The 56,022-nt window shown below is 60.5% G+C and carries 56 protein-coding genes and 1 pseudogene (1 of these 57 only partly in view); 26 read left to right on the forward strand and 31 right to left on the reverse strand.

Annotation, left to right across the window (positions count from 1 at the left end):
• Positions 1-277 (reverse strand): annotated as a pseudogene (locus BM036_RS11135) (cation transporter); the annotation flags it as partial.
• A 172-nt stretch (positions 278-449) separates the two neighbouring features.
• Here BM036_RS11135 and BM036_RS11140 point away from each other — a divergent pair.
• A complete protein-coding gene (locus tag BM036_RS11140) occupies positions 450-917 on the forward strand; it encodes a hypothetical protein (protein WP_041343552.1) in 468 nt (155 codons plus the stop codon).
• A 230-nt stretch (positions 918-1,147) separates the two neighbouring features.
• Here BM036_RS11140 and BM036_RS11145 read toward each other — a convergent pair whose 3' ends face one another.
• Both BM036_RS11145 and BM036_RS11150 read right to left on the reverse strand, forming a co-directional pair.
• The gene (locus BM036_RS11145; protein ID WP_091851867.1) at positions 1,148-3,250 is read right to left on the reverse strand and encodes a tRNA(Met) cytidine acetyltransferase TmcA; all 2,103 of its coding nucleotides are present in this window, start codon (positions 3,248-3,250) and stop codon (positions 1,148-1,150) included.
• Entirely contained in the window at positions 3,250-3,633 is a 384-nt protein-coding gene (locus tag BM036_RS11150) for a DUF2237 family protein (RefSeq protein WP_091851871.1), read from the reverse strand. The genes BM036_RS11145 and BM036_RS11150 overlap by 1 nt, the downstream gene beginning before the upstream one ends.
• 118 nt (positions 3,634-3,751) lie before the next feature.
• On the opposite strand from BM036_RS11150, the gene BM036_RS11155 reads away from it, so the two are divergent.
• From BM036_RS11155 to BM036_RS11165, 3 genes are all read left to right on the forward strand, one after another.
• Positions 3,752-6,034, forward strand: coding sequence for an ATP-dependent helicase (locus BM036_RS11155; RefSeq protein ID WP_091851874.1), 2,283 nt, complete (start codon positions 3,752-3,754; stop codon positions 6,032-6,034).
• A 17-nt stretch (positions 6,035-6,051) separates the two neighbouring features.
• Entirely contained in the window at positions 6,052-6,573 is a 522-nt protein-coding gene (gene bamE / locus BM036_RS11160; RefSeq protein ID WP_091851877.1) for an outer membrane protein assembly factor BamE domain-containing protein, read from the forward strand.
• 193 nt (positions 6,574-6,766) lie between these two features.
• Complete coding sequence (locus tag BM036_RS11165; RefSeq protein WP_091851880.1) at positions 6,767-7,888, forward strand: OmpA family protein; 1,122 nt, start codon at positions 6,767-6,769, stop codon at positions 7,886-7,888.
• 54 nt (positions 7,889-7,942) lie between these two features.
• On the opposite strand, the gene BM036_RS11170 is transcribed toward BM036_RS11165, so the two are convergent.
• Complete coding sequence (locus tag BM036_RS11170) at positions 7,943-9,184, reverse strand: methyltransferase (RefSeq protein ID WP_091851883.1); 1,242 nt, start codon at positions 9,182-9,184, stop codon at positions 7,943-7,945.
• On the opposite strand from BM036_RS11170, the gene BM036_RS11175 reads away from it, so the two are divergent.
• The 3 genes from BM036_RS11175 to BM036_RS11185 all read left to right on the forward strand — a co-directional run bounded on the left by BM036_RS11175 (position 9,183) and on the right by BM036_RS11185 (position 13,248).
• Positions 9,183-9,881, forward strand: a complete 699-nt coding sequence (locus tag BM036_RS11175) for a tRNA/rRNA methyltransferase (protein WP_091851886.1) — start codon at positions 9,183-9,185, stop codon at positions 9,879-9,881. The two genes, BM036_RS11170 and BM036_RS11175, sit on opposite strands and share 2 nt — an antisense overlap.
• Positions 9,882-10,029: 148 nt before the next feature.
• Positions 10,030-11,184 carry a TAXI family TRAP transporter solute-binding subunit gene (locus BM036_RS11180; protein ID WP_091851890.1) on the forward strand — a complete coding sequence of 385 codons (1,155 nt, stop codon included), beginning with the start codon at positions 10,030-10,032 and terminating at the stop codon, positions 11,182-11,184.
• Positions 11,185-11,256: 72 nt separating this feature from the next.
• Positions 11,257-13,248, forward strand: a complete 1,992-nt coding sequence (locus BM036_RS11185) for a TRAP transporter permease (RefSeq protein WP_091851893.1) — start codon at positions 11,257-11,259, stop codon at positions 13,246-13,248.
• Positions 13,249-13,271: 23 nt separating this feature from the next.
• Here BM036_RS11185 and BM036_RS11190 read toward each other — a convergent pair whose 3' ends face one another.
• Genes BM036_RS11190 through BM036_RS11200 form a run of 3 tightly spaced genes read right to left on the reverse strand, consistent with a single transcriptional unit; the run spans position 13,272 to position 16,596 of the window.
• Positions 13,272-15,161, reverse strand: a complete 1,890-nt coding sequence (locus BM036_RS11190) for a putative bifunctional diguanylate cyclase/phosphodiesterase (protein WP_091851896.1) — start codon at positions 15,159-15,161, stop codon at positions 13,272-13,274.
• Positions 15,154-15,717, reverse strand: coding sequence for a heme NO-binding domain-containing protein (locus tag BM036_RS11195; RefSeq protein ID WP_091851899.1), 564 nt, complete (start codon positions 15,715-15,717; stop codon positions 15,154-15,156). Before BM036_RS11195 ends, BM036_RS11190 begins: the two co-directional genes overlap by 8 nt.
• A gap of 57 nt (positions 15,718-15,774) precedes the next feature.
• Positions 15,775-16,596 (reverse strand): polyphosphate kinase 2 family protein, encoded by an 822-nt coding sequence (locus tag BM036_RS11200; RefSeq protein WP_091851902.1) that lies wholly within the window; start codon positions 16,594-16,596, stop codon positions 15,775-15,777.
• 125 nt (positions 16,597-16,721) lie between these two features.
• On the opposite strand from BM036_RS11200, the gene BM036_RS11205 reads away from it, so the two are divergent.
• Positions 16,722-17,540, forward strand: coding sequence for a TatD family hydrolase (locus tag BM036_RS11205; protein ID WP_091851905.1), 819 nt, complete (start codon positions 16,722-16,724; stop codon positions 17,538-17,540).
• Positions 17,541-17,570: 30 nt separating this feature from the next.
• Here BM036_RS11205 and BM036_RS11210 read toward each other — a convergent pair whose 3' ends face one another.
• The 8 genes from BM036_RS11210 to acnA form a co-directional block, all read right to left on the reverse strand.
• A complete protein-coding gene (locus BM036_RS11210) occupies positions 17,571-18,710 on the reverse strand; it encodes an HDOD domain-containing protein (protein WP_091851908.1) in 1,140 nt (379 codons plus the stop codon).
• 114 nt (positions 18,711-18,824) lie between these two features.
• A complete protein-coding gene (locus BM036_RS11215) occupies positions 18,825-20,330 on the reverse strand; it encodes a methyl-accepting chemotaxis protein (RefSeq protein WP_091852200.1) in 1,506 nt (501 codons plus the stop codon).
• Positions 20,330-20,992 (reverse strand): SCO family protein, encoded by a 663-nt coding sequence (locus tag BM036_RS11220; RefSeq protein ID WP_245742588.1) that lies wholly within the window; start codon positions 20,990-20,992, stop codon positions 20,330-20,332. Before BM036_RS11220 ends, BM036_RS11215 begins: the two co-directional genes overlap by 1 nt.
• Positions 20,993-21,109: 117 nt before the next feature.
• The gene (locus tag BM036_RS11225; protein WP_091851911.1) at positions 21,110-22,321 is read right to left on the reverse strand and encodes an EAL and HDOD domain-containing protein; all 1,212 of its coding nucleotides are present in this window, start codon (positions 22,319-22,321) and stop codon (positions 21,110-21,112) included.
• Positions 22,322-22,456: 135 nt separating this feature from the next.
• A complete protein-coding gene (locus BM036_RS11230) occupies positions 22,457-23,365 on the reverse strand; it encodes a LysO family transporter (protein WP_091851913.1) in 909 nt (302 codons plus the stop codon).
• A 36-nt stretch (positions 23,366-23,401) separates the two neighbouring features.
• The gene (locus tag BM036_RS11235; protein ID WP_091851916.1) at positions 23,402-23,773 is read right to left on the reverse strand and encodes a PA4575 family protein; all 372 of its coding nucleotides are present in this window, start codon (positions 23,771-23,773) and stop codon (positions 23,402-23,404) included.
• 7 nt (positions 23,774-23,780) lie between these two features.
• Positions 23,781-24,101 carry a DUF2288 domain-containing protein gene (locus tag BM036_RS11240; RefSeq protein ID WP_091851919.1) on the reverse strand — a complete coding sequence of 107 codons (321 nt, stop codon included), beginning with the start codon at positions 24,099-24,101 and terminating at the stop codon, positions 23,781-23,783.
• Positions 24,102-24,210: 109 nt separating this feature from the next.
• On the reverse strand, positions 24,211-26,973 hold the full coding sequence (gene acnA, locus BM036_RS11245; RefSeq protein WP_091851923.1) for an aconitate hydratase AcnA: 2,763 nt from the start codon (positions 26,971-26,973) through the stop codon (positions 24,211-24,213).
• Positions 26,974-27,132: 159 nt separating this feature from the next.
• Between acnA and BM036_RS11250 the strand changes: the two genes are divergently transcribed.
• From BM036_RS11250 to BM036_RS11280, 7 genes are all read left to right on the forward strand, one after another.
• Positions 27,133-27,318 carry a hypothetical protein gene (locus BM036_RS11250; protein ID WP_091851926.1) on the forward strand — a complete coding sequence of 62 codons (186 nt, stop codon included), beginning with the start codon at positions 27,133-27,135 and terminating at the stop codon, positions 27,316-27,318.
• 136 nt (positions 27,319-27,454) lie between these two features.
• Positions 27,455-28,597: a thiolase family protein gene (locus BM036_RS11255; RefSeq protein WP_091851929.1), complete on the forward strand. Its 1,143-nt coding sequence runs from the start codon at positions 27,455-27,457 to the stop codon at positions 28,595-28,597.
• Between the two features lie 113 nt (positions 28,598-28,710).
• Positions 28,711-29,280: a TetR/AcrR family transcriptional regulator gene (locus BM036_RS11260; RefSeq protein WP_091851932.1), complete on the forward strand. Its 570-nt coding sequence runs from the start codon at positions 28,711-28,713 to the stop codon at positions 29,278-29,280.
• A 98-nt stretch (positions 29,281-29,378) separates the two neighbouring features.
• The gene (locus BM036_RS11265) at positions 29,379-29,642 is read left to right on the forward strand and encodes an acyl-CoA-binding protein (RefSeq protein WP_091851935.1); all 264 of its coding nucleotides are present in this window, start codon (positions 29,379-29,381) and stop codon (positions 29,640-29,642) included.
• 169 nt (positions 29,643-29,811) lie between these two features.
• A complete protein-coding gene (locus BM036_RS11270; protein ID WP_091851938.1) occupies positions 29,812-30,120 on the forward strand; it encodes a site-specific integrase in 309 nt (102 codons plus the stop codon).
• Positions 30,121-30,126: 6 nt separating this feature from the next.
• On the forward strand, positions 30,127-30,615 hold the full coding sequence (greB, locus tag BM036_RS11275) for a transcription elongation factor GreB (RefSeq protein WP_091851941.1): 489 nt from the start codon (positions 30,127-30,129) through the stop codon (positions 30,613-30,615).
• Positions 30,616-30,925: 310 nt separating this feature from the next.
• The gene (locus tag BM036_RS11280) at positions 30,926-31,228 is read left to right on the forward strand and encodes a hypothetical protein (RefSeq protein ID WP_091851944.1); all 303 of its coding nucleotides are present in this window, start codon (positions 30,926-30,928) and stop codon (positions 31,226-31,228) included.
• On the opposite strand, the gene BM036_RS11285 is transcribed toward BM036_RS11280, so the two are convergent.
• The 8 genes from BM036_RS11285 to ftsY form a co-directional block, all read right to left on the reverse strand.
• Entirely contained in the window at positions 31,216-32,679 is a 1,464-nt protein-coding gene (locus BM036_RS11285) for a HAMP domain-containing sensor histidine kinase (protein ID WP_091851947.1), read from the reverse strand. The genes BM036_RS11280 and BM036_RS11285 overlap by 13 nt on opposite strands.
• The gene (locus BM036_RS11290) at positions 32,666-33,346 is read right to left on the reverse strand and encodes a winged helix-turn-helix domain-containing protein (protein ID WP_091851950.1); all 681 of its coding nucleotides are present in this window, start codon (positions 33,344-33,346) and stop codon (positions 32,666-32,668) included. Before BM036_RS11290 ends, BM036_RS11285 begins: the two co-directional genes overlap by 14 nt.
• Before the next feature lie 196 nt (positions 33,347-33,542).
• Positions 33,543-34,334, reverse strand: a complete 792-nt coding sequence (gene hyi / locus BM036_RS11295; RefSeq protein ID WP_091851952.1) for a hydroxypyruvate isomerase — start codon at positions 34,332-34,334, stop codon at positions 33,543-33,545.
• Between the two features lie 3 nt (positions 34,335-34,337).
• Positions 34,338-35,249, reverse strand: a complete 912-nt coding sequence (locus BM036_RS11300) for an NAD(P)-dependent oxidoreductase (protein WP_091851955.1) — start codon at positions 35,247-35,249, stop codon at positions 34,338-34,340.
• A 77-nt stretch (positions 35,250-35,326) separates the two neighbouring features.
• On the reverse strand, positions 35,327-36,187 hold the full coding sequence (gene rpoH, locus BM036_RS11305; protein WP_091851957.1) for an RNA polymerase sigma factor RpoH: 861 nt from the start codon (positions 36,185-36,187) through the stop codon (positions 35,327-35,329).
• Positions 36,188-36,576: 389 nt separating this feature from the next.
• Positions 36,577-37,587 (reverse strand): permease-like cell division protein FtsX, encoded by a 1,011-nt coding sequence (gene ftsX, locus BM036_RS11310; RefSeq protein WP_091851960.1) that lies wholly within the window; start codon positions 37,585-37,587, stop codon positions 36,577-36,579.
• A complete protein-coding gene (gene ftsE / locus BM036_RS11315; protein ID WP_091851962.1) occupies positions 37,584-38,267 on the reverse strand; it encodes a cell division ATP-binding protein FtsE in 684 nt (227 codons plus the stop codon). Before ftsE ends, ftsX begins: the two co-directional genes overlap by 4 nt.
• A 52-nt stretch (positions 38,268-38,319) precedes the next feature.
• Entirely contained in the window at positions 38,320-39,552 is a 1,233-nt protein-coding gene (gene ftsY / locus BM036_RS11320; protein ID WP_091851965.1) for a signal recognition particle-docking protein FtsY, read from the reverse strand.
• A 183-nt stretch (positions 39,553-39,735) separates the two neighbouring features.
• Between ftsY and rsmD the strand changes: the two genes are divergently transcribed.
• Positions 39,736-40,374 carry a 16S rRNA (guanine(966)-N(2))-methyltransferase RsmD gene (rsmD, locus tag BM036_RS11325; RefSeq protein WP_091851968.1) on the forward strand — a complete coding sequence of 213 codons (639 nt, stop codon included), beginning with the start codon at positions 39,736-39,738 and terminating at the stop codon, positions 40,372-40,374.
• Here the strand turns inward: rsmD and BM036_RS11330 are convergent.
• A complete protein-coding gene (locus tag BM036_RS11330; RefSeq protein WP_091851971.1) occupies positions 40,353-41,528 on the reverse strand; it encodes a DesA family fatty acid desaturase in 1,176 nt (391 codons plus the stop codon). The genes rsmD and BM036_RS11330 overlap by 22 nt on opposite strands.
• A 154-nt stretch (positions 41,529-41,682) precedes the next feature.
• On the opposite strand from BM036_RS11330, the gene mutM reads away from it, so the two are divergent.
• From mutM to BM036_RS11360, 6 genes are all read left to right on the forward strand, one after another.
• Positions 41,683-42,495, forward strand: coding sequence for a bifunctional DNA-formamidopyrimidine glycosylase/DNA-(apurinic or apyrimidinic site) lyase (gene mutM / locus BM036_RS11335; protein WP_091851973.1), 813 nt, complete (start codon positions 41,683-41,685; stop codon positions 42,493-42,495).
• A gap of 168 nt (positions 42,496-42,663) precedes the next feature.
• Complete coding sequence (locus tag BM036_RS11340) at positions 42,664-42,987, forward strand: hypothetical protein (RefSeq protein ID WP_091852205.1); 324 nt, start codon at positions 42,664-42,666, stop codon at positions 42,985-42,987.
• Between the two features lie 70 nt (positions 42,988-43,057).
• Positions 43,058-43,747, forward strand: coding sequence for a GMP/IMP nucleotidase (gene yrfG, locus BM036_RS11345; RefSeq protein ID WP_091851976.1), 690 nt, complete (start codon positions 43,058-43,060; stop codon positions 43,745-43,747).
• A gap of 52 nt (positions 43,748-43,799) precedes the next feature.
• Positions 43,800-44,213 carry a ribosome-associated heat shock protein Hsp15 gene (hslR, locus tag BM036_RS11350; RefSeq protein WP_091851979.1) on the forward strand — a complete coding sequence of 138 codons (414 nt, stop codon included), beginning with the start codon at positions 43,800-43,802 and terminating at the stop codon, positions 44,211-44,213.
• Between the two features lie 36 nt (positions 44,214-44,249).
• Positions 44,250-45,107 (forward strand): Hsp33 family molecular chaperone HslO, encoded by an 858-nt coding sequence (gene hslO, locus BM036_RS11355; RefSeq protein WP_091851982.1) that lies wholly within the window; start codon positions 44,250-44,252, stop codon positions 45,105-45,107.
• Positions 45,108-45,245: 138 nt separating this feature from the next.
• On the forward strand, positions 45,246-46,823 hold the full coding sequence (locus tag BM036_RS11360; protein WP_091851985.1) for a phosphoenolpyruvate carboxykinase: 1,578 nt from the start codon (positions 45,246-45,248) through the stop codon (positions 46,821-46,823).
• Between the two features lie 99 nt (positions 46,824-46,922).
• Here the strand turns inward: BM036_RS11360 and BM036_RS11365 are convergent, their stop codons facing one another.
• Genes BM036_RS11365 through gshB form a run of 7 tightly spaced genes read right to left on the reverse strand, consistent with a single transcriptional unit; the run spans position 46,923 to position 52,611 of the window.
• Positions 46,923-48,191, reverse strand: a complete 1,269-nt coding sequence (locus BM036_RS11365; RefSeq protein ID WP_091851988.1) for a dihydroorotase — start codon at positions 48,189-48,191, stop codon at positions 46,923-46,925.
• Positions 48,188-49,228: an aspartate carbamoyltransferase catalytic subunit gene (locus BM036_RS11370; protein WP_091851991.1), complete on the reverse strand. Its 1,041-nt coding sequence runs from the start codon at positions 49,226-49,228 to the stop codon at positions 48,188-48,190. Before BM036_RS11370 ends, BM036_RS11365 begins: the two co-directional genes overlap by 4 nt.
• Entirely contained in the window at positions 49,225-49,734 is a 510-nt protein-coding gene (gene pyrR / locus BM036_RS11375; RefSeq protein WP_091851993.1) for a bifunctional pyr operon transcriptional regulator/uracil phosphoribosyltransferase PyrR, read from the reverse strand. Before pyrR ends, BM036_RS11370 begins: the two co-directional genes overlap by 4 nt.
• Before the next feature lie 7 nt (positions 49,735-49,741).
• On the reverse strand, positions 49,742-50,203 hold the full coding sequence (gene ruvX / locus BM036_RS11380) for a Holliday junction resolvase RuvX (RefSeq protein WP_091851997.1): 462 nt from the start codon (positions 50,201-50,203) through the stop codon (positions 49,742-49,744).
• On the reverse strand, positions 50,196-50,762 hold the full coding sequence (locus BM036_RS11385) for a YqgE/AlgH family protein (RefSeq protein ID WP_091852000.1): 567 nt from the start codon (positions 50,760-50,762) through the stop codon (positions 50,196-50,198). The genes ruvX and BM036_RS11385 overlap by 8 nt, the downstream gene beginning before the upstream one ends.
• The gene (locus BM036_RS11390) at positions 50,759-51,622 is read right to left on the reverse strand and encodes an energy transducer TonB (protein WP_091852003.1); all 864 of its coding nucleotides are present in this window, start codon (positions 51,620-51,622) and stop codon (positions 50,759-50,761) included. The genes BM036_RS11385 and BM036_RS11390 overlap by 4 nt, the downstream gene beginning before the upstream one ends.
• A 41-nt stretch (positions 51,623-51,663) precedes the next feature.
• On the reverse strand, positions 51,664-52,611 hold the full coding sequence (gene gshB / locus BM036_RS11395; protein WP_091852006.1) for a glutathione synthase: 948 nt from the start codon (positions 52,609-52,611) through the stop codon (positions 51,664-51,666).
• Between the two features lie 308 nt (positions 52,612-52,919).
• Between gshB and pilG the strand changes: the two genes are divergently transcribed.
• The 4 genes from pilG to BM036_RS11415 form a co-directional block, all read left to right on the forward strand.
• Positions 52,920-53,312: a twitching motility response regulator PilG gene (gene pilG / locus BM036_RS11400; protein WP_091852009.1), complete on the forward strand. Its 393-nt coding sequence runs from the start codon at positions 52,920-52,922 to the stop codon at positions 53,310-53,312.
• A gap of 32 nt (positions 53,313-53,344) precedes the next feature.
• Positions 53,345-53,707, forward strand: coding sequence for a twitching motility response regulator PilH (gene pilH / locus BM036_RS11405; RefSeq protein WP_091852208.1), 363 nt, complete (start codon positions 53,345-53,347; stop codon positions 53,705-53,707).
• 22 nt (positions 53,708-53,729) lie between these two features.
• Positions 53,730-54,275 carry a chemotaxis protein CheW gene (locus BM036_RS11410; RefSeq protein ID WP_091852012.1) on the forward strand — a complete coding sequence of 182 codons (546 nt, stop codon included), beginning with the start codon at positions 53,730-53,732 and terminating at the stop codon, positions 54,273-54,275.
• A gap of 82 nt (positions 54,276-54,357) precedes the next feature.
• A protein-coding gene (locus BM036_RS11415) for a methyl-accepting chemotaxis protein (protein ID WP_177186049.1) crosses the window boundary here: on the forward strand, positions 54,358-56,022 show its 5' portion. 411 nt of this gene lie beyond the right edge of the window; only the first 1,665 of its 2,076 coding nucleotides appear in the window; the start codon lies at positions 54,358-54,360; the stop codon falls past the right edge of the window.

The raw sequence follows: 56,022 nt of genomic DNA on the forward strand, positions 1-56,022 counted from the left end.
CACCCAGGCCCAGGTTTTCCAGTTTGCTGGTAATAGGACCGGTTTCTCCATGGTGGATAATTTCCAATGTACGACCCGATAAATCGAATGACAGCGACTGAATGTTTTCAACGCCAGTCAGTGCCATTCGAATCATTCGCTCTTCCGAGGGACAATCCATTTTTGGTATTTTGTAGGTGCTTAGCTGGCTACCTGTTTCGGCGGTGGCGCGTCCCTGAAACTTGTCATCTACTACAGAGTCTTCACTACCACACTGCCCATTGCAGGGTTTGCTCATTTTCTCGGCTCCGGTTTTCGTACAAATGATGCAATTTAAAACCCTGTAGCCACTACAGGGTCAATAACTAATCTACACTAGTAGTCGTCAAAATCGGCGTTTGTCTGGATAAAGATCTACAATGATAAGTGCGATGGTGTGGACGTCTAATTTTATTTCGAGGGTAAACTTTATGATTTCATTTAAAGGACTTACAGCAACCGCTGCGTTGTTGGTTTTTCCTGCATTCGTGCTAGCGCATGGTGATCAAGGCTCATGGCAAGGGCATGGTCCTGGCATGATGATGGATCAGGAGCAAATGCAACAGATGCACCAGAACTGGTCTCACATGAACCAGCTGATGCAACGCATTCCTGATGAAGCTTCACCGCAAGAACGGCAACGATTGATGCGAGAACACAGGGAGGCGATGCAAGAGCAAATGGGTTTTATGCATCACGGTATGATGGGCCCCGGCATGATGCGTGGACAAAACGGCATGATGGGAGGTCAGCACATGATGAACGGCGGCGGTAAATCAAAGAATGGTGGTAGTCTGTCTAACGAGCAACAAATTCAGATGATGCAGGAGCGCATGGATCAAATGCAGCTGATGATGGAGCAAATGCTGCAATACCAGCAAAATCTAAAGGTAGAGTGATCGAGAAGCCTTCAAATACTTTTACTTAACAGACGCGTAGTAACTGGCGAGTTTGATAGGCTGAAGTTTGTGAAAACGGCGCAGTAGCTGGGTTTCGGTCTCAACGAAATCCCTGGCCTTTTACGGCTGGAAGATGGCGCTCTGGGCACCACTTCGAATGTTCGCTTTGCGACCAAAGCGGCCGATCTATGGCGCCTCGATTCGGCCGCTATATTGGCATCGTAGTTCGCTTATTCAGAAAGCATCGAAGCAGTCTGCTTGCGCACCCGGGATTCCCCATCCCGCTGTCCCTGGCATAACCCTTGAATTCGTAGGTCTGGCCAGGTGCGGCTCTGAAACACACTGGCCACCCAGAGCGAAGCCTGTTCCGACGATAACAGGCGCGCCGCCAACCCGGCTTGCAGTGTCAGGCGCCGAAGTGCCGCCAAGGTCAGCTCAAACCCGCGATGCCCATGAGCAAAAGCCTCCAGCTCAATACGCTCCTGCTCTGTCAGTGGCGGCGCCGGTGGCAGAGCAGATGTGATGGCCAGAACAAGCTCTGGCGACAATGACGGCCACACAACCGGCAGCATGACTGGCCACTGCTCCGAGAAACGCCTCGAAAGCCGCTGCTGTGCAGCCACGCCACGGTCTGTCAGACCCTGAAGCATCTGCACCGCATATTCTCCGGAGCTGGCCTCACGACTAATGCCAAGGCGAACGGTTTTGAAGGCGGCGGAACGCCAGAAGCGCAACAGTTCAGTTGAGGCGCCATAGCTGGTGCCGACCGCATCCAGTTGCAACTCCCTCGCCTCCCTGGCGGCATACTCGAGAAGCTCCCGGCCCAGACCACGGCGGCGGCATTGGTCATGGACCGCGACACGGACCACCCTCAGCATCCGCAGTGTCGCTGCTTCGGCATCACCACCATGATTCGCGAGTGACTGCGGTAACAAATGACCCTTGAGCCGTCGCTCCCCCCGCATGACCTTTTGCGCCAACTCTGTGTCCAGCCCCCCCTCCACCGTGGCCCAGAGCACACCGACAATATCGGCCCCTTGCCGGGCAACCAGGGTGACCGCACCCGGATCGTCCATCCATTGGCGCAGGTCGCCGGGGGTGGTGCGATAGTGAGCGTCCACCAGCAGGCCGAAGGCGTTGGAGAGGTCCTGTTCGCTTGCTTCTGCCGGACGCCATTTTTCGATCACGACCTCATCGTGGTGTACCGGGCCCACGGCGGAGGCATCCAGCAGGAAAAGGTGGTTTACCAGAGTCTCGAGGGGGTCGGACGATGACCAACGAACCGGCTGCTCCATGGTCAGCCCCTGCCAGTGAGGTGTTTCCCGGTCCAGCACCGCCCGGAAACGGAGATTGAAGCCCCGACCGGAGCCTTCATAGCCGTGAACGGTGGAAGCAAACACCACTCTCGGCCAGCCCAGCAGGATTTGCCGGAGTAGCGGCGCCGGGATGGCGGCGGCTTCGTCCACCATGACCAGTTCTGCTTCCGGCCTGCGGGCCAGCAGCTCATCCACCGGGAGCCACTGCAGCGTTTCGCCGGAACTCAATTCGAGCAATGTCTGACCCGTATAGTCGTGGCCAGCCTCCGCTGCAGCATGCCTGAACAGTGTGGAGACATTTTCCTTGCGGGGAGACACCACCAGGATCCGGTGGCGGCCGCCCTGCAAGAGTCGCACGGCGGCAATACCCAGCGCTGCGGACTTGCCCCGCCCACGGTCTGCGGTGATCACCAGGGGGCGCCGGCGGCGGCCCTGACCGGTGTGGAGGATGTGTTCGATGGCCCGCTCCTGGTCCGACGTGGCCGCCGGGCGAAACGGCTCGATAGCCACGTCATCAACTGGCAAGAGCGGGGGCGCGCCATCACCATTGGCCTCAAGGCGGATAACGGACGAATCCTCCGCCAATATCCTGGCCATCCGGGCCATGAAGGGATGCTGCCCTTCGGCAGGCAACCCCATCCGGGCATAGTCGGGGTCGGCGAAGGTATCCCACTCGGCAAGTTCCGGCATCAGCCAGAACCACAAACCGCCTGCCTGCAGGGTGCCGCTGAGCGCCGCCAGCGAATCCGGCGGGTTCCCGTGCCAGCCATCCCAGACCAGCACCGGGTTTTCAGTGCCCAGGTGCTGCCGGGCCTGGTTGGCCGAAATCGCGGTGAGTGCGGGGTGGGGCAAGTCTGCCGGCTCACCAACCCACAAACCACCTGACGGGGCCAGTTCTGACATCACCTTGTTTACCAGGGCCAGGGCCTGCTCGCGGGCGCCTTCCACCAGCACCAGGCGCCGCTCCCCCCGGGCCGACAGTCGCTGCGACAGGGCCTGCCAGCTGCCTTCGTTCACTAGTTCAGATCCACCGAATGCCGCTTCAGGTCCGCCAGGTCACAGATATCCAGCGCCGCGCGGTGGGTGGCCTTCAACCGGACCCGGGGAGCGCAACCGGCCTCCAGGGCTTCCCGCCAGCGGGCGGCACACAGGCACCAGCCATCGCCAGGGCGCAGCCCCGGAAACCCAAACTCCGGTCGCGGCGTGCTCAGGTCGTTGCCCCGGCTGCGGGAGAATGCCAGGAACTCATCGGTGACGACGGCACAAACCGTGTGACTGCCGAAGTCTTCGGGACCGGTATTACAGCAGCCATCCCGGAAGAAACCGGTCACCGGGTCGGTGCCGCAGTCTTCCAGCGGTTCGCCCAGTACGTTGATGGACTCATCCTGCGCCTGTGCCATGGAATCGCTCCTTGTCTGAATGTTGCGGTCATTATGAAGTACCACTGGCAGTGTGTCAGTGCCCCGGCACTGGCGAGAACCATTCGGGATTTGTCCCTCGCTCCTTTACAATGGCGCCATGACCAGCCCGCTCCCCGACTTCCTCACCGACGAACAATGCGAGATCATCACTGCCGGCCACGAGCATGCATTGATCACCGCTGTTGCCGGCAGTGGCAAGACCACGACCCTCGCCTGGCGCTTGCGCTGGCTGCTGCAGCAGGGCCACGACCCGCGCCGTATGCTGGTGCTGATGTTCAACCGTAGCGCCCGGGTGGACTTCGAACGCAAGCTGCGGGACGTCACCCGTGACCTGGGCTTGGCGCTGCCGGAGGTGCGCACCTACCACGCCATGGGGCTTCGCCTGTACCGGCGCTTCGTGCAGGAAGGTTACCTGCCGGCCTTCTCCGAGAAAATCCTTACCGAACAGGAAGTGAGCTACCAGGCCTGGCTGCTGACTCGCCAACTGGCACCGGAAGACCTGGCGGACGAGATTCGCCGCAACAAGAAGGATTATGTGGAAACCGCCACCGGTTTCATCGACCTGGTAAAAACCACCCTGACCCCGGTGGACGTGGTGTTCGAAGAGCTCGGTTACAGCGATCGCCACCGTTACCTGATCGACCTGTTCCACGCCTTCGAACAGTGGCGCAAGGCCCGCAGCCAGATCACCTACGCTGACATGCTCTATGAGCCGGTGATGGCCATTCACCAGAACACGGCCCTGCAGCGGCTGGTGGGTAACAAGATGGACCTGGTGCTGGTGGACGAATACCAGGACACCAATGAAATCCAGCACCTGCTGCTACGCTATGTGGCCGGGGACCGCGCGAAAGTAACCGTGGTAGGCGACCCTGACCAGACCATCTACGAATTCCGGGGGGCCCGGCCGGAATTTATCCTGAGCCGGTTCCGGGAGGAGTTCGACGAACCGTTGCAGCAAACCCTCAGCTACAGTTTTCGCTACGGGCACCGGGTGGCACTGCTGGCTAACCACCTGATTACCCATAACCACGGTCGTAACGATGTGCTGTGTCACTCCCATGCTTCAACACCCGCCACTCAGGTACATCTGCACGAGAGTGACCAGGACAGCAATATCGTGGTGAAGTTGCTGGAAGCACTGCCTGAACCGGAACAGCAGCAGACCGCGATCCTGTTCCGGGTCTGGAGTCAGAGTGTCGCCATTGAGCTGCGCCTGCTGGCCCGGCAGATTCCCTATCGCATCGGCGCGGGCAAGGGCGCCCTGTTCAGCCGGGAGGTAGAGGCGGTGACCAGCCTTCTTCAGGTGGTCACCGGGCAGCTTCCTCGCATGACCCTAGAAGATCGCCTGGAGGCTGCTCGCCAGCTGCTGCGATTCCCCCATGTCGGCCTCAAGGAACAGGAGCTGGGCAATATGGCACGGATGCTGGCCGGCTTTGAGTCCGGTTGGGGCCGCTGCCTGCAAAGCCTGGAAGAGTCGGCTCTCGGGCCCCTGCCCGCCCGAAAGCTCCGCCGCCTGGGTGAGGCCCTGACAGCGCTGGAAGGTTACTCCGGCCCGGTGGCCAGCCTGCTGAAACGGTATGCCGAGCAAACCGACCTGTTTGAGGGCATACGCAGCCTGGCCCTGACCCATGAGTCGGCCAACGAGCGTATCGATACCGTGCTGGGATTCCGGGATTACCTGGCAACACTGGACGTGTCCCCGGCAGAAGCCCTGGCGCATCTTCAGAATCTGCGTCGTCAGGCCCTGGAAAAGCAGGATGACACCGCCAAACCAGCTGGCGGCGTACTGCTCTCGACCATCCACCGAACCAAGGGCCTGGAATGGTCGCGGGTAATCATCCCGGGGCTGCAGGAGAAATACCTGCCCTACAGCCCCCGGCAGCAGGATGACCTGAAGGCTTTCATGGAAAGTGAACGGCGCCTGCTCTACGTGGCCGTTACCCGCACCCGGCGGGAGCTGCACCTGATCACCCGGCCTGGGGGGCCAAGACCGGCCATCGATGCCGATCAGGCACCAAGCCGGTTTGTCGACGAGCTCTGTTTCCCCTTGAGCGAACAGTTCGGGCGCTGGCTGGACCAACGGGAAGGTTCTATCGATCGGGATACCGATCACTACCAGGCAGGCCAGCCCCTGACCAACGTCGCCCAGCGCTACGCTGACCGCGCTGGTATCACCCTCCAGGGGGAGTCCGCTGCCCGCACCACCGGCAATTCACCGGTCTGGGCCAGCCATCGCCTCAGCCACGCCATTTTTGGCCCGGGTACGGTAATGGCGGAAACCGATACCGCCTTTGATGTACGCTTTGACGAGGGCCGCACACTGACGTTCAGCAAGAAGAGCGCGCACCTGTATTTTCGGCCCGTGACAGATGCGTAACCTGTAAGGAAACCTGGATGGCCGGTTGCCCCAACGCTCACTCTTTGCCCGCCATAACCGCCGTGGTGGCGGTCGCGCTGATGACGTTCCTCTCCAGCATCACCTCTGCGGATTCAAGCATTTACCGATGTGAAGGTCCTGACGGTGTACAGTTCTCCGACCAGCCCTGCGGCCCTGGCTCCGAGCGGGTGGAAGTCCGCGACACCCGGGTCGGCGGTAGCCTGGCCGACAACCTGCCTGACTACGACGACAGGCCCGGTCCGATTCCTGCCGAGGAAGAAGAGACCGAAGCCGCTGAGGAGGATACCTGCCGTTTCATTAACTCCACCAACCTGCGCACCTACCTGGCCCGCAACCAGGTCGTCCCCGGGATGACGCGAGAGCAGGTGCAGCAAGCCTTCGGCCGCACTTCCGAGGTCTACCCCACCCCCCAGGAAACCTGGGTCTACCAGACCAAGTATTACGGCGCACTCTACGAGCTGACTTACGTTTATTTCAGGAACGGCTGTGTCGAACGGGTCGAGTACCGCAAGCCCTGAAAAATAAGCTCCAGAAAATCAATACTTTGAGACCCATGTCACATTTTTCAGCGTAGGCTAATCACTAGCCCTGAAGGTTCGTAGATTCCGAAACTTCGGTAATTTTCCCTTGTATTCGCAAGCTTACGAAACTTAACTTGTTTCAGGCGCCGGGATTAAGGCGCTTTCACATGCCATGGAAAGAGGAACAGCAATGAAAACAATTCGTCCATTCGGAGTGGCCTTGCTGGCCGCTGCGATCAGTACCCCGGCACTCGCCGACGACGATATTCAGACGGTCTATCTCAACCCGTTCGCCGGTTACCAGTACTTCGGTGACAAGCGCGACCTGGACGAGGAAGCCACCTACGGTTTCGGCCTGGAATACCGGTTCCTTCCCCAGTGGGCTGTGGAAGCGGTGTACTCCCGCTCTGAGCCGGACCGCAAATACACCAATGGCGATGTGGACTTCGAAGAAATGCGGGTAGACGGCCTGTACTACTTCGGCAGCCAGAGCGACAAGCTTAACCCATACCTCGCGGCCGGTGTTGGCCATGCCGACTTTGACGGCGGCACCGTAACCACACCCGGTACCGAGCACGATGAAACTCGCGTCAACCTGGGCGGTGGTCTGCGTTACAACGTCACTGACCTGGTGTCCCTGCGTGGTGACGTACGCGCCTTCCACGGTATTGACGAGAGCACATTCGACGCCCAGGTCAGCGCCGGTATCAGCCTGGCCTTCAGCCGTGGTACCAGCGAGCCTGAGCCCGAGCCGGCTCCAGCCCCCGCACCTGAGCCGGATGCCGATGGCGACGGCGTTCCCGATAACCGTGACCAGTGCCCCAATACCGTCGCCGGCGCCGCCGTTGACAGCAATGGTTGCGAACTGGACAGCGACGGCGATGGCGTAGTGGACCGCCTGGACGAGTGCCCTGGCACCGCCCGTGGTACCGAAGTTGATGAAACCGGCTGTGAAGTGGTCACTATCGACACCATCACCCTGTACATCACCTTCCCAGTGAACAGCGCGGAAATCGGCTCTGAGTATGACGACGATATCCGCGAAGTGGCTGATGCCATGAAGGAAGACCAGGAAGTGTCCGTGGAAATCGCTGGTCACACCGACAGCACGGGCGCTGCTGACTATAACCAGCAGCTGTCCCAGCGTCGTGCCGAAGCCGTGGCTGATCGCCTGGTTGAGATGTATGGCATCGACGTCAATCGTGTGACGCCGGTGGGTTACGGTGAAGCCGAGCCGGTCGCCACCAACGAAACCTCTGGTGGCCGTGCCCGCAACCGTCGGGTAGAAGCCCGTCTGCAGGTTCGTCGCTGATCGACGGTACCTCGGACAAAACGGGAAAGGCGCCTGCGGGCGCCTTTCTTCGTTTCAGCCCCTGACCGCGTCTACCAGCAGGTTGCGGGGGGTCAGCGAACGTTCGCAGAAGGCCCCAACCCGGACCTGGTAACCTGCCTCTTCAAGATACAGGGCGTAATCGAACACAAGCCAGAGCTCCAGTGGACGACGGAATAGATGGCGAATCAGCTCATACCGTCGAACCTGCCTTAAACGCGCTGCGCCAAAACCTTCCCAGTGACTCCAGTCCACCTGTGCCGGTAGCGCCAGCACCTTCCGGGCCGCTGCCCAGCGGGCGAAGGCTTCAAACCCCTCATGCAGCAGCCGCGACGGATGCGGCGGCAGCGGCAGATAGCTGTCTTCACCCCGTATTGCCCGTTGCAAACCATCGAATCCCAGACGCCATTGCCTTGCCCGTTCGGTCTGTTCCCTGACCCGCAACGGTGCTGTCACGGTTTCCTGCACTGCCAGCCGAAGCTCGTGACGGGACAGGCCCAGGGCGGGATGTGCACTACCGGCCCTCGCCGACAGGGGCTGGTAGTCGTCCTGTTCGGTCAGGTGATAGCAACATGGGGAGAAGCTCAGACGCGGCTGCCCCTGCCGGGCACCATCCCGGATCAGTTTTCGGTGCAGGTCCCCGCAGGCATGCAGGGCGGTACCGTGGACCTGGTCTGGCCAGCACAGGTCCTGCTGGAGAACATCCTGCTGTCGAATCGTCACCGCATCCCCGAAATGGCGAGCCAGGCGATTTCCATCCTCCACCAGGGCCGGGTTCCACTCATACCCGGTCACCGGCAATCCACTGTGTCGGAATAGGGTCCGGGAAAGGTGGCCCTTGCCACAACACCAGTCCAGGACCGGATGCCTCAGGGGCGACAGTGCCGCACACAACGTCCCAGCCTGTAACCGCTTGCGCCCGGGCATATCGGTGGCATCGCGCTCGGCCAGGGTGGCGGCTGCCACAGTGGCCGGAGCGGGCCGCAAGTCGGTAACGTTAGTCAGTCGTCCATAGTCAGCCGCGCCCGGAAGCCACTGCTGCACATGGGTGGCCAGCTCGCCCGGGCTGTTCTCGAAGCGCTCGCAGTCCTCCCCGCCAAGCTGCCCAAGCCAACTGGCCAGGTCAGGATTCTTTCCGACCCACTCCGGCTGCGGCTCCATAAAGGGCGCGGGTTGCCAGAAACCACGATGGTCGGTGAGCCAGTCATTGAGCTGTCGCCAACGCTGGTAAACAGCCGTGTCTGTGTCGTGTAAACTCCGCTGCGGAGGTAATGTCATGCAACTGGCCTTTGTTCTGGTAGAGCCCAAGGTGCCCGAAAACGTCGGTGCCGCCGCGCGTGCCTTGTGTACCATGGGGTTCAGCCAGCTGTGGCTGGTCAACTCGGACCTGCACACCCGGCCCGAGGCCCACTGGCTGGCCCACGGCAGCGACCATATCCTGGATAGCGCGCGCATTTTCCCTGATCTTGAGTCAGTCCGAAACTCCGCGGAATTGCTGATCGGCACCTCCGCCAAGCCCCGTCATGGCCGATCGGACTGGCACACGCCCGGCGAGCTGGCCGGGGTGATCGCAAACAAGGGGCATTCCGTTGCCACCGCAGCACTGGTGTTCGGACGGGAAGACCGGGGGCTGTCCAATGACGAGCTGGCCTGCTGCGACCTGCTGACCGGAATTCCCATGGCCGTGAGTTACCCGTCCCTGAACCTGGCCCAGTCGGTCATGCTGTACACCTGGGAACTATCTTCGGCCAGGACACCAGGCCCTGACCAGCCAGGTATGCACGAATCCGATGCGGCCCGGTTAGGTGCGCTCAAGGAACGCCTGGAATCACTGCTGCCCGCAATGGATACCCCTGCCGACGGCAAACTGTACCAATGGGTTTTCGAAAAGCTGCCCCTGCTTTCGAATCGCGATATCGGCTTCGTTCATACACTTTGCAGCAACATTGCCCGCAAGATCGATAAATCTTCCTGAAGCCAGACCTGACAACATCGAGCGCTTGTTCTATTTTTAATTGACAGTCTGAACCATGACTGACTAAGGTATTTATACTTAAACAGAATTTTGTTCCGCCCTGCGGAACCTGCAACCACAAATACAACAAAGACAAGAGGACAACGCGATGTTCAACCTGAAAAGGTCCGTCATGGCCCTTGCACTCGCCTCCGCTCCCGTGGCCGCACTCAGCGCCGAAGGTGTTGACCTGCCCAACACCCTGGGCATGACCGCCTATGGCACCAGTTCCGCCGGTTACGCCCAGATGGTCTCGATCGGTAACCTGCTGCAGAATGAATACGGGGTATCCCTGCGCATCCTGCCCGGGGAGAACGATGTCTCCCGCATGACCCCCCTGAAAACCGACCGGGTACCGGTATGTGCCTGCGGCATTGCCGCCTACTACGGCGCCGAGGGTGTACTGATGTTTGCGGGTGAAAACTGGGGCCCCCAGCCGATCCGGGTGATCACCACCTCCATCGCCAGCTTTGGCCTGAGCATTGCCGTGGCCGGTGACATCGGTGTAGAAACCCCCTATGACCTCAAGGGCAAGCGTATTTCCTGGATCCGGGGCGACGATGCCCTCAACCTGGGCACCGAGGCGATGCTGGCCTTTGGTGACCTGACCTGGGATGACGTGGAGCGGGTGGAGTTCCCAGGCTACGGCCGCGCCTTTGAGGGCATCATCGCCAACCAGACCGACACCGCGTTTACGGTCTCCGTGGCGGGCGGACCCCAGCAACTGGCGGCCAGCCCCCGCGGGATCACCTGGCTGACCCTGGACCCGGAAGACAAGGAAGGCTGGCAGCGCCTGAACGAAGTAGCGCCTTACTTCCAGCCCCACAAGGTGACCTCCGGCGCCGGCATCAGCAAGGATGATCCCTGGATTGGTTCCAGCTACCCGTATCCCATCGTGGTCGCCAACGCCGATACGGATGACACACTGGTCAAGAGCCTGGTGAAGGTCTTTACCGAGGACTATGACAAGTACAAGGATGCCGCCCCGGGCAACGCCGGCTATGCCCTGGAGAACCAGAACATGCAGTGGGTGGTTCCGTTCCACAATGCCGTTGTGGAGTACTACAAGGAAATCGGACACTGGACCGACGAAATGCAGGCCCACCAGGACATGCTGGTCAAGCGTCAGCAGATCCTGCTGGATACCTGGGATGAGTACACCGCCGGCGATACGCCCTCGGATGAGGACGAATTCAAGGCAGGCTGGATGGAAGCCCGGGCCGCAGCCCTGGAAGAAGCCGGCATGAACCCGGTATTCCGTTAAGCCGAACCCCGAACCCGCAGCGGTGGTCTCGGCCACCGCTGCGTTCATCCGTAATACCGGGTTTCCAGCACCATGACGCAATCGCCCATCGATGAGAAAAAACCGGAGAATATTTCCGGTGTTCGTGACCTGCCAGGCCTCTGGCCCTGGCTGCCACGCCTGGCCACCCTGGCCCTGACCCTGTTTACCATCGATTACCTGTTCAACCTCCAGCTCATCAACCTGGTGACCCAGGTCGAGAGCCAGTTTTTCTATATGGTGGTGGCGCTGATGCTGCCACTGGTGTTCGTGCTCTGGCCCATGAACCGCTTTGCCAGCCGCCACAAGGTGCCCTGGTACGATATCCTGCTGTTCCTCGCCGCTGCAGGTATTTGCGGATTCTTTGTCTATAACGCCGAGCAGATCCTTGACCGGGGCTGGGAGTATGCGGCGCCGGACTACGCGGTCACCATGAGCTTCCTGTTCTGGGTGATTGTGGTGGAGGCCATCCGCCGCGCCGGCGGGCTGCCCATTGCGGTGATCGTCGGGCTGGCGAGCATCTACCCCATCTTTGCCGATAAGGTACCCGGGCCGATCCAGGGCTTCCCCTCAACACCGGACCAGACGGCTATCTACCTGGCCATGAGCCGTGAAGGCATCATGGGGATTCCCCTGCAGGCCTTTGCCAACCTGGTGATCGGCTTCCTGCTGTTTGGCGTCGCCCTGCAGAAAACCGGCGGCGGCAAGTTCTTTATCAACCTCGCCTTTGCCCTCCTGGGCCATGTGCGGGGCGGTCCGGCCAAGGTGGCCGTATTCTCCAGTGGCCTGATGGGCTCCATGAGCGGCAGCGTGATCACCAATGTGATGACCACCGGTGTGCTATCCATCCCCGCCATGCGCCGGGTTGGCTTCGGAAAATCCTACGCCGCCGGTGTGGAGGCCTGCGCATCCACCGGGGGCGTACTGATGCCACCGGTCATGGGTGCCACGGCCTTTATCATGGCTGCGTTCCTGAACATTCCCTATGGCACCATCGCCCTGGCTGCCGTGGTGCCATCGGTGCTCTATTTCCTGGGCCTGTTTATCCAGATTGACGCCTACGCTGCGCGCCACGACCTCAAGGGGCTGCCGGCGGCCGAACTGCCGTCTCTGCGTCAGACCCTGAAGGAAGGCTGGTACTTTATCTTCGTGTTTGTGCTGTTGATCTGGATGCTGTTCTTCCTGCGCCGTGAGGCAACGGCCCCCTTCTACGCAACTGCCCTGCTGCTGGTCATCAACCAGGTGCTGCCCTACCAGCGCTGGGGCTGGCAGGACCTGAAGGAATTCTTCGGCGGAGCAGGCAAGCTGTTTGCCGAGCTGATTGCCATCCTGGCCGGTGTGGGTCTGCTGGTAGGCGCACTGTCCGTCACTGGCCTATCCGGCACCATTGCCAATGACCTGATCTACCTGGCGGGGGGCAACACCCTGGTGCTGCTGATGATGGGGGCTGTAACCAGCTTCATCCTTGGCATTGGGATGACCGTAACCGCTGCCTATATCTTCCTGGCCGTGGCGCTGGCGCCGGCCCTGATCAACGGCGGCGGCATGGATCCGCTGGCTGTGCACCTGTTCATCCTGTACTGGGGCATGCTCAGCTTTATCACCCCACCGGTCGCCCTGGGCGCCTTTGCCGCCGCAACCGTGGCGGGCTCACGGGCAATGGAAACCGGCCTGCAGGCCATGCGGCTGGGCAGCGTGATCTACTTTATTCCGTTCCTGTTCGTACTGAATCCGGCGCTGATCTTCCAGGGCAGCTGGAACGAAATCCTGGTGGTCATCCTGCAGGCGCTGGCCGGTGTGGTATTGATTGCCGGCTCCATGCAGGGCTGGATTCTCGGGGTGGGTAACCTCGCCGCCAGCCGCATGATGCAGTGGCCTATTCGGGCAGCACTGATCATCGGCGGGCTGTTGCTGGCTATCCCCGGAGGTGGCCCGGTACCGCTGACCAACCTGCAGCTGTCAATGATCAGCGCCGTCCTGATCATTCCCGCGTTGGCGCTGGCCTGGGCGGCCCAGCGCCGACAGCCGGCCCTGGCCGGACGCTGACGCTTACCGGCCGGGCCTTCCTGTTATTGACCCCCTGCCAGGGCAAGGATGCCGCGGCGGGGAACCTGCGCAACCAGCTCATCCCGGGGTAGCGGACGGCTGAACAGGAAACCCTGCCCGATATGAGCGCCCATGCCCACCAGGCAGCTCAACTCCCTCTCATTCTCGATGCCTTCCACCACCACAGAGAGCGAGAGTCGCTCGCACAGGGTCAGGATCATCTCCATGATCGCCCGTTTCTCGCTGTCTGAATCAATACCGGACACCAGCGACCGGTCAATCTTGAGCTGGTCCAGGGGCAACTGACGCAGATAGCCCAGGGATGAATAACCGGCGCCGAAGTCGTCCAGTGCCACGCTGATACCCGCCCGCCGCAGCTCTTTCATCACCACCATGGCGATACTGGCATCGGCCATCACCGCGGTTTCGGTGATTTCCACCTTGAGCCGGCGAGGATCCACGCCCGCCCTGTGCAGTTCCCGGATCAGGTGGTCCGCCATGGCAGGATCATGCAGTTGCGCCGGGGACAGGTTGAGGCTCACCGAAAAGTGTTCGCCATAGACCTGGGTCAGCAACGGGTCGTTCATCAGTGGCAGGGTCTTGATCAGCATGGCGTCGGACAGCGCGCCGATCAGTCCGGTTTCCTCTGCTACCGGAATAAACAGGCCCGGGGAGATCAGCCCCAGGTCCGGGTGACGAATCCGACAGAGTGCCTCGAAGGCGTCCACTTCACCTGTCTGCAAGTTGACCAGGGGCTGCAGAAAGGGCTCTACCCAGTCATGGCGTAAGGCACTGCGCAGGCTCTGCTCCGCATCCAGGCGTTCCCGGTTACGCTGGCGCATCTCGTCCTGGTAGACGAGGAAACTGCCGGTGGCCGCATTACGGACCCGCCGCAGCATGGTGCGTGTGGCCTGCAGCATGTCGGCTGAGCCAATGAACCGGCCGTCCTCACCCGGTATAGCCCCGACCACCAGGGACAGCCAGACCCGGCGTTCATTCAGCAACAGGGACTCGTCGAACTGCTGCATCAATTCCCGGGCACGGGTGCGAAGCCCGTCCTCATCCGCATCGTGGACCAGCACAGCGGGGGTGTTATCCGCCAGCAGTGCGACCAGTTCCCCGGGCCTCAGGCAGCGGTGCAGGCGCTGGCGTACCTCCCGCACCAAGGCCCGCTCCTCCGCCGGCGTCAGCGAGTCGCGAACCAGGGCCAGATTGGAGAACACCACCACCAGCAGTCCGACCTGACCGCTCCCTTCTGCTAACCGTTGCTGCAGCACAAGGTCCAGGTACTCAGCGTTGGGCAGGCGCGTGGTGCTGTCGACGAACTTCTGTTCGGTCATGTCGGCCTGGGTGCCAGACATTCTGCGGGGGGAACCGGTCACCGGATCCATCTCACAAATGCCGCGGGCGACCATCCAGCGGTAGCCACCACGGCCATCCTGCAGCCGAAATTCACAGGAGAACCGCTCGCTCAGCCCATTCGCGTGGTTGAGCATGGCCTCGCTGAACGGACCCCGGTCCTGCGGGTGCATGCGCATGACCCATTCTGAAGGCCTGAATCGGTGCCCCAGTTCCTGGCATCCCGACATCGCCAGCCAACGGTCAGAGACCTGCAGTTGGTCTTCTTCGAAATCCCACTCCCAGACACCATCGTTGGCGCCCTGGATAATCAGGTCCAGCCGCCTTGTACGCTCCTGTACCTTTTCCTCCAGCTGGTCCCGGGCGCGTTCCAGCTCCCGGATATTACGGCGCACCGATTCCAGCACAAAGTTGGACAGCACGGAGAGCTTCTGCACATCCAGGTCTTCGGAATCGGTACTCAGGTGGAAGTCATAGCGACCGTCGATCGCCTGGCAGAGCTGGTCGGCAATTTCGTTGATCCGGGCCCGCAGCCGCCGTTCAGAATCACTCACCGGGTGCCTCCACCTTCAGGCAGAAGCGGCAGGCTTCCGCCCCCCGCTTCTGACAGTCGAGGATCTTCATGAACCCGGTCTCGCCAAACTCCTGCAACACCCGGTTAAAAAGGGCTTCATACAAGCCACACAGGCGATTGGGAGAGCGATAGGTGACCAGCAGGTCATCGCCCTGCTGGTCAATCTCGAACTTGTCACGGACCCGTTCCCGGCTTTCCTCGTTGCGCAGGCCTGAAGCCAGCACTGTGTGGATACGGGGCTGGCGCTCCAGGAACGCCCGCGCCGAGCCCGCCATCTGGTAGAACATGGGGAACAATTGCCGGGACTCCCGGATAAAGTGATCCGCATAGAGCCGGTAAAGCGCGTCTTCGTCGAGGCCGAAATACTCGCCCGTCGCCTGCAGCAGTCGCAGGCACTCATCGTCCGGGTAATCCCGGTCAATACGGTAGTCGGGCACTTCATCCAGGCCCGCTTTCCTGCCGATGGCCACCAGGGCCTCTTCACCGCCTTCCGTGCGGATGATATCCACCAGAACTTTCTGGATAAATCCAATCATGGTGTTGTTGCATCCGGTTGTGCGCGGACCCTGGTAGCAGGATAGCGCGTTGCTCTGTTAACTATCCTTACGAAGCAGTTCCCGATACTGTTCAAGTACTTCGTCGTCTTCCTGTGGGTACTCCGGCGCCAGGGCCTCCAGCTGTTCCGCAAGGATTCTGGCCATCAATGCGCGGGCTACCGGCTTGCGGTCCCCCGGCAGAATCAACCAGGGTGCCTCCGGCGTATGGGTGGCGGCAATGGCCTCCTCCACCACACCGAGGTATTCCTGCCGCCGTTTCCAGGCCTCAATATCCGAGTGGTCAAACTTCCAGCGCTTGCGGGGTTTGTCCAGCCGCTTGATCAGTCGCTGCCGGTGTTCTTCTTCTGACAAGTGCAGCCAGACCTTCAGTACGGTCGTGCCTTCCTGCACCAGGTGCTGCTCGAAGGCACGAATGGCACTGTAGCGGGCCTGCCAGTTGTAATGACTTTCATCCCGCACCGGCCAGAGCCGCTCTGCCATTACCGCCTCATGGTGACTGCGGTTGAAGGCCACCAACTCGCCAAGGGCGGGCAGATAGGGCACGACCCGCCAGAGAAAGTCATGCTTTGCCTCGATACCATTAGGCCGCCCGAAGGACCAGGCATGGAAACCCGCCGGATCCATATAGGTGGCCAGGGTGCGTACCAGGCTATCCTTGCCGCTGGCATCGAGCCCGTGAAACACCATCAGGCAGGCTTTTTCACCATTAGCCCAGAGCCGGCGCTGGTGCTCACCAATCAGCTCAAGACTCGGCTGCAGTGCCGGTACGCCGTCATCCTCTATGTCGGAGGGATAGTCGTGGAGTGAGGGTTTTCGGGGATCGTACAGCCAGGTTTCGTTGAAAGGTGTGGAAAACATGCAGGGCAGAATCTCGCAGCGGCGGGGTTATTGATCACCCCTATACCAGTGATTACCCGGACCGACATATAAGCGGCGCGCGGGTTGATGATAAACTTGCGTTATTTACGATCAGGTTAGCAGTTATGAGTCGCAAGAGACGAGAAATACCGGTTTTCGATCAGCCATTGATCGAAACCCACTGCCATCTGGATTACCTCAAGGACCGTCCCCTGGAGGAGACCCTTGAGAAGGTGCGTAGTGTCAACATCGAGCGGGTGATTACCATCGCCGTTTCCCCGGATAACCTGGCACAGGTGCGGGCACTCAGCCAGTTGCATCCCTGGCTGTACGGCACCCAGGGCGTTCATCCCCATGAGGCGGAAGCCTACTCGGATGCCTGTGAGGCGGAAATCCGCGAACACGCGACCGATGACAAGATCGTCGCCGTGGGTGAAATCGGGCTGGACTATTTCTACGATAACGCTGACCGGGAGGTCCAGCGTCAGGTGTTCCGGCGCCAGCTGCAGATTGCAGCTGACCTGGGCAAGCCCGTGGTCATTCACAGTCGCGAAGCCGACGAGGACACCATCGCGATCCTGTCAGAATTCGAAGACACCCTGGAACGCAGGGGCGTCATCCACAGCTTTACATCCGGCCCTGGGCTGGCCCGTTATGCACTGGACCAGGGCTGGTGTCTGGGTTTCAACGGCATAACTACGTTTAACAAGGCGGAAAACGTACGAGACATAGTACGCATGACCCCTGTCGAGCAAATCCTGCTGGAAACCGACTCGCCGTTCCTTACGCCAGTGCCTTACCGGGGCCGGGAGAACGCGCCTTTCTACCTGCCCTTCGTGGCGGAGAAGATTGCCGAGGTCAAGGAGCTTCCGCTGGAACAGGTGCTGAGTGCCACCTGGCAGGCCAGTATGCGCACCTTTTTCCCGGATGATGGAGCCCACTGAGGCAAAAGGCTACGCCGGCGAACCCCTGTCTCAGGCCGGCGCCCGCGCGCTGGCCACATCCAGCCCAAGCCGCCCCAGCAGGCGATCACACTCGTCACTTTCCTGCATGTAGTTGCACATCAGCCACGCGGCCCGCATGACCGCCTTGTCCCGCTCGCCACTGCCGCGGGGCAGCATATAGGCCGCACCAATCAGGTTGCGCAACGGCAGCGGCAGCCGCCAGGCTACCTTGAGCACATTACCCAATGTACCACTCCACTCGTATAAGGCCCGCTCCACATCGTCGTCATCGAGGGCGCCGTCCGAGGCAATAAACTGTTGGGCGGTACTGATGACCGCCAACTCACCAATCCGGTGCAGCAGCCCGGCGGTGTAACACAGGGAGGCATCCACTCCCACCTTGCGGGCCATACCGCTGGCCAGCTCTGCCAGTTCCGAGCTTTTCGCGACCTGCTCCTCGGCAAGGCTTTTCAGGGCAGGGTCAGACAGGCGGTGGGAAATATCCAGGGCCAGCGCCAGCGCATGGTTAAGGCTCATACGTATCCCCAACATGCGAATAGCCTCCCGCAGGCTGCTACAGGGCTCGCCTGAGCGGCGCAGGGCGCTGGTGTTCGCCACGTCCAGCAAACGGGCGGTTACCGCAGGCTGGCCCTTCCAGGCCTCGGAAAGGTCCCCCACTGACAGTTCCCCGGCCCGCTCCACCAGGGCCATGACGCTGGCCGGATCCAGCTCCGCCGGCAGATAGGCCTGGGTATCCCGGGCCCGGCGCAGCATGACCTCAAAGCTCGTTTCCGGACCACCGGGCTGCCCGGTGGGTAGCAAGGTCTTGAGGCGCTCCTGCATCGCGGTAGCCGTAAAAGGTTTCGGCACAAAACCCTGGATATGCAGCCGGCCGGCGGCCAGTACCCGCTCCCGGTCCACCTTCTCAGACACCATCAGCACCGGCACCTCCCGGTCCAGGCGGCGGACGGCCCGCACCAGGTCCAGGCCGCGACCATCCGGCAAGTCCCAATCACACACCACCAGCTCCGGACGCAATTCCTCCAGATCGGCCCGGGCCTCGGCAAGGGTACGATAACTGTGAACGCGGGCCCGGGAAAACAGGCCGGAAACGAGGGTTTCCATCAGTTCCGCCATGGGAACATCCGCGTCAAGTATCAGTACGTTCATGGGTCAGGCTACCAGGTATCGGGCGATTGGCCGTTGAGCATCATCTTTATCAGGAAACTACCATATAAACCATCTCCAGCCCATTCAAACCGTGTGCCAGCCATCATTCCGCGCTCAGGCCCGGTAGCCCTCGATCAGACGGTTGATGCCGGTCGCAAGCTGGTCCAGCTCAGCAGCGAGCCTGCGCACATCCTGGGCCTGCCCCACCACATCCTGGTTCTGGCTGGCCACTCCCTGCACACTCTCATTGATATGCACTGAAGCAGCCGCCTGCTGCTCGGTCGCCGAGGCGATCTGCATGCTCAGGTCGGTGACCTGGGTAACGGCCTGGCGAATGGCGTCGATGGCTTCTCCGGTCGCCCGGATGGCAAGAGATGTCTCCCGGGATCGGGTCTGCCCCATTTCCAGTGCGGCCAGGGCTTGCTCCGCACCGGCAGACAGGGTATCGATCGTGGCCCCGATCTCCCTGGTGAATTCCTGGGTGCGTCGGGACAGGTTGCGCACCTCATCGGCAACCACGGCGAAACCACGCCCCTGGTCACCGGCACGGGCAGCCTCGATGGCGGCATTCAGCGCCAGCAGGTTGGTCTGCTCGGAAATGTCATTAATGGCACCGACGACCTGGCCAATACTGTCCACATTACCCACCAGGCTTTTGACTGCCTCGGCAGAGGACTGCAGGGCCTGGTCTGTCGCATCAGTCAGCGCAACTGCCTCACCCACCCGCTTGGTGCCGGCGTTCGCTGAACGGGAGGCCTCGGCAGAGGCCTCGGAGGCCTGCTGGGTATTGCGGGCCACATCATGAACGGTCGCTGTCATCTCTTCGGTGGCACTGGCGGCCTGGCCGAGACGGTCATTCTGATCGCCAAGGATGGCGGTTGTGCGGTCACTCATGGTATCCAGGGCGCCAGCCGTGCTGGATAGCTGGGCCGATAGCGAGCTCACTTCGCGGATGAGGCCCGAGAACTGGTCAAGCATGCTGTTGAAGGCCCGGGCGGTGTCGTCGGCGCTTTCATCCAGGCGCCCGCTCAGATCCCCGTCCTGACGGAATTGTTCCACCAGTTCCATGATGCTGTGGGTCACCTGCCGCTCGCGACCCAGCCGCAGGGCAAAGAACACCAGGATTCCGGCTTCGAAGACCACGAATGCCGCGTGCAGGAAGGCGATGGACCAGCTGCAACCGTAGTTGAAGATCATCAGCGGCATGCCGCCGAGACTGACACCGGACAGCTGCAGCGCCGTGAGCAGCAAGTGGTGCACAGCAATCACGCCAGCTGCCACAAGGATTGGCAGCCAGTCCCGATAGACCATCACCAGGGCGAGGGCACTGAAGATATGGAAGTGCATTTCGATCCGGCCCATCTGTGCCTGGATCATGATGGCCGAGAACACCACCAGCGCCGTGGCAGCCACTACCGAAAAGCCACGGGTACCCCGGATTGATGCGTAGGCGGCAGACACCACCAGGCCAACGAGCACCGAAGCAACGATAGCGAACACGTGGGTTCCATAACCGACGGGAACCAACAATCCGACCACAGGCACATGGGCCAGCAGTATCCACAACATTTGCCGGTCACTGCTGAGGGCGTCCCGGCGGGTAAATTGGGTATCAGACATCATTGGCTTGCCAACTCCAGTGCAGGCGTCGTGTGGGCAGCCAGCGACTTCGCAGGCTGCTCAGAGAGTATACGAGTCAGGTCGTCAATAACCCGATCAAGGTCAAGGTCGGGGGTGGTATAGAGCAATTCCCGTCGCCCCCGGCTGGATACAACATGCAGGTGGGCAGAATGGTCCAGCTCGTAGGCCTCACCACCGCCCACCCTGTGGGCATAGTCGTTATAACCGCTGGCCAGCTGCCGCGCAGCCGCACCTGACTCCGGCCGGACTGCCACAAACATCGGCCCCAGCGACGCCATCAACTGGTCCAGCCTTTGCTGGCTGTCCCGCTCCGGGTCGAGGGTCACGAACACAAAGTGGACCGGCGCATTCGCCAGCCTGCGCTGCAGGGTGAGGAGGTTGGTCAGTTGTACCGGGCACACCGTACCGCAGCTCTGGTAACCAAAGAACACCAGGGCAAGGCCCTCCGGGGGAGGCACCTGAGCTCCCTGACCGGGCTCCACGAGGGATGGGGCGGGCAAATCCACCCGCAAACCGTAATACCCGCTGCCGGAAAGCAGGGAAGGCAAGACCGGCAAGATTGCCAGAACCGCCAACAGGATTACGAGAAACGCAGTAGCCAACAGCCATCGCTGCCCGCCGGGGAGAATTCTGGATACCAAGGACCTTACCTGCCTGTAAATCACGCGAGCTCGCTATATTGATATAACGAACTTTTAATAATCTGTACGCGTTTTACGCAGAATCAGGAAATCTGGATGTCGGGATCGTATATTCGCTTACGCAGGGGCATGGAGTTCACGGATAAGCCGCTGAACCCGGCTGGCGGACTGATCATAGATCCTGAGCAGGCGCGTGTCCCACTTGTCCAGGTCGGTGCCCATGGCCACGGCGTGTTCCAGGGTGATCGCCAGGCGCAGCACCCGCCCCAGGCTGCCCTTGCGGTGCAGAATGGCCTTGCGGATGTCGTTGTGCAGGTCAATGGTGTCAATAAACTCATCGGCGGGCACCCCCAGCATGATCTCCGCGCCGGACAGTAGCCCGGTAAGGAAAGCCTCCTCCCGGTCAGGGGCGTTGACCCTCACCCGCTCTGCGAGGGATTCACAGACGTGGGCCCGTATCAGTACCAGCCGGGCCTGTTCCTTGTTGACCGTCCGCATGGCACTGAGCATCGACACCCAGTGACGCAGGTTGGTCAGCCCTAGCCGGATAACCACTTCCCTCACCGATGAAATCTTGCCCGAACCGCGGTAAAGCGGACTGTTAACGATGCGGACGAGATTCAGGGAAAGGTCGGGATCCTGGGACAATACACGGGTGAGTTCACCAATATCCGGATCTGGCTGATAGAGCAATGCCAGTAACCGGGTCAACTGGATACCAGAAGCGGTCATTTTCTGTCCCGAGATAAGCTTCGGGCGGGCAAGGAAGTAACCCTGGAACAGATCAAACCCCATGGCCAGGTACCGGTCACGGGTTTCCTGGTCTTCAACCCTTTCCGCCAGCCAGCGAACCGGCAGATGGGCCAGCCGATGCTTGTGTTCCGCCACGGCTTCCGGAGTGAATTGGGAAACGTCCACCTTGATGACATCTGCCATTTCCAGCAGCGGCGCCCAGTCTTCATCGAAGGCGAAGTCATCCAGCGCAAAGCGGAACCCGGCGTCAAACCATTGACGCACCGCCGCCACCAGTTCGGGCGTAGGGTCAATGCGCTCCACCAGTTCAACCATAACCCTGTCGGGGTCCACCGGCAGTACAATACCGGAAAGCAACAGGTCGGCGGACACGTTGATGTAGGCGCGCGTGCCGTAATGGGTTGTATGGTTGGTGATGCCGGTGCAGTAGTTGAAGAGCAATTCACTGGTCGCCTGCTGCTCACCCACCGCAAGCGCACTCTGGCCGAGGTCATTTCGGTAGAGCAGCTCCACAGCTTCCATTTCACTGTCGCGGTTATAGATGGGCTGAGCGGCCAGCAAGGTTTGTGACGCCATCACACAATTTCCGTTTTCCTGTTTCAGGGCGATTATCCCTTCCCGAACGGGTTCCAGGCAGTCCCGGACCAGCGCAGATCATGTACCCGTCGACCACAGAAAGGCAAGCCGAACCGCCCCATGATGGATCGTCGTTTATATCAGAGACAGGAACAACGCCATCAGCACCGGCGACAGGAACGACAGAATAAATCCGGACGCAATGGCCACCGGCACACAGTCGAGACCACCACTGCTGCGAATGACCGGCAGCGTAAAATCCATCGCAGTAGCCCCGCCATAACCGATTGCCATAGCGGGTCGCCGCCCGATGATCACCGGGATAAGTGCCAGGGCGATGATCTCCCGGATGACGTCATTGAGGAAGGCCACCCCACCCCAGGCGGGCCCGAGCGCGTCACCGATCACAATACCAGACAGCGAATACCAGCCAAACCCGGCCGCCAGGGCCAGGGACTGGAACATAGGCACCTGCAACGCCGGGGAGAGCAGTACCCCCGCCAGCAGCGAACTGACTGAGAGGGATACCGCAATGCCAAGACCCTGCCGGTTCAGCAGCAGGCGCCGAAGGGAGAGGCCAGCGTTACGGAGCTGAAGGCCGATCAGGAACAGCAGCAACATAAGGGCCCAGGTGGCAAGGTCTTCGACCCAGTCAAGGGCCGGCAGCAGGAACCAGCCTGCCAGCAAGCCTGCCATCACAGCCGCCAGCGGCTTCGCCGCAGCGAGGAAAAGGCGCCGGTAACTGGTCGCACCGCTGGCGGTGCCGGTTTCGACGTGCATGGGTTGCCAACGGTGCCATAGCCACAGACCTGCAAGGTTCAACACCAACAGCCCGGTCACCAGCACACCCACCTGTGCCGCCATGGCCGCCAATTGCAGGCCCAGCCCTTCCATCTGGCCGAAGCCAACACCCAGCAGGGCCAGGATAAAATACACCAGTCCATCCACACTGTGGTGAACCGCTGTCATCACGGTACGGTTATTCAGTGGAACGGCGAAGCCAAGAAATAATGGCAGAAGGATCAGCAGGGCACCGGCCAGCATGGCAGTCTCTTATCGGGTAAACGGAAGGGTTCAGGGTCAGAGCGTAGGTTCGGGCTGTTCCGGATCGAACCGGTAGTGGCCCTGATTTGCTTCGGCCTGCTGGCGCAGGTCCCTGGCCAGGCGCTGGGCGCAGACGGTCCACTGAACCGGCTCATCACGGCTGGGACTGTACCCCTGCTCCAGCAGATTGCCGGCAAGTTGTCGCAGCGCCGCTTCGGCTTTCTCACGATCAGGGTAGGGCCCCCGACAACGAGTGACGTCGGGCTGGCCATCCGGCCCGCCTGCCAGAACCAGCACGGACCAGATGCCACCAGACACCTTCTTGATGTGGAGCTCGAGGCGGCGCTTGCCCTGCCAGAGCACCAGCGAGTGCAGGGGCGAGCGACCGTGGAAGTAGTGCAGCTTCATGGCATGCTCAGTGCAATTTCCTGTCGTGCCGGTCCTGGACCAGCACCCACGGTGCCACGACCACCGCCCAGAGTTCAGCTTCCCGGTCATACCAGGTACGGGCCAGGTCGGGACTGACGTCGCCCACCTGGTCCTGGCTCATCCAGTGCTGGAACTGGGCCTTGTTGTCCGCCGTCAGCTCCGCTGCCACATCCAGCAGATCCAGTTCCGGCGACACACGTACAACATGGCCACGCGCATAGTAGGTCTGCAGTTCGCGCCAGCCTATACGGGAGGTTTCCAGGTTCAGGGAAGCCCTGATTTCGTTGCGGGATCGGGGGGATGTCATGCTTATCCTCGGAAACAACAGCGTGTTCAGCCGAGAGCCTCGCATGAAAGGCGGCCGGCGGCAAGTACGCCGCCAGCCTGGAGAGTTAAAGCAACATTACTGACAGAACCTACGATGCCTGCTTGATCATCTCCCGCACCACATAGTGGAGAATGCCACCATGGCGGAAATACACCGCCTCGTTAGCCGTATCAATGCGGGACTTGAGATCACAGGTATCGGTTGAGCCATCCTTGTAGGTGACCGTCATCTTCAGGCTCTGGCCCGGCTGGATATCGCCGGACAGGCCTTCGATGCTGATGGTCTCCTCACCGGTCAGCTTCAGGCTCTTGCGATCCACACCCTCCGGGAACTGCAGGGGCATTACCCCCATACCGATCAGGTTGGAGCGGTGGATGCGCTCGTAGGACTCAGCCACCACGGCCTTGACCCCCAGCAGACGGGTACCCTTGGCAGCCCAGTCACGGCTGGAACCGGTGCCGTACTCCTTGCCGGCAATAACCACCAGTGGCGTGCCCTGCTCCTGGTATTTCATGGCAGCATCGTAGATGGCCATCTGTTCCCCGGTGGGCACGAACTTGGTGAATCCACCTTCCACGCCATCGAGCATCTCGTTACGGATACGGACGTTGGCAAAGGTACCCCGCATCATCACTTCGTGGTTGCCACGACGGGAACCGTAGGAGTTGAAGTCTTTCGGCTCCACCCCGTGCTCCTGCAGGTATTTCCCGGCCGGTGTATCGGCCTTGAAGGAGCCTGCGGGTGAAATATGGTCGGTGGTCACCGAGTCACCCAGCAACGCCAGGATGTTGGCATCGCGGATATCCTCGATGGCATCCGGCTCCGGTCCGAGACCTTCAAAGAAAGGCGGGTGCTGGATGTAGGTGGAGTTGTCCGACCACTCGTACACCTTGCTCTCCGGCACCTTGATGGACTGCCAGGTTTGGTCTCCGTCGAACACTTCCGCGTACTCCTTGCGGAACATGTCGGTCTTCACTTTTTCTACCGCCTCGGCAATTTCCTGCTGGCTGGGCCAGAGGTCCTTCAGGTAAACCGGGTTACCGTCCTTGTCGGTACCAAGCGGGTCCTTGGTAAGGTCCACGCGCACATTACCCGCCAGGGCATAGGCAACCACCAGCGGGGGTGACGCCAGCCAGTTGGTCCGTACAAGTGGGTGCACCCGGCCCTCAAAGTTCCGGTTGCCCGAGAGTACCGAAGCCACGGTCAGGTCACCGTCGGTAATGGCCTTTTCCACTGCCTCCGGCAACGGGCCGGAGTTGCCGATACAGGTGGTGCAACCATAACCCACCAGGTTGAAGCCCAGCTTGTCCAGGTCATCCTGGAAACCACCAACCTTCAGGTAGTCAGTAACTACCTTGGAGCCCGGTGCCAGCGAAGTCTTCACCCACGGCTTGGTGCTCAGGCCTTTTTCCACTGCCTTTTGCGCAATCAAGCCGGCAGCCATCATCACGCTGGGGTTGGAGGTATTGGTACAGGAGGTAATGGCCGCAATCACCACCGCACCCGGATCCAGGCGGGATTCCTCGCCGTCCAGGTTCAGGGGCTGGCTCGCATGGTGCTCGTAGCTGTCCTCAACGCCCACGGCGGTCTGGCCACCTTCAGACTCCCATTTCTCCTCGCGAAGCTGATTCGGACCCTCGGCGGTTTCCATGACTAGCTCGAAGGCCGACTTCATCTTGGTCAGTGGGACACGATCCTGGGGCCGCTTGGGACCGGCCAGGCTGGCGACCACGTCGCCCATGTCCAGCTCCAGGGTGTCGCTGTATACCGGCTCGTGGCCCGGCTCCCGCCACAGACCCTGGGCCTTGGCGTAGGCCTTCACCAGTTCCAGCTGATGGTCATCGCGCCCCGTCAGCTTCATGTAGGTCAGGGTCTGCTCGTCCACCGGGAAGAACCCGCAGGTGGCACCATATTCCGGTGCCATGTTGGCAATGGTGGCGCGGTCGGCTACCGGCATGTCCTTGAGGCCGTCGCCGTAGAATTCCACGAACTTGCCCACCACGCCCTTCTTGCGAAGCATTTCAGTGACCGTCAGTACCAGGTCGGTGGCAGTGATGCCTTCACGGAGCTTACCGGTGATCTTGAAACCCACCACTTCGGGAATCAGCATGGATACCGGCTGGCCCAGCATGGCGGCTTCCGCCTCGATACCACCCACACCCCAGCCGAGGATGCCCAGGCCGTTAATCATGGTGGTGTGAGAGTCGGTGCCTACCAGGGTATCCGGATAGGCAAAGGTCTTGCCCCCCTGTTCTTTGTGCCACACGGTCTTGCCCAGGTATTCCAGGTTGACCTGGTGGCAGATACCGGTACCCGGCGGCACCACACGGAAGTTGTCAAAGGCCTGCTGGCCCCAGCGCAGGAACTCATAACGTTCCTGATTACGCTCCATCTCGATAGTCACGTTGTCCTTGAAGGCCGACGCGTCACCAAACTTGTCCACCATCACCGAGTGGTCTATCACAAGGTCCACCGGCGACAGGGGGTTGATCAGTGCCGGGTCCTTGCCAGCCTTCTTGACTGCTTCACGCATGGCCGCCAGGTCCACCACCCCGGGCACACCGGTAAAGTCCTGCATCAGCACCCGCGCCGGGCGGAACTGGATCTCGGTGTCGGAACGGCGATCCTTGAGCCACTGCACCATGGCCTCCAGGTGTTTTTTCTCTACCGTTACGCCATCCTCGAAGCGCAGCAGGTTTTCCGTCAGCACCTTGAGGGAAAAAGGCATCTTGCCCAGGTCGCCCAGTGCCTCCTGCGCCTTGGGAAGGCTGTAATAGTGGTAGGTTTTGCCGTCCACATCCAGGGTGGAGAGGGTGTTGTAACTGTCGTTGCTGATACCGTCATTCGACATGTGTTGCCTCCTTTTCCGATCGTCAAATGCGTGAAGGCGTAATCTGGCCGGGCCCCGGCCACCGATTTCTTGTCTATTCTGGTCGGAAGTCTGCCCGGAAAGATGGCTTCGGGGAAATCTCTCTTAACTATTGCACCGATTAACGGGAGTTCAACCCCGGTGACACGAAATGCCATTTTTGTGCATGAGTATGGCATCCTGCGGGTCGCGAAAGGCAGCTACCTGACCCAAGCCCATGAGCTGACCCGGATTGGTGACCTGCCCGCACTGGTGCTCAAGGATATAGGCGGCCAGTCCCTGGACCGCAGTATGCCCAGCATGCCTGCGCCTGTACTTCTTTTTTAGACACCAACAGGAACGCTGCACTAATAACCGTGGAACCTGCCCCATTGCCTGATCAAAAAGGATTTGCGTCCGTTATATTACGACTATAATATGATGGTTGTAATTTAACCATTGATGGAACGCCAGGAGCACCAGAATGACCAACATCGTAATAGCCGGCTACGCCCGGTCGCCTTTTCATTTCGCCCGCAAAGGCCAGCTCGTCAACCTGCGCCCGGATGACATGGCCGCCCAGGTCATGGGCGGCCTGGTCAGCCGGCTGGATCTCAGTCCCTCATTACTGGAAGACGTCATTCTGGGCTGCGCCTACCCCGAGGGCGAACAGGGCAACAACCTTGCCCGCATTGCCAGTTTCCGGGCCGGTTTTCCGGAGACTCCGGGAGCCGCCACCATCAACCGGTTCTGTGGCTCTTCCATGGCCGCTATTCACTATGCGGCCGGCCAGCTGATGCTGGGCGCTGGTAACGCCTTCCTCTGCGCCGGCGTCGAATCCATGACCCGGGTACCCATGGGGGGCTTCAGCAACTGCCCCAATCCTGAGCTTATGGAGCACTACCCACAGGCCTATATGCCCATGGGCTTCACTGCTGAGGAGGTGGCCCGCCGCTATGGCGTCAGCCGGCTGGAACAAGAGCAGATGGCCGTTGACTCCCATGCCAGAGCGGCTGCCGCCCGTGACGGGGGGCGCCTGGCGGACGAAATCGTCCCCCTGACAACGCCTGATGGCGAGGTCCGGGAAGATGGTTGCATCAGGCCTGGAACCAACCTGGAGACCCTGGCCGGACTGCCGCCGGCTTTCGAAGGATCGGTCACTGCGGCCACCTCTTCCCCGCTGACCGATGGCAGCGCTGCCGTCCTGGTCTGCACCCGAACCTTTGCGGACCAGTATCACCTGCCCGTACTCGCTCGGATACGAGCTGTTGCGGTGGCCGGCTGCCCGCCGGAGATCATGGGCATGGGCCCCGTGTATGCCACCCGTAAGGTTCTGGAACGCAGCGGTCTCACAATCGATGACATTGACCTGATGGAAATCAACGAAGCGTTTGCCAGCCAGGCCATCGCGTGTCTGCAGGAACTAAACATGCCCCGGGACAGGGTTAACCTTGACGGGGGTGCGCTGGCCCTTGGCCACCCATTGGGCGCCACCGGTGCCCGGATAACGGGCAAGGCGGCCTCGCTGCTGGCGCGTACCGGAGGGTGCTACGCCATTGCCACTCAGTGCGTGGGTGGTGGTCAGGGCGTGGCAACCCTGCTGGAACGGTCTTCCGCCGATGCATAGCTATTGTCGGTGCCCGCCAGGCACTGACCGGCCCCGGCTTTCGGTGTAGCATGTCGGCATCCAGGCCGCGGGCGTACTTAGCCCGCGGCAAACCCGATTCCAGGAGGCTTCCGATGCGTTACTCTCCCGACCAGAAGGAGAAAACCCGCCAACGTATACTTGCCGAAGCTGCCCGGCAATTCCGGGAACAGGGCATCAGCAACACCGGCCTGCAGCCGCTTATGAAGACCCTGGGACTCACCCATGGCGGCTTTTATGCTCACTTCCGGTCAAAGGACGACCTGGTCGAATCGGCCCTCCAGGAAGCGGCCCGTCAAATGGACGAAGAGACCGCCCGGGTCCATGAGACCGCAACACCTCTGGCAACACTGATCACCCGGTATCTTTCCCGCGCCCATCGGGATTCCCCCGGTCAGGGTTGTGCACTACCCACCGTATCAGCAGAACTGGGCCAGCTTGGCCGACCCAGTGAGACCACAGACCGGATTGTGCATGACCGACTGACGCTGATTCAGGGTGGGCTGGAACAGGACAAGCGGGAAGAACGCAGCTTTCTGATCCTGTCAGCCATGGTCGGCGGCCTTATGCTGGCACGGAGTGTCAGCGATACGGCTCTGTCGGAGCGTATCCTCCAGTCCACCCGCGATCAGCTACTGGCGCTGATTGACGGAGAGCTCACCTGAAACCACCTGCGTCAACATGGCCATAGCCGGATACCTGGCGCTATACTGCCATCACAGACGTCTAACGGACCTCTTTAAAAAAGATCAAGGAAACTGCCATGAGCGATCTTGAAACCCGTTTTAATGAGGCGGTGGATTACATACAGAACGGGCGGGGCGACCAGGGCCCCTCCAACGAACAGAAACTGGAATTCTATGCCCTCTACAAGCAGGCTACCGAGGGGGATGTCTCCGGCAAGCGCCCGGGTATGATGGACTTTGTAGGCAGGGCCAAGTTCGATGCCCGGAAGAAGCTCACGGGAATGTCCAGGGAAGACGCCATGCAGCGTTATATCAACCGCCTCGAGGACTTTCGCGGTTGATGGATAAACTGGGCGTGGGTGTGCTGAAGCGTCTGAACAAGCCGTAACCTCAGTATCCCGGCTTTCCTGCAGATGGTTTTTGCGGTATTCAAGCGTTTGTCATATGATGCCGTCACTATAACAACAACAGGGCCGGTAAGCGGCTCGCGAGCCATCAGCAGGAATCACCATGCATCTGACCGAAGCGCTTGAACAGAGCGAACCCGGCCTGTTTCAGCGAGTGCAGGACGCCATCCGCCATCAGCAACTGAATCAGCGCACCCAGCAGACCTATCTTCACTGGATCGCGCGCTTCGTACTCTTCCACCAACCGAAGACCCCGGAGACACTGGAAAGTGCCGACCAGCAGCTCTTCCTACTTTACCTGCAGGACCGCATCCAGGTGTCACGTGCCCGGCTCAACCAGGCACGCCAGGCTCTTATGTTCTTCTACAGCGATGTACTCCACAAACAGGAGTCGGCAGCAGAGCCGGCCTGATACCCCATGCGCGCGAGGTTGATCACGCGCGCCGGTTTCGAGGCGCTGAAAGCCGAGATGGAGCACCTGTGGCGTGTGGAGCGCCCCGAAGTGACTCGCAAGGTAACCTGGGCTGCCAGCTTGGGCGATCGCTCCGAGAACGCGGACTACCAGTACAACAAGAAGCGGCTGCGGGAGATTGACCGCCGCTTCCGCTACCTGGAACGGCGTTCCCGGGAACTGCAGGTGGTCGACTACAGCCCGGAGCAGGAAGGTCGTGTCTTTTTCGGAGCCTGGGTTGAGGTTGAGAACGAAGACGGCATGGCCCGCCGCTTCCGCATCGTAGGCTACGACGAACTGGACCTCGACAAACGCTTTATTTCCATCGACTCCCCCATGGCCCGGGCCCTGCTGAAAAAACAGGTTGACGACGAAGCCCTGGTGCAGACACCGGAAGGACCAGCCACCTGGTACGTCACTGATATCCAGTACGAAAAGCCAGAGCTGGCAGACTGAACCACACCCCAGGTCCAGGCCTCACCGTAATACGGTTTTCATCCGGGCGAAAAAAACCCCGCAAGTTGCGGGGTCAAGGCTAGCGCTGTGCTGGAGGGAGAAGCAGACGGAACCTTCGTGGTCTGCTTCACTACTGCCCTACCTATTATGCACGGGAGCCGTTAACCCGAAGTGGCCGCGCAATGACATTTATTTCAGGCATCATTGCCGCCTTTCCCTGCCGCAACTGGCAGGTTGTATACTTGGCCCGGCGGCCCCATGATGGGACTATCAAGTGCCAGTTACCTCCCTGTTGAGGACAAGCAGACCTATGAACACAGAGAAGCTCACCCAGGCAGCCCTCAAGGGCGTTGACGCTGTAGGCTATCAGCTCGACCGGATGGGCATTACCGATAAGGTGAATCGCCACAATATTGCCGCTTTCCTGATGGCCGAGCAGCACCACCTGGAAGGCGAATGGGAAAGCCTGCAAACCCGTCTCGATCGCTATCGTCGCCAGGCCGGCGATATGCTGGACAGTCTTGAACGGGAAGGTTCGCCGGTGCTACGGCCCGTCGCCGAGCGCATTAACCGGTTTCGCCGCAACGACGACAACAAGTCTCAGACAGAGTAATCTTCGGGCTGCCCGGCCTCTGCAGTGGCTGCCACTGACTTCACGCGACGCTTCTGGGGATTATAGCGGGGCAAGGTAACCCGAACCCGCAATCCGGGGTGACCGGCACCCGGGTGGTGATCAAAGACGCCAATGGTGCCCTGGTGGATCTCGGCCACCGCACTGACCAGGCTCAGCCCCAGACCGTTACCTGGTAATGAGCGGCTCTTGCCAACCCGGTAGAAGCGCTGGAAAATCTGGCCTTTCTCGTCGTCCGGGACACCGATACCACTGTCGGCCACCTCGAAGATCGCTGCCCCGCTCTCTATCACTACCCTCACCACGATTTCCCCTTCCTCGGGGGTATACTTGATGGCGTTATCGATCAGGTTGCTGACCATCTGGAACAGCAGGTCCCGATCGCCTTCCACCGTCACCTCGTCGTCGATGTCCTGGGTAAAGGTCTGGAACTTGTCTTCCGAGACCGCCTCATAGAGTTCACAGGCATCCCGTACCAGCAAGCCGAGAGAAACCGGCCGCAGGTCCGCGGTGGTATTGCCCCGGGTTTCCAGCCGGGCGATCCGAAGCAGGGCATTGAAGGTGGCCAGAAGCTGGTCCGCCTCCGCCACCGCCTTCGCGGCCTGGTCCCGGGCCTCGTCGTTATCCACCAGCATCAGCGTGGTTTCCAGCTGGTTGCGCAGCCGGGTCAGGGGTGTGCGCAGGTCATGGGCGATGCTGTCAGACACATGGCGGATGCCTTCCATGAGGTAAACGATCCGGTCCAGCATCTGGTTGAGGTTTTCGGCGAGCTGGTCAAAATCGTCCTGGGTGCCCCGGGTGGGAATCCGTTGGGACAAATGCCCGTTCATGATCTTGCGCGAAGTGTTGTTGATCACTTCTATACGGCGGGTAGTGCTGCGGCTCATCATGAAGCCGCCCAGCAAGGCCAGGGCCAGGGTGATACCCATGCCCCAGTTGATAGCGGTTTCGATCAGGGCTTTCAGGGTATTGAGGTCATCCACATCACGGCCAACCAGTAATCGCAGGCCGCCCTGCACCTCAAAGATACGGGCCCGGGCCTGCCGTGGCGGACCGGTCCAGCCCAGGCTTTCGTCCAGGGTAAAGTTGATCCAGCTACCTTCCCGGGACTGCGATTCCACCGGCCAGCCGTTCAGGTTACCAGCCAGCTTGAGGTACTCATCGGTGGTAAGCAGGTAAAGCGATTTGGCATTGGGGTCACGGGCCACCCGCTCACGGATGATCGTGATCAGGCCATTAACACCCCGACCCCGGTATTGCTCCGCCAGCCCTGCTATCTCAGCTTCGATGGTTTCATCGGTCTGGGCAGTCATGAAACCGGCGGTACGCCAGTAGATGAACGCCAGCAACAGGAAAACCGAGGTGGCAAACACCACCATGTAGAGCAGGGCCAGCTGGAATGTAGAGGTTCGTAGCTGACTAAGCAGTTTCACGCAGCATGTATCCCGCACCCCTGACTGTCTGGAGCAGCGGGGTATCGAACTCCTTGTCGATCTTTGCCCGTAGACGGCTGATGTGCACATCGATCACGTTGGTCTGGGGGTCGAAGTGGTAATCCCACACTTTCTCCAGCAGCATGGTACGGGTCACCACCTGACCGGCGTTGCGCATCAGGTATTCAAGCAGCCTGAACTCCCGGGGCTGGACATCGATATTCTGGCCGGCGCGCTTGACGGTCCGGGCCAGCAGGTCCATCTCCAGGTCAGCCACCTTCAGAACTGTCTCGGTTTCGGCAGACTGGCGGTTACGGCGCACCAGGGACTCAATTCGGGCCAGCAGTTCAGTAAAGGAGAACGGCTTGGTCAGGTAGTCATCGCCACCACCACGCAGACCCTCAACCCGGTCATCCACATCCCCCAGGGCACTGAGAATCAGCACCGGGACCTGGTTGCCGGTAGCCCGTACCGTCTTGATGATGGACAAGCCGTCCATACCCGGTAACATCCGGTCCACAATCATGATGTCGTAGTCTTCGCTGGCGGCCATCATCATGCCTTCCTTGCCGTCAGCCGCGTGATCCACCACGAAATCGGACTCCTTGAGCCCTTTTACCAGGTAGCTTGCTACGTCCTGATCGTCTTCGATTACCAGTGCTTTCACCGGTCTTCCTCCCGCCTGACTGAGTAACCACTGTACCGCAAGGGAGGCCGGAAAACCCGGGGGTTATGTGTCCGGATGCGGGCCTGTCGGCTGACCGAAGGCCCCGGCTCCCCTTGTTAATGTTTGCCCAGAGTAAGGGCTGTCATGATTGGCTGCCAGTTACGATCCTGTAAGAGGGTGTCGCCAATGACGACGGTCACATTGTGGACCCCTGGACAGCTTTCATCCAGCCCAGCCCATCCTCTGTGCGACCTTTCGGGCGGTATTCCGCACTTACCCAACCTGTGTAACCGGCCTCGTCCAGGGCATTGAAGATAGTCCGGAAATTAATCTCCCCGGTGCCCGGTTCATGACGGCCCGGGTTGTCGGCGAACTGGATATGGCCGATGCGGGGCAGCAGATCCTGCAGGGTCCGGATCAGGTCTCCTTCCATGATCTGCATATGGTAAAGGTCATACTGCAACCGCAGGTTGTCCGCACCTATCTCATCCATGAGCTGCACCACCTTGCCGGAAGTATCCAGCAGAAAGCCCGGCATATCGATCCGGGAATTGATGGCTTCCAGACAAAGAACGATGCCCTCGTCCGCTAGCCGCCGCGCAGCCCAGGCTACATTCTCGCGCAACGTGGCCCAGAGTACTTCCGGCTCGGTACCGGCAGGCGCCAGCCCGGCGAGGCAGTTGAGCTGCCGACAACCCAGGGCCCTGGCATAGCGGATGGCTTCTTCCACGCCCTGACGGAATTCCACCTCCCGCCCGGGCAGGCAGGCGATACCCCGCTCACCCCTGTCCCAGTCACCTGGAGGAAGGTTAAACAGCACCTGGGTGAGGTTATTGTCCTGAAGCTTCTGCGCCAGGAAGGCTTCCGGCCAGGCATAGGGAAAAAGGTACTCCACCCCGGTAAAACCGGCACCCGCGGCAGAGGCGAACCGGTCTTGGAACGGCACTTCGTTGAATAACAGCGTCAGGTTGGCAGCGAATCTGGGCATAGCTCAGTCCTGCCCCTTGCTGTCCTGCCGGAAGCCGCCGAGACGTGCTCCGTTAACGTGCTCAAGTTCCAGCAATAGCCCGCTATGGTCCACATCGGCATGTCCATTGGCCACCAGTGACAGGTAGCTGTTATGGGCTAGCTGCGCCAGCGGCAGGGTCAGGCCCTCGGATCGGGCTTCATCCAGGATCATTCGCAGGTCTTTCAGCTGAATGCGCGCCGGTGCGCCAGGGGCAAAGTCCCGGTCGATCATCCGTTGGCCGTGTTGCTCCAGGATCTTGCTGCCGGCAAAGCCCCCCATCAGGGCTTCCCGCACAGCCACCGGGTCGGCGCCACCCTTAGCCGCCAGTAACAAGGCTTCGGACACTGCGCCAATGGTGATACCGACTATGGCCTGGTTGGCCAGTTTCGCCAGCTGCCCGGCGCCCACCGGCCCAATATGGGTTACCTGGCCCAGGGCTTCAAAAACGGGTCGTACCCTTCCCAGGGTATCGGCCTTGCCGCCCGCCATGATACTGAGAGTGCCGGCTTCCGCGCCGCGCGTACCGCCGGAGACCGGCGCATCCAGGTAGCCGGCGCCCTGTTCAGCAGCCAGCGCGGCATGGCGCCGAGCCAGGGAGGGCTGGACCGAACTCATGTCCACCAGGACCGCATCCGGCCTCAGCGCTGTCATAACGCCCTGCGCTACCAATACCGATTCCACGACATCGCCGTTCTCCAGCATAGTGATTACCACGTCTGCTCCGGCAACGGCTTCAGCCGGGGTAGCAGCTATGGTGGCACTGACTTCAAACGGCTCGCATTTGCGGGCGGTGCGGTTCCAGAGCGTCATGGGAAAGCCGGCGGCCAACAGGTTGTGCACCATAGGCGCACCCATCAGGCCAATACCCAGGAAGGCAATGTGGGGGGCTGCCATCGAATTTTTCTCCCTGCAAACAAAAACGCCACCAGCAGGCAGGCCGGTGGCGTTATCAGATTACGACCAGTGGGTGATCAGGCCGCTTCGGCCATCTTCACCCGGATCTTCTTCATGGCGTTCTTTTCCAGCTGGCGAATACGCTCAGCCGAAACACCGTATTTATCCGCAAGCTCATGCAGTGTGGACTTGCTGTCGGTCAGCCAGCGTTCCCGCAGGATATCCTGGCTGCGTTCGTCCAGGCTCTGCAACGCGTCCATCAGGCGACCGTTGGAGTCCGCGGTCCAGTCGGACTGCTCCAACTGAACCGCAGGGTCACTTCGGCGATCTTCCAGGTAATAGGCCGGCGCCTGGTAGGCGTTGTCGTCATCGTCATCCTGGGGGCCATCGAAGGCGGTGTCCTGCGACGCCAGGCGACCTTCCATCTCACGGACCACGCGGGGCTCAACTCCGAGGTCATTGGCAACCGCATTAAGCTCGTCCTGGTTCAACCAGGCCAGGCGCTTTTTCTGGCTACGCAGGTTAAAGAACAGCTTGCGCTGAGCCTTGGTGGTAGCCACCTTCACAATTCGCCAGTTGCGCAGGATAAACTCGTGAATCTCCGCCTTGATCCAGTGCACGGCAAAGGACACCAGACGCACCCCGTATTCCGGGTTGAAGCGCTTGACCGCCTTCATCAGGCCGACATTACCTTCCTGTATCAGGTCAGCCTGCGCCAGGCCGTAGCCTGAATAGCTGCGGGCAATGTGGATAACAAAACGCAGGTGTGAGAGCACCAGCGTACGCGCCGCTTCGACGTCTCCTTCATAGTGGAGGCGTTCGGCAAGCTTACGTTCCTCGTCTACGGTCAGTACCGGTATCCGACTGGCAGCCTGAATGTAAGACTCCAGATTGGCACCCGGGACGAGACGATCCGCTAACTGTAAACCTGTACCCATTCGTATCCTCCGTACTCGGCAACCCATAAATATAGCAACTCAATTTATGACAGCCAAGTGGCAAATTAGTTCCCGGCCTGCGCATTTTTCCCGGCTTTATCAACACACTAACCAAAAATAACCAGGATCTGCGATCAAGCCGTTATCGTCCAGATAGCACTGCCGCCTACCCTCAACACACCTGCGCGCCCCGTGTTCAGATCATTCCGGGAAACTGTGAATGCACCTAAAATAGGACCCAGCCCCCTGATGCAACCATACGGTGTTTCCCGTACGCCGGATTGAATACGGCAACGCCTTCGCCCATGAAATAAAAAGGTGTATCCACCTGTCACACTAACACAGTAGGCAACAAACCGCGTGAACAACCCGTAACCAAAGTGCAGGTGCTACCCAGCCCCCGCAATCTCACCGGGCTCGATGGCATCCAGGTGTCGCCTTACCGCAAGCCACGCACCTGCCCAACCCATGGCAACAGCAACGACCAGCAGCCCCAGCGCCCCGTCAAGCGGCAGTCCACTCAGGGAAAACTCACTGTTATAGAGCACGGCCAACTCACGTACCGAGCCATTCAGCCACCAGATGGCAAACTGCAGAATCAGCACGGCTACCACGCCACCACCCAGTCCATACCAGGCCCCCGTGTAAAGGAACGGCCGCCGTACAAATGCATCCGTACCACCCACCAGCTTTGCCACCAATATCTCGTCCCGACGATTTTCGATAGCGAGGCGAATGGTATTACCAATAACCAGGATCACCGCTGCGGCCAGCAGGATCGTCAGCACCCACACAGCCCGGGCGATCAGGTCCGTTATGGCTGCCAATCGCTGCAACCAGCCCAGGTCGACCTGAACCCGAGTCACCAGGTCCAGGGATTCCAGTTCCGCCGCCAGCCGATCAACACCCGCAGCAGTGCGAGCATCATCCACCGGCGTCACCAGCAAGGTATGCGGGAGCGGATTTTCATCGAGGTAATCCAGTGCTTCCTCGAGCCCCGAGTTAGCGCGAAACTCCGCCAGCGCCTGATCCCGGTGAATCAGCACCACATCAGCCACATCGTCCCGGCCGGCAAGCTCCCCCTGTAGCTGACCGGCGGACTCGCCGGAAGCCCTGTCCTCCAGGTAGACCGTAATCCGGGCGGCGCTCTCCCACCCGGCGCTGATGCCCTGCAGGCTCGCCAGCAACAACAGCAGGCCCACTGGCAATGCCAGCGCGATCCCCATCACCGCCCACGTCATGGCACTGGCAACCGGGGCTTCCAGTAGTCGGCGTGCACTGTCCCTGGCAACCTTGAGGTGATGGGCGCGGTAGCTGGCCAGCACGGCTCGCAGCGAAGTCCGGTTGCGACCGGCACCCCGGTTGCGTCGATCGGCGGTTTGTCGGGGTTGGCGATTCATGCTCCGCCTCCGGCCATGACGGGCCTCCCTGTGCGCAGCTCACCCCGGGAAAGCGTGAGTCGACGCCGCCCCATGGACTCGATGAGGGCAATATCGTGGGTGGCAATCAGTACCGTGACTCCCACCTGACTGAATTGCTCAAACAGGTGCATGATATCGGCCGACAACTCCGGGTCCAGGTTACCGGTAGGCTCATCCGCCAGCAGCACCGGTGGCTTGTTGACCACTGCCCTGGCTATGCCAACCCGTTGCTGCTCACCGCCAGAGAGCTGCACCGGGTTCATTTTTTCCTTGCTCAGCAGGCCCACCTTGTCCAGCGCTGCCCGTACCCGCCGGCCAATATCGTCGTGGGACACGCCCATGACCTCCAGCGGCATGGCCACGTTATCGAAAACGGTCCGATCGAACAGCAGCTGATGGTTCTGGAAGACAGCGCCAATATGGCGACGAACGTAGGGGATCTGGCGCCGGGGCATGGTATTGAGAAGCTGGCCGCCAACCCGAACCTCACCGGCGGTGGGGCGCTCCATCAGCAGGATCAGTTTGAGCAGGGTACTCTTGCCGGCACCTGAATGCCCCGTAAGGAATGCCAGTTCGCCCCGGTCCAGGTCGAACGACACATGGCGCAGGGCCGTATGATCACTGTCATAACGCTTGGTAACCTGACGGAATTCGATCATGGCGGCCCTGGTCCTTTTCCGGTATTAGCCGGTGTACTAGCCCTGCGGCAGATCAGTCGTCAAACAGGGCATCCACAAAGGTCTCCGGCTCGAACGGCCGCAGATCTTCCACCTGTTCGCCAACACCGATATAGCGGATGGGCAGCCCCAACTGACGGGCAATCGCAAATACGATGCCGCCCTTGGCAGTGCCATCCAGCTTGGTCAGGGTGATACCGCTGACACCCACCGCCTGCTGGAAAACCTGCGCCTGGCTGAGGGCGTTCTGGCCGGTACCGGCATCCAGCACCAGCATCACTTCATGGGGAGCGGAATCATCCAGCTTCTTCATGACACGAACCACTTTTTCCAGCTCGGCCATGAGATTGTCCTTGTTCTGGAGCCGACCTGCTGTGTCGGCAATCACGACATCCACTCCACGAGCCTGCGCAGCCTGGACCGCGTCATAGATAACCGAAGCGCTGTCAGCACCTGTATGCTGCGCGATCACCGGCACGCTGTTACGATCGCCCCAGACCTGTAACTGCTCCACCGCAGCAGCCCGGAAGGTGTCCCCAGCGGCCAGCATGACACTACGCCCTTCATTCTGGAACTGGCGGGCCAATTTGCCGATGGTGGTCGTCTTGCCAACACCGTTGACGCCCACCATCAGCATCACCCAGGGCTTCTTGCCACTATCAATTACCAGGGGTTCTCGGCTACCGGCGAGCAGGTTACGCAGCTCTTCCTTCAGGGCATCACGCAGCGCAGCACCGTCCTTCAGCTGGCTCCGGTTAAGCTTGTCGGTGAGCGAGTCAATAATTTCAGTGGTGGCCGTGACGCCCACATCGGCCATCAGCAATGTGGTTTCGATTTCCTCCAGTAAGTCCTCATCCACCTTGCTGCCGGGCGAAAACAGGCCGGAGAGGCCTGATCCCAGGCTGGCGCGGGTCTTGCCGAGACCGGACCGGATGCGCTGGAAGACGCTGACCTTTTTCTCGGGCTCGGGCTCGGGCTCGGGCTCGGGCTCGGGCTCGGGCTCGGGCTCGGGCTCGGGAGCAGGTTGCGGCGTTTCAGCAGGGCTGACCACGGTTTCCTCATCAACCGGCACGGCTTCCGGCTCCGCCGCCACATCCGGCGTTGTCTCACGGTTGAGGGGTTTTGGGGCCGGCCCGGGCAAGGCCTCCGGCTTGCGCTGGGGAACCGGTTGCGGGCGCGGCGCAGCTGCGCGCCGACCGGCCACATCCACAATAAAGGCCAGTACCAGCAGCACCAGCAGGCCGATCAGAATCCACTCTGCCATCATTTGTCTTACCATTTTTGCTGGAGGGTCAGCCGCCCACTCGGATTCCTGTCGAAGGGCCGCTGTCAGGAAAGCGGTCATTCTAGCGGCAGGGAACGCCCGGGTCCAAACCTCCCATGCTGCCCGGTTACCGGCGAGCCGTTTTTTTCGCTACCATGGCGCACTTGTGCAATCACGGATTCCGATATGAGCCGCCCACGTCGCCCAACGCCAGCCCGCAACCGCCGCCGCACCGGCCCTTCAGCCGACGAGGGAGAGCTTCGTATTATTGGCGGCGACTGGCGCAGTCGGGTATTGCGTTTCCCGGATGAAGGTGGTGTAAGGCCTACCCCTGCCCGCATTCGGGAAACCCTGTTCAACTGGCTGCAATTCAAGGTGCCGGGCAGTCGCTGCCTGGATCTGTTCAGTGGTAGCGGTGTACTGGGACTGGAAGCCCTGTCCAGGGGTTCCCGCGAGGTGACGTTCGTGGACCACACTCCTGCCCTGGCCAGGGCGCTCCGGGACAACCTGCGCAAGCTGGGTAGTGAGGACGGACGGGTGGAATGTGTGGATGTCCAGGCTTTCCTGCAGAACCGGACAGGGGAGCACTACGACATCCTTTTCATGGACGCCCCTTTCCATCAGGGCTGGCTGGAATTGCTGATTCCGTTAATAGAGGAAAACGGATGGATTGGCACCGGCAGCCGGGTCTACCTGGAGTATGAAAGCGACCGGGTTGCGCCATCAGTCCCGGCACGTTGGCACCTGCACCGCCAGAAACAGGCCGGGCAGGTAACCTACGCCCTATATCATATCGTGGACGCTCAGGCCGGCCTGAGTGAATAGGCCCGCAAGTGGGCGGCAAAGTCCTCAAGGTAACGGATGCCACTGGCTTCCGCTTCACGGCACCAGGCCATCAGCGCCTGCAGCTTTTCCTGGGGCTTGACCCCCCGACGGCGCCACAGGGCCTGCAACTCCTGATTCATATCATAGATCTGACGCAATACCGGGTGGTTATCCAGCACGGTTTCCAGGTGCGCTTGCTCTTGGGGAGGGATCAGGGAAACGTCGCGGGACAGTAGCTTTTTAACCCGACGGTACCGTGGCCTGATTGTGCCATCCATCATCGCCTTCTGCTGGCGTAACACCGGCTCCATGACCCGCTTGCGATACTGGCGCATGATATCGAAACGGTTGTTGGCAATAGCCTGTACGGTCTCCACATCCATGTCCTGCTTACCGGGCACCCAATGCGCAACCGGGCGGTAACCCTTCGGCTTGGCGAGGCGGAACAGCTGGAACAGGCGGATGTAACCCCAACCTATGTCCACCTCGTACCAGCGCCGGGACAACTTGGCGGAATTGGGGTAAGTGTGGTGATTGTTGTGCAATTCTTCACCGCCGATGATAATGCCAAACGGTGAAATGTTGCGGGCATTGTCCTGGCACTCGAAGTTGCGATAGCCCAGATAGTGGCCCAGGCCGTTAACCACACCCGCGGCCCACACTGGAATCCACATCATCTGTACCGCCCAGATCCAGATACCATTGACTCCGAACAGGGCCAGGTTGACCAGGAACATCAGGGCAATGCCAAGGTTGCGGTGGCGGGTGTAAACGTTACGCTCAATCCAGTCGTCGGGTGTATTCTTGCCGAACCGGTCAAGGGTTTCCGGAGTCACGGCCTCGGCGTAAAGCTCAGCCCCCTCCAGGAGAACCTTGCGAATACCCTTGACCACCGGACTATGAGGATCGTTTTCCGTCTCGCAGGTCGCATGGTGTTTACGGTGGATGGCGGTCCACTCCCTGGTGTTGATGCTGGTGGTCAGCCAGAGCCAGAAACGGAAAAAATGCCGCAACACCGGGTGCAGGTCCAGGGCGTTGTGGGCGGAGTGACGATGCAGGTAAAGCGTTACGCTGACAATGGTGACATGTGTCAGCACCAGGGTGACCAGCACCAGCTGTACCCAGGAAAGGTCCAGGAGACCGTTGTACCACATAGGGAGATCCTCAACTTACTGAAAAACCAACGGATAAACCGTCAGGCGCCGATTGCGAAAGGCAAACTGACACGCCAGTACTTTAGCGTACACCTGTTCGCCCAAACAATGGCCTTTACATTGTCTTTTGTTACCGTTTTCTCAGGAGCCTGATTTGCCAGAACTCCCCGAAGTGGAAACCACCCGCCGCGGCATCGCGCCCCACAGCGAAAGCAAGACCGTGGCCGAACTGATCATCCGCGACCCGCGGCTGCGGTGGCCAGTGCCGGACAACCTGCCCGCACTGCTGGTCGGCCAGACACTGCGGGAGGCCGACCGCAGGGCCAAGTATCTACTGCTGCACTTTGACCATGGCACCGTGATTGTCCACCTGGGCATGTCTGGCAGCCTGCGGGTGATCACCGACACCAGCCCGCCGCAAAAACATGACCATATCGATCTGGTGTTCACGGATGGCCTGCGACTGCGCTTTAATGACCCCCGCCGCTTCGGCTGCTGGCTCTGGGCTGAAGAGCCTGCAGCCCACCCCCTGCTTGCCAGTCTTGGCCCGGAGCCGCTGGGAGAGGAGTTCAACGGTCGTTACCTGTTCAGGAAGTCCCGGGATCGCAAGACGCCCATCAAGAGTTTCCTGATGGATAACCGGGTTGTGGTGGGTGTCGGCAACATTTACGCCAATGAAGCACTGTTCAAAACAGGCATCCACCCTGGCCGCCCGGCCGGCAGGATCAGCGCCGCCCGCTACCATCAACTGGCCGAGGCGATCCGGGAGGTGCTCAGCGCTGCGATACTGATGGGCGGGACGACCCTGAGGGACTTCGTCAACAGCGAAGGCAAGCCCGGCTACTTCGCCCAATCCCTGCTGGTCTATGGTCGTGGCGGCGAGCCCTGCGTGGAATGCCATCAGCCACTGCGTGAAATCCGCATGAACCAGCGCACCACGGTATATTGCACCCGGTGCCAGAGGTAAGCCGGCACACCCGCGGCCAGTCTGCTTGCGTAGCTGTGAACCGGTTCAGGTAAATTCGTCACAGATAGCGTAACGGGTAACGACATTTCGGTTACACTTGTGACAGAATTTTCCAATAACGCAGGACTTCTGACCTGCGGAAAATCAGGAACCAGGAGACTGACAATGATGTACAAGTGCCTTTCACGAACCCTGCTGGCCACCCTGGCTGCATGCCTGATCGGCTTTTCCTCGCTGGGCCACGCCCAGGCGATAGAAGAAGAGCCGTCCGCCCTGGCCATGACCGGCGACGCAGTCCTGGTTCGCCCACTGCTGTTGGCGACAACCGTAGTCGGCACTGCCGTCTGGATCGTTTCGCTGCCTTTCTCGCTGCTAGGCGGTAACGCCGGCGAAGCCGGTGAGGTTCTGGTAAAAGGTCCGGCGGAGGCTACTTTCGTGCGCTGCCTGGGCTGCACTACCTCCGGCCGCAAACAGGAAATGGTCACTGAGTAATTCCCGCACTTGCAGGGATCGTCAATCTTGTGCAGCCTGAACGTTTGATGACAATTCGGGCTGCCTACTGATGATTGAATGGTCAAAAGCAGACCAGGTGTTCCTGGATATGGATGGAACCCTGCTGGATCTGCACTTCGACAACCACTTCTGGCTGGAGCACCTGCCCCGGCGCTATGGTGAGGCAAATCGATTGACTCCGGACCAGGCCCGGAACCTTATCGTGCCCATGATCATGGCCGAGCGTGGCAGCCTGAACTGGTACTGCACCGACTACTGGAGCGAACGCCTCAGTCTCGACATCACTGCCCTCAAGGCGGAGGTAGGTGACCGCATTGCCTACCGGCCCCGGGTAAAAGAGTTCCTGCAGGCCCTTCGCCACAACCGGCTTGCCCCGGTCATTCTCACCAACTGCCACCCGGACCCGCTGAAACTGAAGCTGGCACGCACCGGGCTGGACCAACTGGTGGACCGCGTCATATCAAGCCATGACCTGGGCGCCGCCAAGGAAGAACAGGCGTTCTGGGACCGGCTCCAGGACCACCACACCCACCACCGCGACCGCGCCATCATGGTTGACGATAGCATGCCGGTACTGGAAAGTGCCCGGCGCGCCGGTATTGGCCAGTGCCTGGCTATCCTGGCGCCAGACAGCCAGCAGCCCGACCGGGAGCCGCACCCGGAATTTCCCGCAGTACGGCATTTTGACGAGGTATTGCCAGCCCTCACCGCCCAGGCCTCTGCCAAACCGCAGGCATGACCGTTATAATAGCTGTGACAGTTCCCGGAACAGTCCTGACCAGTGGAGGATCATGAGTTCCCGACACGCTGATGCCGACAATTCCCAGGTACGCCTTGACAAGTGGTTATGGGCAGCGCGTTTCTACAAGACCCGCTCCCTGGCCAAGGAAGCTATTGAAGGTGGCAAGGTCCATTACAACGACCAGCGCTGCAAGCCCGGAAAGTCAGTGGAAACCGGTGCCAGGGTGAAGTTGCGGCTGGGCTGGCAGGAAAGGATCGTGATTATTGATGGCATCTCGGATAAGCGCCGGGGCGCTCCGGAAGCCCAGACCCTCTACCATGAAACCGAAGACAGCATCCGCCGCCGGGAGGACCTGTCCTGGCAGCGCAAGACCATGCAGACCGCCCAGTTGCCCCCTGCACGCAGACCTACCAAGAAAGACCGGCGCGATATACAGAAATTTCGCGAACAGCAGGGAATCTGACCTGACTGTTCCCCTCGTTTCCCCTGGAGCCCATTAATGCAAGCCAGCGACCAGTTTCGCAAATTCCTCTTTGAACACAGCCAGATCCGCGGCGCCTGGGTACACCTTCGTGACAGCTATAGCGACATCCTGGCCCAGACCGACTACCCGGAACCGGTTGCCCGGCTACTGGGGGAATCCCTGGTAGCCAGCGTACTCATGAGCAGCACCCTCAAGTTCAAAGGCACCCTGTCACTCCAAGCCAATGGCGAGGGCCCTGTCACCACGCTACTGGCCGAATGCAGCCATGACCGCCATGTCAGGGGGATCGCCCGTGTGGACGAGGAGGCCACCGTAGCGGCCGGTAACCTCAACCAGCTACTGGGTCAGGGCCGCATGGCGATCACCATCACCCCGGAGCAGGGTCAGCGCTATCAGGGCGTGGTACCCCGGGAAGCCGATACCCTGGCAGGTGCCCTGGAGGAATATTTCGAGCGCTCGGAGCAGCTGGCTACCAGGCTTTTCCTGTTCGCCGATGGCAGGCAGAGCGCAGGCCTGCTGATCCAGCGCCTGCCCGGGGCCACCGAGGAAGACAATGAACTCTGGGAGCGGGTGGAACACCTGGCCGCCACCATCAGTGCGGCAGAGTTACTGGAACTCGACAGTGAAACTGTCCTGCACCGCCTGTTCCACGAAGAGGAAGTGCGTCTGTTCGACCGCGAGCCGGTAGCCTTCCGCTGCACCTGCAGCCGAGACCGGACCCTCGCGGCACTGAGCTCCATTGGCAAGGAAGAGTGCTATAGCATTCTGGACGAACAGGGTACCATTGAGATGGACTGTCAGTTCTGTCACACCACGTACCGATTCCAGCGAATTGATATTGATCAGTTGTTCTCTGGTCACACCCTTCACTGAAACGGATACACCAGCCCCCCGAGCCAGGCGTAGCAAGGCTTTCAGGGCTGTCGTTTTTTTGGACCGCGTCTGGCATAATAGCGCGCCTGAATTGACCCGACTGCTCACAAATCCACCAACCCGCCGCTGTCCCCGGGCCTGGCGGATCGAGCAGTCCAAAGACACCTTGAGGGCGAGGTCGAAGTGAGCACAACCTATACAGATCTGAGCTCAGCACGATTGGTCGAGCTGGCACTGGAAAATCAGGAAGGTCAACTGGCCGCCAACGGCTCGCTGGTCGTCAAGACCGGCAAGCGTACCGGCCGTTCACCGATGGATCGGTTTATTGTTCAGGAGCCCGGCACCGAGAATGCCGTTCACTGGGGACCGATCAACCGACCGTTCGACGCCGACAAGTTCGACGCGTTGTGGGACCGGGTAGATAGCTACCTCTCCGCCAAGGACCACTTCCTGTCCCATGTCCATGTAGGCTCTGATCCGGCCCACTACCTGCCGGTACAGATGCGCACCGAAACCGCGTGGCAGAACCTGTTTGGTCGAAACCTGTTTATCCGCCCTGACAGCTACAATCCCTCCTCGAAGGAGGAATGGCAGATTCTGAACGCAGCCAACTTCGAGTGCGACCCGGAACGGGACGGCACCAACAGCGATGGCTGTGTAATCATCAACTTCGCCGCCCGCAAGGTACTGCTGGCTGGCATGCACTATGCCGGCGAGATGAAGAAGGCCATGTTCTCGGTGCAGAACTTCCTGCTGCCCGAGAAAGACGTCCTGCCCATGCACTGTTCCGCCAACGTTGGCGAAGATGGCGACACCTGCCTGTTCTTCGGCCTGTCCGGCACCGGCAAGACCACCCTGTCTGCAGACCCGGACCGCTACCTGATCGGTGACGACGAGCACGGCTGGGGCCCGGGCACCGTGTTCAATATCGAAGGCGGCTGCTACGCCAAGTGCATCGACCTGAGCAAGAAGAACGAACCCATTATCTGGGACGCGATCCGCTTCGGCGCCATCGTGGAGAACGTGGCCATTGATCCGGACACCCGCGAGCCCGACTACACCGACGTATCCCTCACCGAAAATTCCCGCTGCGCCTACCCGCTGGAGCATGTGGAAAAGCGCGTCGAGGAAAACCGTGCCGGTGAACCATCCCACATCGTCTTCCTGACCTGCGACATGACCGGCGTACTGCCGCCCGTGTCCATTCTCAGCAAGGAAGCCGCCGCGTACCACTTCCTGAGTGGCTACACCGCGCTGGTGGGCTCTACAGAAATGGGCTCCTCCTCCAAGCTGAAGTCCACCTTCTCCACCTGCTTCGGTGCGCCCTTCTTCCCGCGCCCGGCCGGCGTCTACGCAGAACTTCTGATGAAGCGGATGGACGACTTCGGCAGCAAGGTCTTCCTGGTCAACACTGGCTGGACCGGTGGTCCGTACGGTGTGGGTGAGCGCTTCAGCATCCCCACGACCCGAGGCATTATCGCCGCCATCCAGAACGGCGACCTGGACAATGCCGAAACCGAACACCTGCCCACCCTCAACCTTTCCGTACCCAAGGCGGTACCGGGGGTCGATAGCCACCTGCTGAACCCGCGCAACACCTGGGCCAGCAAGGAAGACTACGACGCCAAGGCACAGGAACTGATCAGTCAGTTCGTGGAGAACTTCAAGAAGTTCGAAGTGTCTGACGCCATCGTGGCGGCAGGTCCTAAGCTTTAACCGGACCCCGAGACCGAAAAAAAGCGCCCTGCCTGACGGCACGGCGCTTTTTTATTCTGCTGCCCCCCCCTGACGGTCGGCAGGTAGTCCCGCAACCTGTCAGGACCTCCGGTATGCCACTTTCCCGTCACAGATATTCCAGTGGATGACGCCCTTCAGGTCCCTGCCAGGCGCAGGCACGTGGAATCCCCGGGACAGCAGGGTTTGCGGGCCAGCCTGCCAGGTATCATCGAGGCGCCAGAGGCTGAAATTCGCCGCACCACCTGAGGCAAGGCCCGAAGCCTGTTTGATAACGGTAGCCGGACCCTCAGTCAATGCCCGCAGCAAGGCTTTCAACGAGAGCTCGCCTTGCGCCACGAGTGACAGCCCCAGCGAAAACACACTCTCAATCGTGGACATACCCGGCTCGGTCACGCCCAGAGGTGCCTGCTTGGCAGCGGAGTCGTGTGGCTGGTGCTGGCTGACGATGGCGTCAACCGTGCCGTCTTCGACACCTTTGAGCAGGGCCTTGCGATCAGACTCTGTGCGTAACGGTGGCACCACATGGTAGCGGCTGTCGAAGCCGGACAGGGCTTCCTCGGTGAAAAGTAACTGGTGCATCGCTACGTCGGCGGTAACCGATACCCCCCGCATCCTGGCCTCGGCAACCATCTCCACGCTGCGAGCACAGGAGAGCTGCCCCAGGTGAAGGCGCACGCCGGTTTCCTCCGCCAGCAGCAGCATTTCCATGACCGAAGCGGTTTCTGCCACTTCCGGCACGCCCAGCAGTCCCAGGCGGGCAGCCACCTTGCCGTCATGGGCATAGCCGTCGGCAGCCAGCGCCTGATTCACAGGCTGCAGCATCAGGGTCAGGTCAAAGGTACGGGCATAGGCCATGCACCGGCGCAGGATGCGGGCATTTGCCATGGCATGGGTACCATTGCTAAAAGCCACACAGCCGGCATTGCTGAGGCCTACCATGTCGCTGAGCAACTCGCCTGCCAGGCCCCGGGTTGCAGCGCCGACTGGCAGCACCCTGATCGGCGCCGAACTGCGAGCCACGTCCCGAATCAGGTTGGTTACCGCCCCGGAGTCGTTAACCGGTGAGGTGTCCGGTGATGCACACACGGTGGTGAACCCGCCCCGTGCCGCAGCGCGGGTTTCCGAAGCTATATTGCCCTTCTGGCCATTGCCAGGCTCACGAAGGTTGCAGCAAAGGTCCACAAACCCTGGCAGCAGGATCAGGCCACTGGCATCGATCACCGTGTCGGCAGCTTCGGTGATCGCGTCTTCGTCCATGGTGCGAATAATCCCGTCACGGACGAACAGGTCCACCGTGGTTTCTTCCCCCGGCAGGCGTGCGTTATGGATCAGCAGGCTGGCACTCATTGCTCACCTCCCTGCTGGCGGGAGCGGCTGGTACGCTCGGCTACCTGTCCACTCATAGCCATGGACATCACCGCCATCCTGATCGCTATACCATTGGTGACCTGATTGAGAATCACCGACTGGGGGCCATCCGCCACGGCTGACTCAATTTCCACACCGCGGTTAATCGGCCCCGGATGCATTACTATGCAGTCCGGCCTGGCCAGGGCCAGCTTGTCAGTATCGAGCCCGTACAGTCGGTAGAACTCACGCTCACTCGGCAGCAAGGCGCCCTCCATCCGCTCTTTCTGAAGGCGCAGCATGATCACCACATCCAGGTCTGCCATGCCTTTTCTCATGTCGTATTCCACCGTACAACCCAGGCTGTCCACATCTGCCGGCAGCAGGGTACCCGGCGCAATCAGCCGCACCTCCTCGGCCCCAAGGGTCTGTAGCGCGCGAATCTGGGACCGGGCTACCCGGGAGTGCAGGATATCCCCCACAATGGCCACTTTCAGACCCTCAAACTGCTGCTTGTTCTGCCGTATGGTCAGCATGTCCAGCATCGCCTGGGTCGGGTGTGCATGTCGGCCGTCACCGGCGTTGATGATAGCCACGCCGGGAGTCACCGACTCGGCGATAAAGTGGGGTGCGCCGCTTTGCGAATGACGCACTACAAACATGTCGCTGGCCATGGCCTCCAGGTTGAGTAGGGTATCCGACAAGGACTCGCCCTTGGATGTGGCAGAGGTATTGATGTCCAGATTGAGCACGTCGGCCGACAGGCGCTTGGCTGCCAATTCAAAGGTGCTGCGGGTGCGAGTGCTGGATTCGAAGAACAGGTTGACCACCGTCCGCCCCCGTAGCAGAGGCACCTTCTTGATGGTGCGCTCGCCTACCTCGATAAAGGAGTCCGCCGTATCGAGGATGTCAGTCAGCATGGCCCTGTCCAGGCCGTCCAGAGTTATAAAGTGCCGCAACTGGCCATCCGCAGTCAGCTGGAGATTACGGGAGGCCTTGTCGTGGGCGCTGAGGGGCGTGGCGGCCAGCTCAGTCATGCCTTCACCTCCCGGATCTCAATGGTCAGCGGTTCAGGACCCACCAGCTTCACCCGTTGGGTCGGCGACAGATTCAGACGTTCGCCGCAGACATCCGGCTGCACCGGCAGTTCACGGCCGCCCATATCCAGCAACGCAACCAGAGAGATGGAGCTGGGCCGGCCATAGTCAAACAGTTCGTTCATGGCGGCACGGATGGTCCGCCCACTCATGACCACATCATCCACCAGCACCAGGTCGCGGTCTTCGGTTTCGAAGGGCAGGTGGGATGGGGTGACCCGGGGGTTAAGTCCGATACGGCTGAAATCATCCCGGTAAAAAGAGATATCCAGCTCACCGCAAGGCTCCTCAAGCCCCAGGCGCCGGTGAAGTTCGCTTGCCACCCAGACGCCGCCTGTGCGGATGCCCACCAGCAACGGGCGTTTGATGCCCCGTTCATTCAGATAGTGACGAAGCCCTTGCTCAAGACGATCAAGCAGGGCGGGAACGGCAGGTAAATCAGTCATGACGGCATCATTCTCCCGTTGATGAGTCCTGCTGGTGATTGAACCAGCTTTCCAGGATCAGCACAGCGGCCAGGTCATCCACGCCATGGCGACCGAAGTCACTGCTACCGCCCCTGGCCAGTACCGCATCCTTGGCCTCGAAGCTGCTCAGGCGCTCGTCCATCATCTCCACCGGCAGGTGGAAGCGCCCATGGATTCGCTTGCCGAACTTGCGCGCCCGGGCACACATATCGCTTTCAGTTCCGTCCATATTCAGGGGCAGACCAACCACCACCAGGTCAGGCTGCCATTCTGCCAGCAGGGCTTCGACCTGTTGCCAGTCGGGCACGCCATCACGGGCGGGAATCATGGCCACCGGACCTGCGGTACCCAGTAACGACTGACCGAAGGCGACGCCAATACGCCGCAGGCCGAAATCGAAGGCGAGAACCTGCTGGCCGCGACTACCCCTCTGGCCTGCCTCAGGCATGGCCCACCGACTGATCCAGCTGGCCGGGGTCGATGCCCATCCGGGCCAGCACTGATTTGTAACGGTCCTGCCAGGGGGTATCGAACAACAGGACATCACTGGCGGGGCAGGCCAGCCAGGCATTACCGGCCAGCTCTTCTTCCAGCTGGCCGGCACTCCAGCCTGCGTAACCAAGGGCGACCAGGTAGCGCTCCGGGCCCGCGTCATTACCGATGGCCTGGAGGATATCCCGGGAGGTAGTAACCTGGATACAATCACTGACCGCGACTGAACTCTGCCAGTCGCCACCGGGCGGGTGCAACACGAAGCCCCGCTCCTGCTGAACCGGGCCGCCGGCAAATACCGGCACCTCCAGGTGCCCACCGTCCATGTCCAACTGCTCGAGAATTTCCCCAAGAGAGACATCCAGGGGCTGGTTGATCAGCAAGCCAAAGGTACCGTCGTCACCATGGTCACAGATGTAGACAATACCGCCATGGAAGTTGGGGTCGCCAAGCCAGGGCGAGGCCACGAGAAAGTGATCCTTGAGATTCTGCAGGGGCTGCTGGTGCTCACTCATCCGGACGACAGCCCCCGGCGCTGGAATGACCAGGTACGTATGATTTCAAGCTCATCTGTTTTCTCACGCATTTCCTCCGGGAAAGGTGCGAACGGCGCTGCCAGGCGGATAATGCGGATGGCGGCATCATCCAGGACGGTGCTGCCGGAGGATTCGAGAATACTGACTTCCTTTATGGTGCCATCCTTGCGCAAGGATACCAGCAAACGCAGGTCACCGTAGATACCCCGATTGCGGGCCTCTTCCGGGTAGTTGCTGTTGCCCACCCGGGTCACCTTGTCGACCCAGCTGCGAACGTACCAGGCATTGGAGGACTGCAGGGTAGACGCAGCGGTTACCCGGGTGACCCGAGGCCGGCGGGCGTAGGCCTGTTTCTGGGCGTCCAGGCGCGCTTCCAGGCTGGCGATCTCCAGGCTTCGCTCCATCAGGCTCTTCTTTTCCGCAACCGGCAGAGTCTCTTCCGGCGGCTCCTCACGGTCTTCGCGGGTCACGGTAGCGTCAGACTCAGCCCGGGCCTGCACCACCTTTCGCTCTGCCTGTGGCTGGCGCTCGGTTACCGTCGGCGGCTCCGGCTGCACCGGCGCCACTTCACGGGCGTTGACCTCTGCGACCTCCGGGGTGGTCTGTTCGAGCTTTTCCTCGGCCTCGCCACTGCCCTGCTGGTTGGTGGCCGCCAGGAAATCAGCTTCTTCCGGTGCCTGCTCATCGTTGAAGCGGGACAGGGTGATTTCCATGGTGGATGCGCTGGTGGCGGGCTCTTCCGGGGCGAACGTCACCCCCAGCAAGACGACTGCATGCAGCGCGAGCGCCATGAACAAAGTAAACATCAGGCGATCGTTCGCCGTGACCTGTGCTGCCATTCCTGCCACTTCCGGGGTTTCTGACTCAGGGGATCGGGCTATTATCCCAGACGACGCTCGATGGCATCCATGAGCTGGCCCGCAATATCGATACCGAAGGCCGCATCCAGCTCCCGCACGCAGGTGGGACTGGTGACATTGATCTCGGTGAGATAATCGCCGATCACATCGATGCCAACGAAGATCAGATTCTTCTCTTTCAACACCGGGGCAACGCGGTCACAGATTTCCCGATCACGGGCGGTGAGTTCCCGCCCCTCACCGCGACCGCCGGCTGCCAGGTTGCCTCGATTCTCCCCGACAGACGGTATCCGCGCGAGGGCATAGGGTACCGGCTCACCCTCGATCAGCAGTATGCGCTTGTCGCCCTCGGTAATCTCCGGGATGTACTTCTGGGCCATACACTGGTGCTGGCCGTCGTTGGTGAGGGTTTCAATGATCACCCCCAGGTTGAAGTCGTTTTCACGGACCCGAAAGATGGACTTGCCGCCCATACCGTCCACCGGCTTCATGATCACGTCTCCATGCTCACGGTAGAATTCCCGCAAGCGTTCGGCTGAGCGGGTAACAATCAGGGGCGGCGTGCAGTCTTCAAACTGCGTGGCAAACAGCTTCTCGTTACAGTCCCGCAGGGCCTGGGTCGGGTTCACGACCAGCGCACCCTGCCTTTCCGCCGCCTCGAGAATGTGGGTGGCCATCAGGAACTCCCGGTCTACCGGCGGATCCTTGCGCATCAGGATGGCGTCCAACTCACCCAGGGCAATATCGTCCTCGTGACCGAAGGTATACCAGTGCGCCGGATCCATCCGGACGTCCAGGGAGCGTACCCGCGCCCGTGCCTGGCCGCCTTTCATATAAAGGTCCGGGAGCTCCATATAGGCCACCTCCCACCCTCGCTGCCGGGCAGCCCAGAGCATGGCCAGTGAAGTATCCTTCTTGAACGAAATATCCTGGATCGGATCCATCACCACGCCGATTCTGAGTGTCATTGTGCCTCTCCGGTCAATTGACGAAAAACAGGAACCCGTCTACAGAGCATACTGATCAAACGGTGCTATGCTGGAGCATGATGGTATTGTACCGGGCGCCGGAATGCACCTGCGATCCGCCTGCGCCGACATTCTGTCGTTCCGGTCCGGCAATTTTGTGACCCTGTACAATACGACACAAACTGAAACTTTGTTGCACGTCACGAATAACCTATAAATAGAGGGGCTTGATAGAACACCTTCAATTTGTGTGTTAAAAAAGCCAATCTCTGAACTCCGACACTCGCAGAGCGCAAGGCAGTTGCACAATGGATGACAACTTCGAAAATCTGAAAATCATGGTGATTGACGACAGCAAGACCATTCGTCGCACCGCAGAAACGCTGCTCAAAAAAGTGGGCTGCGAGGTAATCACCGCGACGGACGGATTTGATGCGCTCGCGAAAATAGCCGACTCCCACCCCGATATCATTTTCGTGGACATCATGATGCCACGACTGGATGGCTATCAGACCTGCGCCCTGATCAAGAACAACTCCGCATTCCGCAAGACACCCGTTATCATGCTGTCGAGTAAGGACGGGCTGTTTGACAAGGCCAAGGGGCGTATTGTCGGGTCAGACCAGTATCTGACCAAACCGTTCAGCAAGGACGAGCTGCTTAACACGATTCGCCAGTATGTTCCCCAGGCGGAACAGTGAATCCGCCCTACAAGAGAACCACCGAGGATAACATGGCCCGCATTCTGATCGTTGACGACTCCCCCACCGAAATCAAGAAAATTTCTACCATTCTGGAAAAGCACAAGCACGAAGTCCTGACCGCCGACAACGGTGCTGATGGCGTTGCCATGGCCCGGGCCGAGAACCCCGACCTTGTGCTGATGGACGTAGTCATGCCCGGACTGAACGGTTTCCAGGCCACACGACAACTGACTCGCGCACCGGAAACCGCCTCCATCCCGGTGGTAATCGTGACCACCAAGGACCAGGAAACCGATCGCGTCTGGGGCACCCGTCAGGGCGCCAAGGGCTACCTGGTCAAGCCGGTAAACGAGAGTGACCTGATCAACACCATCAACAGCCTCGTGTCCTGAACAACCGTCCCTTGGAGTACGCATGTCTGCCCAGGCCACACCCTTTGCCGTACTGACGGATATTGCCCGGCGAAGCCGGTCCCTGGCTGCCGGCCTGCCCGAACAGCAGGAAGCGGTGACCCTCTGGAACGGTATCGGCTTCATGCTGGCCGGCCAGCGCTTTGTTGCTCCGATGGGCGAAGTGGTCGAAATCCTCCACCTCCCCCGCTTCACCCATGTGCCAGGGGTTCATCCTTTTATGCTCGGGGTGGCGAACGTTCGTGGTCGCCTGCTCCCACTGATCGACCTTGCCCAGTTCTTTGGCTTGCCGCGGAGCGCCCGCAGCAACCGTGACCGGCGGGTGCTGGTGGTGGAACAGGACGACATATTCACCGGCCTGGTGGTGGATGATGTCGCCGGTATGCAGTATTTCGCCGAGGACAGTTTTGTGTCCCGGTCAGAAAACATCCATGAAGCCGTGAGCCCCTTTGTGCAGGGCGGCTATGTCCGTGACGACGAAATCTGGAACGTGTTCTCAACTTTTGCGCTAATCGATGATGAGCGCTTCCTGGATGTGTCACAGTGGTAATGTTTACGGCCGTGCCGGCACTGCTGGCCGACTTACCCTCCGAAACCTATTTGCCAAAAAGAAGAGAGGCCGGGAGCCAAAGATGAAAAACAAAGCCGGAAGATTCAGCATGGGACAGGGCGCCAACAGGTTTGTTGCCGGCCTGATCGCAGCGCTGATAGCACTTACCGTGCTGCTCGTTGTCGTGCTGTTCATTATCAACCAGGACAGCCGTAACGACCAGGAGTACATTGCCTACACCGGTGAGCTGCGGGTACTTTCGCAGGAAATCACCAGTAACGCCACAGAGGCGGCCGATGGTAACGAGGAAGCGTTTACCCGACTGCAAGGCAGCCGCAACGAGTTTGCGGAACTATGGGGTTACATCCTGGAAGGTAACCCGCAAACCGGCCTCCCGGCCAGTGACCTGGCAGCTGACAGCCAGGTTCAGCCTTACTGGGATACCGTTCGTGACAGCGCCGACAGCATTGTAAACACCCGAGAGGAAGTACTTGGCCTGCATGAGGTTGCCAGCACGCTCAACGAGACCATTCCCCGCCTTCAGGTGGAATACCGGGATATCGTCTCCGTCCTGCTGGACAACAATGCCCCGGCAGACCAGGTTGCCCTCGCCCAGCGGCAGTCGTTGCTGGCCGAGCGTATTGCCCGGGCGGTGAACAGCGTTCTCTCCGGCGAGGAAGACGCGGTAGTCGCTGCCGACCGTTTCGGCCGCGACGCCACTGAATTTGGCCGCGTGCTCCAGGGTCAGCTGCAGGGCAACCCGGCCATGAGCATTTCCCGCATCAATATCGAAGAGGCCCGCTACGGCCTGGAAGCGGTACAGGAGCTGTTCCAGTACGTCTCCCAGAACATTGACGCGATTCTGGAGGCCTCTCCCGACCTCTACAGCGTCCGTAACGCCTCCAACGATATCTTCCAGAACTCCCAGCTACTTCTGCAGGAAATCTCCACCCTGGCGGATCGCTTTGCCGACCAGGCTGGGTCCCGCGTGATCAGCCCACTACTGGCGTACCTGATCCTCGCCCTGATGGTGGCCACGGTTGTGGCCATCGGTGTGGTGCTGTACCGCGCCGCCCAGGAGCGCCTGGCCCAGACCCAGGCCCAGAACGAACAGAACCAGAACGCGATCCTGCGACTGCTGGACGAACTGGCTGACCTGGCGGACGGTGACCTGACTACCGAGGCCACGGTAACCGAGGACTTCACCGGCGCCATCGCTGACTCCATCAACTACGCCATCGACCAGATGCGCGGCCTGGTACAGGCTATCCGGGGTACGGCAGTACGGGTTGCCTCCGCTGCCCAGGAATCCCAGTCCACGGCCATGCAGCTGGCAGACGCGTCCGAGCACCAGGCCCAGGAAATTGCCGGTGCCTCTGCCGCGGTCAATGAGATGGCGGTGTCCATCGACCAGGTATCCTCCAACGCCGCCGAGTCCACCGCGGTTGCGGAGCGCTCGGTTGCCATCGCCAAGAAAGGCGCGGAAGTGGTACAGAACACCATCCGCGGCATGGACAACATCCGCGAGCAGATCCAGGAAACCTCCAAGCGGATCAAACGACTGGGTGAGTCTTCCCAGGAAATCGGTGACATCGTATCGCTGATCAATGACATCGCCGACCAGACCAACATCCTGTCCCTTAACGCCGCTATCCAGGCCTCTATGGCCGGTGACGCAGGCCGGGGCTTCGCGGTGGTTGCGGACGAGGTCCAGCGCCTGGCGGAACGCTCCTCTGCAGCGACCAAG

This window comes from Marinobacter segnicrescens (assembly GCF_900111555.1).
GTDB classification, from domain to species: domain Bacteria; phylum Pseudomonadota; class Gammaproteobacteria; order Pseudomonadales; family Oleiphilaceae; genus Marinobacter; species Marinobacter segnicrescens.

What these genes read in the sequence shown, in the direction of transcription:
- BM036_RS11140 (WP_041343552.1), top strand. Translation starts at nt 450, where the DNA reads ATGATTTCATTTAAAGGACTTACAGCAACCGCTGCGTTGTTGGTTTTT.
- BM036_RS11150 (WP_091851871.1), bottom strand. Translation starts at nt 3,633, where the DNA reads ATGGCACAGGCGCAGGATGAGTCCATCAACGTACTGGGCGAACCGCTG.
- BM036_RS11155 (WP_091851874.1), top strand. Translation starts at nt 3,752, where the DNA reads ATGACCAGCCCGCTCCCCGACTTCCTCACCGACGAACAATGCGAGATC.
- bamE (WP_091851877.1), top strand. Translation starts at nt 6,052, where the DNA reads ATGGCCGGTTGCCCCAACGCTCACTCTTTGCCCGCCATAACCGCCGTG.
- BM036_RS11165 (WP_091851880.1), top strand. Translation starts at nt 6,767, where the DNA reads ATGAAAACAATTCGTCCATTCGGAGTGGCCTTGCTGGCCGCTGCGATC.
- BM036_RS11175 (WP_091851886.1), top strand. Translation starts at nt 9,183, where the DNA reads ATGCAACTGGCCTTTGTTCTGGTAGAGCCCAAGGTGCCCGAAAACGTC.
- BM036_RS11170 (WP_091851883.1), bottom strand. Translation starts at nt 9,184, where the DNA reads ATGACATTACCTCCGCAGCGGAGTTTACACGACACAGACACGGCTGTT.
- BM036_RS11180 (WP_091851890.1), top strand. Translation starts at nt 10,030, where the DNA reads ATGTTCAACCTGAAAAGGTCCGTCATGGCCCTTGCACTCGCCTCCGCT.
- BM036_RS11185 (WP_091851893.1), top strand. Translation starts at nt 11,257, where the DNA reads ATGACGCAATCGCCCATCGATGAGAAAAAACCGGAGAATATTTCCGGT.
- BM036_RS11195 (WP_091851899.1), bottom strand. Translation starts at nt 15,717, where the DNA reads ATGATTGGATTTATCCAGAAAGTTCTGGTGGATATCATCCGCACGGAA.
- BM036_RS11200 (WP_091851902.1), bottom strand. Translation starts at nt 16,596, where the DNA reads ATGTTTTCCACACCTTTCAACGAAACCTGGCTGTACGATCCCCGAAAA.
- BM036_RS11205 (WP_091851905.1), top strand. Translation starts at nt 16,722, where the DNA reads ATGAGTCGCAAGAGACGAGAAATACCGGTTTTCGATCAGCCATTGATC.
- BM036_RS11210 (WP_091851908.1), bottom strand. Translation starts at nt 18,710, where the DNA reads ATGAACGTACTGATACTTGACGCGGATGTTCCCATGGCGGAACTGATG.
- BM036_RS11215 (WP_091852200.1), bottom strand. Translation starts at nt 20,330, where the DNA reads ATGTCTGATACCCAATTTACCCGCCGGGACGCCCTCAGCAGTGACCGG.
- BM036_RS11225 (WP_091851911.1), bottom strand. Translation starts at nt 22,321, where the DNA reads ATGGCGTCACAAACCTTGCTGGCCGCTCAGCCCATCTATAACCGCGAC.
- BM036_RS11230 (WP_091851913.1), bottom strand. Translation starts at nt 23,365, where the DNA reads ATGCTGGCCGGTGCCCTGCTGATCCTTCTGCCATTATTTCTTGGCTTC.
- BM036_RS11235 (WP_091851916.1), bottom strand. Translation starts at nt 23,773, where the DNA reads ATGAAGCTGCACTACTTCCACGGTCGCTCGCCCCTGCACTCGCTGGTG.
- BM036_RS11240 (WP_091851919.1), bottom strand. Translation starts at nt 24,101, where the DNA reads ATGACATCCCCCCGATCCCGCAACGAAATCAGGGCTTCCCTGAACCTG.
- acnA (WP_091851923.1), bottom strand. Translation starts at nt 26,973, where the DNA reads ATGTCGAATGACGGTATCAGCAACGACAGTTACAACACCCTCTCCACC.
- BM036_RS11255 (WP_091851929.1), top strand. Translation starts at nt 27,455, where the DNA reads ATGACCAACATCGTAATAGCCGGCTACGCCCGGTCGCCTTTTCATTTC.
- BM036_RS11260 (WP_091851932.1), top strand. Translation starts at nt 28,711, where the DNA reads ATGCGTTACTCTCCCGACCAGAAGGAGAAAACCCGCCAACGTATACTT.
- BM036_RS11265 (WP_091851935.1), top strand. Translation starts at nt 29,379, where the DNA reads ATGAGCGATCTTGAAACCCGTTTTAATGAGGCGGTGGATTACATACAG.
- BM036_RS11270 (WP_091851938.1), top strand. Translation starts at nt 29,812, where the DNA reads ATGCATCTGACCGAAGCGCTTGAACAGAGCGAACCCGGCCTGTTTCAG.
- greB (WP_091851941.1), top strand. Translation starts at nt 30,127, where the DNA reads ATGCGCGCGAGGTTGATCACGCGCGCCGGTTTCGAGGCGCTGAAAGCC.
- BM036_RS11280 (WP_091851944.1), top strand. Translation starts at nt 30,926, where the DNA reads ATGAACACAGAGAAGCTCACCCAGGCAGCCCTCAAGGGCGTTGACGCT.
- hyi (WP_091851952.1), bottom strand. Translation starts at nt 34,334, where the DNA reads ATGCCCAGATTCGCTGCCAACCTGACGCTGTTATTCAACGAAGTGCCG.
- BM036_RS11300 (WP_091851955.1), bottom strand. Translation starts at nt 35,249, where the DNA reads ATGGCAGCCCCCCACATTGCCTTCCTGGGTATTGGCCTGATGGGTGCG.
- rpoH (WP_091851957.1), bottom strand. Translation starts at nt 36,187, where the DNA reads ATGGGTACAGGTTTACAGTTAGCGGATCGTCTCGTCCCGGGTGCCAAT.
- ftsX (WP_091851960.1), bottom strand. Translation starts at nt 37,587, where the DNA reads ATGAATCGCCAACCCCGACAAACCGCCGATCGACGCAACCGGGGTGCC.
- ftsE (WP_091851962.1), bottom strand. Translation starts at nt 38,267, where the DNA reads ATGATCGAATTCCGTCAGGTTACCAAGCGTTATGACAGTGATCATACG.
- ftsY (WP_091851965.1), bottom strand. Translation starts at nt 39,552, where the DNA reads ATGATGGCAGAGTGGATTCTGATCGGCCTGCTGGTGCTGCTGGTACTG.
- rsmD (WP_091851968.1), top strand. Translation starts at nt 39,736, where the DNA reads ATGAGCCGCCCACGTCGCCCAACGCCAGCCCGCAACCGCCGCCGCACC.
- BM036_RS11330 (WP_091851971.1), bottom strand. Translation starts at nt 41,528, where the DNA reads ATGTGGTACAACGGTCTCCTGGACCTTTCCTGGGTACAGCTGGTGCTG.
- BM036_RS11340 (WP_091852205.1), top strand. Translation starts at nt 42,664, where the DNA reads ATGTACAAGTGCCTTTCACGAACCCTGCTGGCCACCCTGGCTGCATGC.
- yrfG (WP_091851976.1), top strand. Translation starts at nt 43,058, where the DNA reads ATGATTGAATGGTCAAAAGCAGACCAGGTGTTCCTGGATATGGATGGA.
- hslR (WP_091851979.1), top strand. Translation starts at nt 43,800, where the DNA reads ATGAGTTCCCGACACGCTGATGCCGACAATTCCCAGGTACGCCTTGAC.
- hslO (WP_091851982.1), top strand. Translation starts at nt 44,250, where the DNA reads ATGCAAGCCAGCGACCAGTTTCGCAAATTCCTCTTTGAACACAGCCAG.
- BM036_RS11365 (WP_091851988.1), bottom strand. Translation starts at nt 48,191, where the DNA reads ATGAGTGCCAGCCTGCTGATCCATAACGCACGCCTGCCGGGGGAAGAA.
- BM036_RS11370 (WP_091851991.1), bottom strand. Translation starts at nt 49,228, where the DNA reads ATGACTGAGCTGGCCGCCACGCCCCTCAGCGCCCACGACAAGGCCTCC.
- pyrR (WP_091851993.1), bottom strand. Translation starts at nt 49,734, where the DNA reads ATGACTGATTTACCTGCCGTTCCCGCCCTGCTTGATCGTCTTGAGCAA.
- ruvX (WP_091851997.1), bottom strand. Translation starts at nt 50,203, where the DNA reads ATGCCTGAGGCAGGCCAGAGGGGTAGTCGCGGCCAGCAGGTTCTCGCC.
- BM036_RS11385 (WP_091852000.1), bottom strand. Translation starts at nt 50,762, where the DNA reads ATGAGTGAGCACCAGCAGCCCCTGCAGAATCTCAAGGATCACTTTCTC.
- BM036_RS11390 (WP_091852003.1), bottom strand. Translation starts at nt 51,622, where the DNA reads ATGGCAGCACAGGTCACGGCGAACGATCGCCTGATGTTTACTTTGTTC.
- gshB (WP_091852006.1), bottom strand. Translation starts at nt 52,611, where the DNA reads ATGACACTCAGAATCGGCGTGGTGATGGATCCGATCCAGGATATTTCG.
- pilG (WP_091852009.1), top strand. Translation starts at nt 52,920, where the DNA reads ATGGATGACAACTTCGAAAATCTGAAAATCATGGTGATTGACGACAGC.
- pilH (WP_091852208.1), top strand. Translation starts at nt 53,345, where the DNA reads ATGGCCCGCATTCTGATCGTTGACGACTCCCCCACCGAAATCAAGAAA.
- BM036_RS11410 (WP_091852012.1), top strand. Translation starts at nt 53,730, where the DNA reads ATGTCTGCCCAGGCCACACCCTTTGCCGTACTGACGGATATTGCCCGG.